The following is a 55,705-nucleotide window of genomic DNA, read 5'->3' as shown; positions in this document are numbered from 1 at the left end:
CATAGGGTGCGTCGAATTGCGCGGCGATATTCTGCAGGGATGGCAGGAAAATGTTGATGGCCAGCGCCCCGGTCCCCACAAGCAGGATCAGGGTCGACAGGTGCGGCACGGAATCGGGGCGCAGGTAGCGCGGCGCGGAGGAGGGCATGGGCTCAGCTAATCGCGTGTTGTGGGCAAGTCCATGTGACGGGCATGCAGTATGCGACTTTGCAATTTGCAGATGAGGCTCTGCCAATCATTTGCAAATTTGCCCTTTTCCGCTTTGGAAGCACCGGGGCTGCGCCTATGTTCTGGCGAAACGGGCGGCCCCGGTCCGGGCAGGCCTGCCGCGAAGGCCCGGCGCGGCTCATCATAGGGAGCAAGTTATGAAGGATATCCTACAGGAGCTGAAGGACCGCCGCGAGACGGCGCGTCTGGGCGGCGGCGAAAAGCGGATCGCGGCGCAGCATGCCAAGGGCAAGCTGACGGCGCGCGAACGCATCGACCTGCTGCTCGATGCCGACAGCTTCGAGGAATTCGACATGTTCGTGGCCCATCGCTGCACCGATTTCGGCATGGCCGAGCAGCGTCCCTATGGTGACGGCGTGGTCACCGGCTGGGGCACGATCAACGGCCGCATGGTCTATGTCTTTTCCCAGGACTTCACCGTCTTCGGCGGCTCCCTGTCCGAGACCCACGCCCAGAAGATCTGCAAGATCATGGACATGGCGGTGCAGAACGGCGCACCCGTCATCGGTCTGAATGATTCCGGCGGGGCGCGCATCCAGGAGGGGGTGGCCTCTCTCGCCGGCTATGCGGATGTGTTCCAGCGCAATGTCATGGCCTCGGGCGTGGTGCCGCAGATCAGCGTGATCATGGGGCCCTGCGCGGGCGGCGCGGTCTACAGCCCCGCCATGACCGACTTCATCTTCATGGTGAAGGACAGCTCCTACATGTTCGTCACCGGCCCCGACGTGGTGAAGACCGTGACGAACGAGGTCGTGACCGCCGAGGAACTGGGCGGTGCTTCCACCCACACGAAGAAATCCTCGGTCGCCGACGGCGCCTTCGAAAACGACGTGGAGGCCCTGGCCGAGGTCCGCCGCCTGGTCGATTTCCTGCCGCTCAACAACCGGGAAAAACCTCCCGTCCGCCCCTTCTTCGATGAGCCGGGCCGGATCGAACCCAGCCTCGACACGCTGGTCCCCGACAATCCCAACACGCCCTACGACATGAAGGAACTGATCCTGAAGGTCTCGGACGAGGGGGACTTCTTCGAGATCCAGGAAGATTACGCCAAGAACATCATCACCGGCTTCATCCGGCTTGAAGGCCAGACTGTCGGCGTGGTGGCGAACCAGCCGACGGTGCTGGCCGGGTGCCTCGATATCGACAGCTCGCGCAAGGCGGCGCGATTCGTCCGTTTCTGCGATGCCTTCGAGATCCCGATCCTGACCTTCGTCGACGTGCCGGGCTTCCTGCCGGGGACCAGCCAGGAATATGGCGGCGTCATCAAGCATGGCGCCAAGCTGCTGTTCGCCTATGGCGAGGCGACGGTGCCGAAGGTCACGGTGATCACCCGCAAGGCCTATGGCGGCGCCTATGACGTGATGGCCTCGAAACACCTGCGCGGCGACTTCAACTATGCTTGGCCCACCGCCGAGATCGCGGTGATGGGCGCCAAGGGCGCAACCGAGATCCTGTACCGCTCCGAACTGGGCGATCCGGAAAAGATCGCGGCGCGCACCAAGGAATACGAGGACCGCTTCGCCAATCCCTTCGTTGCCGCCGAAAAGGGCTTCATCGACGAGGTGATCCAGCCCCGCTCGACCCGGCGGCGCGTGGCGCGGGCCTTTGCGTCCCTGCGCAACAAGAAGCTCCAGAACCCCTGGAAAAAACACGACAATATCCCGCTTTGAGCGAAAGATCCCATGGCACGACAGAACTGGCATAACCTGAGAGAGGAGGGCGCGGTGATCGTCACCCGCCGCCTTCCGCCCCGCTTCGACCTGAAGGTCGAGGCCGAGGTCGCGACGGGGAAACCCGTCTCGCTTTCGGCGATCGCGCATCAGGTGCGTCAGGACATGTGGCGCCGGCTGCAATCGCTGCGTGGCTTCGCGCCGGCGGTGCGGGTCGAGCGGACGGAGGGCGGCGTGCGGATCACCGCGGGTGGCGCGCTGGAGGGCGCCCGCCCGACCGAGGCCGCGCGCACCATCCTGTCGGACCTGCTGGACAGCCCCGGACACCGCGCCCGCTGGCTGCGCCATGCGGAGCGCCGTCATGGCTGATCCGCGGCCGGCACAGCCCAAGGCAAACCCCTGTCCGGCAGGGACGGCCCGGTGTAGGGGAGGGGCCGCAACGCAACCTGCCCGCACCCCGGCCCAAGGCCGTCGCGGGCCCGCCTCAGGAGCTCAGCCATGCTGAAACACCGTGGCTTCCCCAGCCGCCTGCCGGGGACCGATTTCCAGTTCACCATCCGCCGCGCCAACCCCAAGGGCGTGACGCCGATCACCCGTCGCGAACGCTACCGCGACCGCAAGGCCGTCGACCGTCGCGCCGACGAGGCCTTCGTGGCCGCGCTCTGGGCCGCCTTCGGGGACGAACCCTTCGAACGCGGCAACCTCGATGCCGGGCGCCTGTCCTGGGTCTTCGGTCGCGAGGTCGTGGCCGCCGAGGATCCCTTCGATCCGACCAGCTACGACGCGCTGCTGGTGATCAATGAATCCATCGCCCGTGCCTCTTTCCCGGGCGCTTTCGCCGATGACGCCGATTTCGGCGAAGAGGACGACGACGAGGAGGATGACTGGGCATGAAGCTGCCGACGGCCTCAGGTTTTGCGCAAGATCCGGCCTGCCTGCGGGCCCGCACCGATCTGTGCTTTGACCTGGCGGGCCGCCACGTCAGCATTTGCCCTGTTCCCTCCCCGGGAATGACTGAAGACAATTACCCTTCCCCTTGCGGGCGGTGCCATGTCCCCAACCCATGCCCGCCCGCATTTTCTGCCCGTTTTCAAGGGGCAGGAGCCGGGGCGCGGCGGGGACGGGCGGCGGAAGACCGCTCTTGCCGCTGGGTCACTGGGCGCCTTCACGCCAGCCTCACGATGCCGAGAGCTTTCCGGGAACAATTTCCCCGCGCACGCGTTAGGAGAGCGAAACTTGCGCAACAAGAAGGTGTGAAGTCATGTTCAAGAAAACCTGGATCATTGCTGGTGTCCTCTGTGCCGGTCTTGCCGCTTGCGGTCAGACCGTGGGCGAACAGGCCCTCGTCGGCGGCGCAGCCGGCACCGGCGCGGCAGCCGTCACCGGTGGCAGCCTCGGCACCGGCGCCCTGGTCGGCGCAGCGGCCAACGTCGCCTACTGCCAGTCGAACCCGCGCTCCTGCCGCTGATGCGCGGCTGACCCGCGTTTCCCGCGCCGGTCGCGTCGCGACCGGCCAGGGTATCTCAGTCGACCCCCCGTGGTGCTGCCGCACCACGGGGGGTTTTTCGTGTTCGCCGCGTGCCGTCCGGGCGCGCGCGCCACATCCTCCGTCCGGGAAGGGACCTGCATGTTCAAGAAGATCCTGATCGCCAACCGTGGCGAGATCGCCTGCCGTGTCATCAAGACGGCCCGCAAGATGGGGATCGCCACGGTCGCGATCTATTCGGATGCGGACAAGAACGCGCTGCATGTCGCCATGGCCGACGAGGCCGTCCATATCGGCCCGCCGCCCGCCAACCAGTCCTACATCGTCATCGACAAGGTGATGGCGGCGATCATCGCGACCGGCGCCGAGGCGGTGCACCCGGGCTACGGCTTCCTGTCGGAGAACCCGAAGTTCGCCCAGGCGCTGTCGGAGGCGGGCGTCGCCTTCATCGGCCCGCCGGTCAAGGCGATCGAGGCGATGGGCGACAAGATCACCAGCAAGAAGATCGCGCAGGAGGCCGGTGTGTCCACCGTGCCGGGCTACATGGGCCTGATCGCCGATGCCGACGAGGCGGTGAAGATTTCCGGCGAAATCGGCTATCCGGTGATGATCAAGGCCTCTGCCGGGGGCGGCGGCAAGGGGATGCGGATCGCCTGGAACGACACCGAGGCGCGCGAGGGCTTCCAATCTTCCAAGAACGAGGCGGCGAATTCCTTCGGCGATGACCGCATCTTCATCGAGAAATTCGTCACCCAGCCCCGCCATATCGAGATCCAGGTGCTCTGCGATGCCCATGGCAACGGCGTCTATCTGGGCGAGCGGGAATGTTCGATCCAGCGGCGCAACCAGAAGGTCGTGGAAGAGGCCCCCAGCCCCTTCCTGGACGAAGCCACCCGCCGCGCGATGGGCGAACAGGCCGTCGCGCTGGCCAAGGCCGTGGGCTATGCCAGCGCCGGCACGGTGGAATTCATCGTCGATGGTGAAAAGAACTTCTACTTCCTGGAAATGAACACCCGCCTTCAGGTGGAACACCCGGTGACGGAGCTGATCACCGGCGTCGATCTGGTGGAGCAGATGATCCGCGTCGCCAATGGCGAACCGCTGAGCATCACGCAGGCCGACGTGACGCTGACCGGCTGGGCGATCGAGAACCGCCTTTATGCCGAGGATCCCTATCGCAACTTCCTGCCCTCGATCGGGCGGCTGACCAAGTACAGCCCGCCGGTGGAAATCGCCGCCGGTCCGCTGCTGGTCAACGGCAAGTGGCAGGGCGAGGCGCCCGAGGGCGAGACGGCAGTGCGCAACGATACCGGCGTCTATGATGGCGGCGAGATCAGCATGTATTACGACCCGATGATCGCCAAGCTATGCACCTGGGCGCCGACGCGTGCGCAGGCCATCGAGGCCATGCGCATCGCGCTCGACCGCTTCGAGGTCGAGGGGATCGGGCACAACCTGCCGTTCCTGGCCGCCGTGATGGATCATCCGAAATTTGTCAGCGGCGACATGACCACCGCCTTCATCGCCGAGGAATATCCCGGCGGTTTCGAAGGCGTGGCGCTGCCCGAGGCGCAGCTGCGCCGGATCGCGGCGGCCTGCACCGCCATGCATCGCGTCGGCGAAATCCGCCGCACCCGGATCTCGGGGCGGATGGACAACCACGAACGCAAGGTGGGCGACAAATGGGTCGCGACCCTTCAGGGCCAGCGCCACGAGGTAAGCATTGCCGCCGATCATGACGGTGCCAGCGTCACCTTCGAAGATGGCGCGGTGCTGCGGGTGGCGGGCGACTGGACGCCGGGCAAGACGCTGGCCGACATGACCGTCGATGGGGAACCGCTGGTGCTGAAGGTCGGCAAGATCTCGGGCGGGTTCCGCATCCGCTGCCGGGGCGCCGATCTGAAGGTCCATGTGCGCAACCCGCGCCAGGCCGAGCTGGCGCTGCTGATGCCCGAGAAGCTGCCCCCCGATACCTCCAAGCTGCTGCTCTGCCCGATGCCGGGCCTCGTCGTGAAGATCGACGTCGAAGAGGGGCAGGAGGTCCAGGAGGGCCAGGCCCTTTGCACCATCGAGGCCATGAAGATGGAGAACATCCTGCGCGCCGAGCGGCGCGGCACCGTTGCCAAGATCAATGCCGCCCCCGGCGCCAGCCTCGCGGTGGACGAGATCATCATGGAGTTCGAATAGGCCCATGGGAGGGGCGCGGACATCTGCCGGCGGATGCGGGGCATTTGTCTCGGATTTGCGGGTTAAGCGCTTCGTGAGGGGGCGGGCGGCATGATCGCCGCTCTTCCCTTCGCGGGGCCGCGCCCCCTGGCCCTGCCGCTGGCAAAGGCCCGGGCCCTGATGGACGTGATCCTGCATATCGGCGCGCATCGCACCGCGACGACCTCTTTCCAGTCCTACCTGCGGACCCTGCGCGGCCCGCTTGAGGCCCGCGGCATTGCCGTCTGGGATCCCCGCCGCACCCGCAACGGCGTGCTGACCGGGGTGCAGCCGGTGCCCGGGCCGGTGCCGCCGCAAAAGCAGTTCGACCATGCGCGGGGCCGCATCGCGCTGAACCTAGAGGCGCTGCGCCGCAAGGGCCGTGATCAGCTTCTGGTCAGCGACGAGAACATGCTGGGCGCGCCGCGCGCGGCCTTGCGGGCGGGGATGCTCTATCCCGATGCCGGGGCCCGCATCGCCCGCCACCTGGAAGCCTTCGGTGGCGAGGTGAGCCGGCTGGTCCTCTCGGTGCGGGGGCTGGAAGCCTGGTGGACCTCCTGCCTGCACTACGCGCTGGACCGGGGCCATGCCGCCCCCGATGCGGCGCTGTTGCAGCAGCTGGCGGCCAGCCCCCGCAGCTGGCGCAGCGTGATCGAGGAGATTGCCGCCGCCGCTCCGGGGACCGAGCTGCTGGTGATGCCGCACGAGGGCTATGCCGGCGATCCGGCGGCCCGGCTGAACGTCATGCTGGGGCGCAGCGATGCGCCTGCGCCGCAGATGCCGGGCTGGCTCAACCGCAGCCCCTCGGTGGCGGGCCGGGACCTGCCGCTGACGCAGGGCCGCTGGCAGCCCTTCGCGCCCGCGCAAGGCGCGGCGCTGGAACAGACCGACCGGGGCGACCTGGCCTGGCTTCGGGCCGGGGCAGGGACCCTCGCCCGCTATCGGCCCCACGGGGCCTAGACCACGACAGGAGGCGTGCCCGGGGACGGGAGGATCATCGTCCGGGGCCGCAGCAGAGAGGACAGTGCGATGACGGAGAAGACCGACGCCTGGGAAGCCCGGGCCGCCAAGGAACTGCGCGGGCGCCCGCTGGAAGAGCTGACCTGGCACACGCTGGAAGGCATCGACGTGAAACCCCTCTATACGGAGGCGGACACTGAGGGCCTGGCGCACATGGGCACCCTGCCCGGCGAGGGGCCCTTCACGCGCGGCGTGCGCTCCACCATGTACGCCGGGCGGCCCTGGACGATCCGGCAATATGCCGGTTTCTCCACGGCGGAGGAAAGCAATGCCTTCTACCGCCGCAACCTGGCGGCGGGGCAGCAGGGTGTCTCGGTCGCCTTCGATCTGGCGACCCACCGTGGCTATGACAGCGACCACCCCCGCGTGGTGGGCGATGTCGGCAAGGCGGGCGTTGCCATCGATTCGGTCGAGGACATGAAGATCCTGTTCGAGGGGATCCCCCTCGACAAGGTGTCGGTCTCCATGACGATGAACGGTGCGGTGATCCCGATCCTGGCCAGTTTCATCGTCACCGGAGAGGAGCAGGGCCATGACAGGGCGGTGCTCTCGGGGACCATCCAGAACGACATCCTGAAGGAGTTCATGGTCCGCAACACCTACATCTATCCGCCCGAACCCTCGATGCGGATCATCGCGGACATCATCGAGTATACCTCGAACGAGATGCCGAAATTCAACTCCATCTCGATCTCCGGCTACCACATGCAGGAGGCGGGCGCGAACCTGGTGCAGGAGCTGGCCTATACGCTGGCGGATGGTCGGGAATACGTGCGTGCTGCGATCAGCGCCGGGATGGACGTGGACAAGTTCGCCGGTCGGCTCAGCTTCTTCTTCGCCATCGGCATGAACTTCTTCATGGAGATTGCCAAGCTGCGCGCCGCGCGCACGCTTTGGTACCGCGTGATGACCGATTTCGGCGCCCAGAAGGAGGGCTCGAAGATGCTGCGCACGCATTGCCAGACCTCGGGTGTGTCGTTGCAGGAGCAGGATCCCTACAACAACGTCATCCGCACCGCCTACGAGGCGATGAGCGCGGTTCTGGGCGGCACCCAGTCGCTGCACACCAATGCGCTGGACGAGGCGATCGCGCTGCCCACCGATTTCTCGGCCCGCATCGCGCGCAACACCCAGCTGGTGCTGCAGGAAGAGACCGGGGTGACCAAGGTGGTCGATCCGCTGGCGGGCTCCTACTACATCGAGAGCCTGACCAATGATCTGGTCGAGAAGGCCTGGGCCCTGATGCAGGAGGTCGAGGAGATGGGCGGCATGACCAAGGCCGTCGCCTCGGGGATGCCGAAGCTCAGGATCGAGGAAAGCGCGGCCAGGCGTCAGGCGATGATCGACCGGGGCGAAGAGGTCATCGTCGGCGTCAACAAGTACCGCAAGGACAAGGAAGACCCGATCGACATTCTGGATGTCGACAACATGAAGGTCCGCGACAGCCAGATTGCCCGGCTGGAGCAGATCCGCGCGACCCGCGATGCGGCGGCCTGCCAGGCAGCCCTGGACGAGGTGACGCGGCGCGCGAAGGAAGGTGGCAACCTGCTTGAGGCGGCGGTGGAGGCCGCGCGTGCCCGGGCGACCGTGGGGGAAATCAGCATGGCAATGGAGAAGGAATTCGGCCGGCACCGGGCCGAGGTGAAGACCCTCGCCGGGGTCTACGGCGCCGCCTACGAGGGCGATGCGGATTTCGCGGCCATCCAGAAATCGGTGGAGGACTTCGCCGAGGAAGAGGGGCGCCGGCCGCGGATGCTGGTGGTCAAGATGGGCCAGGACGGCCATGACCGCGGCGCCAAGGTGATCGCCACGGCCTTTGCCGACATCGGCTTCGACGTGGATGTCGGCCCGCTGTTCCAGACGCCCGAGGAAGCCGCGCAGGACGCGGTGGACAACGACGTCCACGTGGTCGGCATCAGCTCCCAGGCGGCGGGGCACAAGACCCTGGCGCCGCAGCTGATCGAGGCGCTGAAGGCCAAGGACGCGGGCGATATCCTGGTGATCTGCGGCGGGGTGATCCCGCATCAAGACTACGATTTCCTGAAGAAGGCCGGGGTGAAGGCGATCTTCGGGCCGGGCACCAACATCCCCTCTGCGGCGCAGGACATCCTGCAACTGATCCGCGCCGCCCGGGGCTGATCCACGGGGCGTCCGGGGTGCAGACCTCGGGCGCCGTCTCGCGGTGCCGGAAGGCCCCTCAGGCCGGGACGGGATCGGGGCGCAGCCCGCGGAGCGTCGTCTGCACGATGGTGTCGGCGGCGGTGTCGTAATCGGCCCGCTTGAGCTTCTTCACCTCAAGCGTATGGGCGGCCATGATCTCGAAATCGGCATAGTACTGGGCGGCGGACCAGAGCGTGATCATCAGGTGGCGCGGATGCACCGGGCGGATCAGGCCGCGCGCGATCCAGGCCTCCAGCACCTCGACGGGGCGCAGCATGCCGACGCGCATCAGCTCGCGGTCCTCGGGGGTCAGGTAGGGGCCGCCGGCCAGGATCTCGGTCGCGAAGACGCGGGTCTCGTCGGGGAAGCGGCGGGAATGCTCCAGCTTGGCGCGCACATAGGCCTCCAGCGCCTCGAAGGGATCGCGCTCTTCGCTCAGGTGGTCCAGCGCGACGGTCCAGTTGGTCAGCAGCCGCCGCAGGATCGATCTGTAGATCTCGGCCTTGGAGCCGAAGTAGTAGTACACATTGGCCTTGGGCAGTCCCGCAGCCTCCGCGATCTCTGAGATGCGGGTGCCTTCGAAGCCCTTGCGCGCGAACAGCCGGGTCGCGGCGTCGCTGATCAATGCCTCGTTGCGGGCACGGATGCGGAGTTCTGGGTCGGACGCCTTTGCGCTCATGTCGGGTCTGCCTTTCAACTTGTCCCGATCCTGTCGCGACACCCGCCCCGCGTCCAGACGGGAACTGACGCAACCGTCAGCTTTCTTCCCGTCAAGGATGAATTTCGGGCAGGCGACGCGGGTGCATGTCTTGCCATTCCCGGGCCGCTTTGGAACATGAAGCGATCCGACGCAGGAGGCCGAAATGAGCCCGATCATCCGCCCCGCAACCCTTGCCGACCATCCCCGCATCCTGGAGATCTGGCACCCGGTCTATCGTGACACCACCATCACCTTCGCCTCGGTCGAAAAGACCCCGGAGACGCTGGTCACCTATATCGACAGCCGCCGTGCCGCGGGGCGCGAGTTCTTCGTGGCCGAGGTGGACGGCCAGGTCCTGGGCTTTGCCACCTACGACCAGTTCCGCGGCGGCGACGGCTATGCCTGGGCGATGGAACACACGATCATCCTGTCCCCCGAGGGGCGCGGCCACGGTCTGGGCCGGGCGCTGATGGGCGCGGTCGAGGATCACGCCCGCGCCGCCGGGGCGCATGTGATGATCGCCGGCGTCTCGGGCGAGAACCCGGTGGGCGTCGCCTTCCACGCCGCCGTCGGCTACGAGGAAACCGGCCGGATGCCGCAGGTCGGGCGCAAGTTCGATCGCTGGCTTGAACTGGTGCTCATGCAGAAGTTTCTCTGAACCGGAAGAATTGCGGCGATGCCGCGCTGACAGCGCCGCGCCGCCGCGATAAACTGGCCCCATGTCGATCTGGTCCCGCATCTCAGAAGCCTTGAAAGCACTGGCGAAGGGCGAATCCCTTTCCCATGTCTTCGAGAAGCTGCGCACGCCGCCCGAACGCTCGGTCGCGTTCACCATTGCCGTGGTGGCGCTTGGCGCCAAGATGGCCAAGGCCGATGGCCGTGTCACCCGCAACGAGGTCTCGGCCTTCCGCGAGGTGTTCCAGATCGCCCCGGGCGACGAGGCCGGCGCGGCGCGGGTCTTCAACCTTGCCCGTCAGGACGTCGCCGGATTCGAGGAATATGCCGAGCGGATCGCCGGCATGTTCGGCCCCGATGCCGAGGTCCTTGAGGACCTGATGGAGGGGCTGTTCCACATCGCGCTGGCCGATGGCGACTACCACGACGCCGAAGATGCTTTCCTGACCCGCGTGGCCGAGATCTTTCGTATCGATCCTGCGCATTTCCAGCGGATGCGGGCGCGCTTCGTGCCGCAGGCGCGCTGCGATGCCTACACGATCCTGGGGCTGACCCCCGGCGCCACCATGCAGGAGGCGCGCTCGGCCTGGCGCCAGGCCGTGCGTGAAAGCCACCCGGACACGATGATGGCCCGCGGCCTGCCGCCCGAGGCGATCAAGCTGGCGGAAAGACGGATGGCGGATATCAACCGCGCCTGGGAAGAGATCCAGAGCGCCCACGTCTGACAGGGCAGGGACCATGCGCCTGGCCACCTACAATGTCGAATGGTTCGACGCGCTTTTCGATGATGCCGGTCATCTGCAGATGGATGATCGCTGGTCGCGGCGCCGGGACGTGACCCGCGCCCAGCAGGCCGAGGCCCTTGGGATGGTCTTCACCGCGCTCGATGCCGATGCGATCATGGTGATCGAGGCCCCCGACGACAGCCTGCACCGCTCCACCACCCGCGCGCTGGAACATTTCGCCCGCGCCTTCTCGTTGCGGGCGCGCAAGGCGGTGATCGGCTTTGCCAACGAGACCCAGCAGGAGATCGCGCTGCTCTACGATCCCGACAGGCTGAAGGTGGCCCATGTGCCGGGCGAAAGCCGCGCCGCGCCGCGCTTTGACGAGGTGTTCCGCATCGATCTGGATGTCGATGCGGTGGAGGACGAGGTGGTCTTCTCAAAGCCGCCGCTGGAGCTGTCGGCGCTGAGCGAACGGGGCCGCAGCTTCATGATGATCGGCGCGCATCTGAAATCGAAGGCCCCCCATGGCGCCCAGGACGCGGCCTCGGCGATGCGGCTGTCGATTGCCAACCGGCGCAAGCAGCTGGCCCAGGCGATCTGGCTGCGTCGCCGGCTGGTCGCGCTGATGGAGGCGGGCGAGAGCGTGATGCTGATGGGCGATCTGAACGATGGCCCGGGCCTGGACGAATACGAACACCTCTTCGGGCGCTCCTCGGTCGAGATCCTGCTGGGAGACGAGACCGGCGACAGTTCCTCTTCGGGGCCCTGCCTCTACGATCCCCATGCGGCCCAGGTCTTTGCCCGCCGCTTCCAGGCGCCGCCCACCAGCGCGCGCTTCCACATCGCCAGCGAGGGGCGCTACCTTCAGGCGCTGCTGGATTACATCATGGTCTCGGACGACCTGGCGCAGCTGAAGCCCGCGTGGCGGATCTGGCACCCGTTCGACGACCCGGCCTGCTGGCGCGCGCCAGAGTTGCAGCGCGCGCTGCTGCTGGCCTCGGACCATTTCCCGGTGACGCTGGACATCGACCTTTAGGAAAGCTCCGGCAGATGTGTCGGCATGTCATCGCCGCCGGGCTTTGGCCGGGCGCCGGAAGGGCCTATATTGGCGCCATGAAACGCATCGTCCTTGTCACGCTTCTTGCCCTGCCGCTTGCCCAGCCCGTTCTGGCGCAGGACGTCCCCGCCGATCCCGCGCCGCAGGCCACGCCCGGGGCGCCGGGGCCCGATGCCGCTCCGGACAAGGGGCCTTCGAAGATGGAACGCGGCTTGCAGCTGTTCATGGACGGGCTGTCGGACAGCTGGGGCGATCTGGCGGACAAGGCCGGGCCCAAGGTGATGGAGTTCTTCCAGCAGTTCGGCCCCGCCCTGAAAGAGGCCATCGGCAAGGTCGGCGACCTGTCGAACTACGAGCCCCCGGTGGTGCTGCCCAACGGCGACATCCTGATCAAGCGCAAGGAGGGCGCGCCGCAGTACCTGCCGCCCGTCCCCGGTCAGCGCGAGGACGGCTCGGTCGATCTGTGACGCCGCGCGGCGGGATCATTCCTTTGCGGGGGCCATCTTCAGGGCCACCTCGGCCTCCAGCGCATTGGCCAGAGACTTGAAGCGCGCCTCGGCGACCTCTCCGTAAAGCGGCCAGGCGGCTTCGGCCAGTTCCAGCTCAAGCACCTTCTTCTTCGGATACCAGTTCAGCTGGCCGATGCCGGCGTCCTTCTCGGGCCAGATCATCGCGCCGAAACGCATCGCCTTGCCGAGAATCTCGGCCTGCTTGATGTCGTCTTCCGACAGGAGGCCGATCAGCTCTTCGAACTGGGTGCCCTCGCGCTTGTTCTTGTAGCGGTGCAGCAAGGCCAGCCCCAGGAAGACCCGTTCGGAATGGCGCAGCCCGCCCAGGTTGGCGCGGGTGGAATTGTCGAAGCAGACCTCGGCGCGGTAGTCGGGATGGGCGCGCCAGGTGACGTCGTGCAGCAGGCAGGCGGCCTTTACCAGGCGCATCCGCTCGGGGCGGACATGGCGGAAGATCGGCTGGATGAAGTTGAACAGCGTGCGCCCGAAACCGGGGTGGCGGCTGTCCTTAAGCTCCGCGAAGCGGCAGGATTCGATCAGCGGATCGCGGTCGCGCAGGTCCTGGGGCATCTGCTGGTACAGCATCCCCTCGCGGATCCCGTAGGAGGACACGGCGATGTCATGCGGCTTGAACTGGCGCAGCACCTCCAGCAGCACCTCGCAGGCCAGCGGCACCAGCGACATTCTGGAATTCGAGATGTTGCAGCGCTTGCGCAGCGCATCGAGGTCCTCGCCTTCGATGAACTTCACCGTCTCGCGGATCGCGGTGGTGCTCATGCGGTATTCGTGCAGCACATGCAGCGGGTAGCCGCGCCGTTCCATGTCGATGCGGGCGATGGCGCGCCAGCTGCCGCCGACCAGGAACAGCCGGTTGCGGTCCAGCCCGATGACCGAGGCCAGCTTCTCGACCTCGGCCTTGATGTAGTCCTTGCGGCCCTTCTTGCCCCCGGGCACGTCCTGAAGCTTCAGCGGCCCCAGCTGAGAGGTCTCGCGCTCTCCGACCTTTCCGTCGCGGATCCGCGCGATCTCCATGGAGCTGCCGCCGATGTCGCAGACCAGCCCGTAGGAGCCCGGCCAGCCCAGCAGCACGCCCTGCGCCGACAGCCGCGCCTCTTCGCGCCCGTCGATCACGTGGATCTTCAGGCCGGTCTTCTGGAACACCTCGGCGATGAATTCGGGCCCGTCACTGGCTTCGCGCACGGCGGCGGTGGCGACGGTGGTCAGGGGTGCGGCATCCATGCCGGCCGCCAGCAGCTGGAAGCGGTGGATCGCGGCCAGCGCGCGGCGGCGCCCCTCGGGGTTCAGCCGGCCGGTTTCCGACAGGCCGGCACCCAGTCCGCACATGATCTTTTCATTGAAGAAATAGGCCGGACTGCGCGCCGCGCCGTCGAAGACCACCATGCGCACGGAATTCGAACCCACATCCACAACGCCGACCCGCGTCAGCGCGCGGGTCTTCGGGTCGTTGAAGAGCGGACGCCCGAACGGCCCCCAGTCCGGGGCTTGCTGAACGTTGTCTCCATCCATGGGCAGACCTCTTGTAGCTGACCCGGTTATGCCCGCGCAGCCGGGGCGCGGTCAACCGGCCTGAAGTTCCCGTGTCAATTCGGGCACATCCGCCGCACCGGCACTGCCGCGCCCGGACAGCGAGGGGTTCTCCATGAAGAAACGGTGGCAGTTGAAGGCGGTTCCGTCGCGCGGGAAATCGGCGCGCAGGAACTGGCCGTCGGGCTGCATCACCCAGCTCTGTTCCTGGTCGTGCAGGTTGGCGGCCATGATCTGGCGGACGATCTGGTCCTTCACGGTCTGGTTCTTGGCCTCGACCAGGGTCTCGACCCGGCGGTTGAGGTTGCGCCCCATCCAGTCGGCGGAAGAGAAGAACACCCGCGCCTCCTTCGAGGGCAGCCCGCCGCCATTGCCAAAGCACACGATGCGGCTGTGTTCCAGGAACCGCCCGACGATGCTTTTCACCCGGATGTTGGGCGACAGCCCCGCGATCCCGGGCCTCAGGCCGCAAATGCCCCGGATCACCAGGTCGATCTTCACCCCGGCCTGGCCGGCAGCATAGAGCGCGTCGATCACGTCGGGCTCAATCAGCGCATTCATCTTGGCCCAGATCTGCGCCGGGCGCCCGGCACGGGCATGATCCGCCTCCTCTCCGATCATCCGGATCAGGTCGTCCTTCAGCGTCAGAGGCGAGATCGAGAGCGTCTCCAGCCGTTCCGGCTGGGCATAGCCCGAGAGGTAGTTGAAGACCCGGGTGGCATCGCGGCCCAGCTCTTCCTCGCAGGTGAAGAAGGACAGGTCGGTGTAGATCCGCGCGGTGATCGGGTGGTAATTGCCGGTGCCGAAATGGGTGTAGGTGACCAGCCGGTCGCCTTCGCGGCGCACCACGCTGGAGATCTTGGCATGGGTCTTCCAGTCGACGAAACCGTAGACCACATGGGCGCCGGAGCGTTCCAGCCGGCGCGACTGGCGGATATTGGCGGCCTCGTCGAAACGCGCCTTCAGCTCGACCAGCGCGGTCACCGACTTGCCGTCCTCGGCTGCCTCGCAGAGCGCCTCGACGATGGGGCTGTCCTTCGAGGTCCGGTAGAGCGTCTGCTTGATCGCCAGCACGTCGGGGTCCCGCGCCGCCTGCTGGAGGAAGCGCACCACCATGTCGAAGGTCTCGTAGGGGTGGTGCAGCAGCATGTCCTTCTGGCGGATCGCCGCGAAGACGTCACCCTCGTGATCCTGGACGCGTTCCGGCACGCGGGGGGTGAACTTGGGCCAGAGCAGGTCGGGGCGCGAGTCCAGCACCAGCTCCGAGAGCGCCGAGATGCCGATCAGCCCGTCGACCTCGATCACCTCGTCGCCCCAGACCTTCAGCTCGCGCATGATGACGGTCTTCAGCGGCTCGGGCGCCCCGGAGGAGATCTTCAGCCGCACCACCTCGCCGCGGCGGCGGCGCTTCAGGGCGGTCTCGAATTCGCGCACCAGGTCCTCGGCCTCTTCCTCGACCTCGAGGTCGCTGTCGCGCAGCACCCGGAAGGTGCAGGCGCCGATGTCGCGATAGCCGGGGAACAGCCGTTCCAGATGCACCTTCAGCAGCTCTTCCAGCGGCAGGAAGCGGTTCTGCCCGGGCTCGGAGGGCAGGGCGACGAAACGGTCGATCTGGGCCGGGATCGGCAGCAGCGCCTGCAGGGGGCGGCGGTCGCGCTTGCGTTCCAGCTGCAGCGCCAGGCAGAAGCCCATGTTGGGAATGAAGGGGAAGGGATGCGCCGGGTCGATGGCCAGCGGCGAGAGCACCGGGAAGACCTTTTGCAGGAAATAGGTGCCGAGAAAGTCCAGATCCGCCTCGGTCAGGTCCTCGCTGGTCAGGATGGCGATGCCTTCACCCTGCATCAGCCCGCGCAGGGCGCGCAGCACGCCCTGCTGGCGCTCCATCAGGCAGCGGGCGTTCTCGTTGATGCGCACCAGCTGCTCTGCCGGGGTCAGCCCGTCGATCGAGGGGTTGGTGTTGCCGGCCTTGGCCAGTTCGCGCAGGCCGGCGACGCGCACGGTGTAGAATTCATCCAGGTTGGTGGCGCTGATCGACAGGAAGCGCAGCCGTTCCAGAAGCGGCACGCCGGGGTTCTCGGCCTCTTCCAGCACGCGCCAGTTGAAGCCCAGCCAGCTGAGTTCACGGTTGAAGAAGCGCGCCGGCGCGGTCGGGTCCAGGTCCGGCAGGGTGACCGGGGCCGGGACGGGGGTATTGAGGAAATCTGCGTCGATCATGGGGCGCTTCTTGCAGGCAAATGTAACGGACTCTTAACGTTCCCGGCAGTCTAGGACTGCGGCGGGTCATTATCCAGCCGTGCGAGGACCCGCGCCGCCATGGCCCGGGTGACCGGGCGCTGCTCGGCCAGGGATTGGGCGTCGAGCGCGGCTGCGATCCGGCGCGCCGCCTCGAAGGAGCGCTCCATCCGCACCAGCAGGAACGGGATCACGTCCTTGGCGGGCAGGATCTGGCGATCGGCGAACAGCTTGACCAGCAGGCCGCCCAGCAGCCGGTCGTCGGGGGCCTCGAGCTTGACGACCGGGCAGGCCTGCATCCGGCTGGCCAGGTCCGGCAACCGCAAGGGCCAGCGCGCCGGGGGCAGCCGGTCGGTGACCAGCAGGGTCTGCCCCTCGGCCAGCAGCAGGTTGTGCAGGTGCAGCAGCGCCTCTTCCGGGGCGGGGTGCCCGGCGATCCGGGCCACGTCCTCCACCGCGACGGGCCCGTGGGCCAGGGCGGCGATATCGGCCCCGGGCAACGCCCGGGCGGGCAGCACGGTGGCGCGGCTGTCGGTGGCCCAGATCCGGGTCAGGTGGGTCTTGCCGGACCCGGGCGGCCCGCACAGCGCCAGCTTTCCCGCCGCCCAGCCCATCGGCCAGCTTTCCAGCAGCGCGAAGGCGATCCGGTTGCCGGGCCCGAGGATGAAATCCGCCCGCCCCATCGCCGCCGCGGGGGCGGGCAGATCAAGCGGGCGTTGCGGGGACGGATCGTCGGCGGCGGCCATGGCTCAGTTGGGCTGGTCCAGATCGTCCGGTTTCAGGGTGGTGCCGCGATACAGGCTGGAGCCGGTGTACTGGCGCACCATGAACCGCGCGAGCACCCCGATGGCGGCGGCCAGCGGCACGGCGGCCAACATGCCGACGAAGCCGAACAGCGTGCCGAAGACCGACAGCGCGAAGATCAGCCAGACCGGGTGCAGCCCGACCGAACCGCCGACCAGCTTGGGCGTCAGGAAGTTGCCCTCGGTCACCTGGCCCAGGGCGAAGATGCCGGCGATGATGCCGATGTGCAGCCAGTCGCCCCAGAACTGGAACAGCGCGATGCCGATGGCAAGCGCACCGCCCAGCAGCGCGCCGACGTAGGGGATGAAGGTGATCAGCCCGGCGAAGGCGCCGATCACCAGACCGAACTGCAAGCCCGCCAGCATCAGCGCGATGGCGTAATAGGTGCCCAGGATCAGGCAGACGGACCCCATGCCGCGGATGAAGCCCGCCAGCGTGTTGTCGATGTCGCGGGCCAGCTGGCGGATCGTGGGGGCATGGTCGCGCGGCAAGAGCGAGTCGATCTCGGCCACCATGTTGTCCCAGTCATACAGCATGTAGAAGGCCACCACCGGCACGATCACGAAAAGCATCATGATGTTGATGAAGCTGCCGACCGAGGAGAGCGCGGTGTTCAGCAGCTCTCCGCCCTTGGACTGGATGGTGCTGCCCACGGCGGACAGGCTCTCTCGCAGGACGGAATCCTGGTTCTGGAGGTCCGGGAAATGCCGGCTGAGGAAGTTCTGGAGGTTCTGGAACAGCTGCGGCGCGGTGTCGAACAGCTGGATCGCCTGGTTCAGCCCGGCGGGCACCACCATCAGCGCCAGCAGCACGAAGATCACCACGGCGCCCAGGGTGATGATCGCGGTCGCCAGCGTGCGCGAGGCACCAAGGCGTTGCAGCCGGTCGGCCACGGGATCGAGGAAATAGGCGATCGCCATGCCCAGGAGGAAGGGCATGATCACGCTGCCCAGCCACCACATCATCAGGAGGAAGACCGCGGCGGCGATGCCCCAGTATTTCAGTTGCTTGCGAACGGGCAGGGTCAAGGCGGATCTCCGGGTTTTCCCAGTATCATGCGTCGGTGGCCCGGATTTTCAAGCAGATCGGGGCCCGGCAGGCGGCGGAAGGCCATTGCCGGGGCGCGCGCGCTTGAATAAACCGGCTGGGACCAAAGCTGAAAGGCCCCCGAGACATGCGACTGTCGCGCTATTTCCTGCCCGTTCTCAAGGAGACGCCCGCCGAGGCGCAGATTGCCAGCCACCGCCTGATGCTGCGGGCCGGCATGATCAAGCAGTCCTCCGCGGGCATCTATTCCTGGCTGCCCATGGGCTTCAAGATCCTGCGCAAGCTGGAAAACATCGTCCACGAGGAGCAGATCCGCGCGGGCCATATCCCGATGCTGATGCCGACCCTGCAATCGGCAGAACTGTGGCGGGAATCCGGGCGTTACGACGCCTACGGCCCCGAGATGCTGCGTTTCAAGGACCGCCAGGACCGCGAGATGCTCTATGGCCCGACCAACGAGGAGGCCATCACCGACATCTTCCGCGCCCACGTCAACAGCTACAAGGATCTGCCTCTGACCCTGTACCAGGTGCAGTGGAAGTTCCGTGACGAGATGCGCCCCCGCTTCGGCGTCATGCGTGGCCGCGAGTTCTTCATGAAGGACGGCTACAACTTCGACCTGACCCAGGAAGATGCGCTGCACGCCTACAACCGTCACCTGGTCAGCTACCTGCGCACCTACGAGCGCATGGGGCTTCAGGCGATTCCGATGCGCGCGGATTCCGGCCCGATCGGCGGCGAGAACACCCACGAGTTCCTCGTGCTGGCCGAAACCGGCGAGTCGGAAGTGTTCTATGACAGCCAGATCACCGAGCTGACCTTCGGCGACCGCGAGATCGACTACGACTCGCGCGAGCAATGCCAGGCGGTGCTGGAAGAGTTCACCTCGCGCTATGCCCGCACCGACGAGACCCATGACGAGGCGATCTTCGCCGAGGTCCCCGAGGAGCGCCGCCGCACCGCGCGCGGCATCGAGGTCGGCCAGATCTTCTACTTCGGCACCAAGTATTCCGAGGCCATGGGCGCCACGGTGCAGGGGCCGGACGGCAAGCCGGTGCCGGTGCACATGGGCAGCCACGGGATCGGCGTGTCGCGCCTGATCGGCGCCATCATCGAGGCCAACCACGACGACAAGGGCATCATCTGGCCGGAAGGCGTCACGCCCTTCCATGTCGGCATCGTCAACCTCAAGCAGGGCGACGAGGAGGCCGATGCGGCCTGCGAGAGCCTTTACAAGGCCTTCGAGGCCAAGGGGCTGGAGCCGCTTTACGATGACCGCAACGAACGCGCGGGCGGCAAGTTCGCCACCATGGACCTGATCGGCCTGCCCTGGCGCATCACCGTGGGTCCGCGCGGCCTGAAGGCCGGCGTGGTCGAGCTGACCTGCCGCCGCACCGGCGAGAGCGAGGAACTGAGCCCCGAGGCCGCGATCGAGAAGGTTGCCGGGATCTACGCCGCGCTCTGAGCGTCGCGCTGCCGGAGGGCGCCTCCGGCGGGCATATTTGGGGAAAGATGAAGGGGCGGGGCGCAGGACCTGCCCCTTTTGCCTGTGGCGGCGTTGTGAAGCCCGTTTTTGGGGAAAGATGAAGGCGGGGCGCGGGGGCCCCGGCCTTCGGGGCTCAGTAACCGCGGGTGCGGTCGACCTGGTAGAGGAAGGGCTCCTTGGCCTCGCCGCGGCGGATGTTCTCCGCGATCACCCGGGCGGCGGTGAGGGCGCGGGTCTCGGCGGCGATATGGGGGCTGACGGTGATCCGGGGATGGCCCCAGAACGGGTGGTCGCGGGGCAGCGGTTCCTCTCGGAAGACGTCGAGGGTGGCGCGGTGGAGCTGGCCGCTGTCGAGCGCCGCCACCAGATCGGCATCGACCACGAGGGGGCCGCGCCCGGGGTTCAGCAGGCAGGCGCCCTTGGGCAGCAGGGCCAGGGTCTCGGCATTGATCAGGTCGCGGGTGCCCTCGGTCAGGGGCAGCAGCAGCACCAGGATCTGCGCGCTGGAGAGCGCCTGTTTCAGCCCCTCGGGGCCGGAGAGGGTGGTGAGGCCTGAAACCTCCTTCGGGGTGCGGCTCCAGCCGGTGACGGGGAAGCCGAGGCGGGCGAGGGATTTCGCGCAGGCCTGGCCCAGCTCTCCGAGGCCCAGCACGGTCACGGGGCGTTCCTGCGCCAGCGGCGGCACCTTCTGGATCCATTCGCCCGACTGGTGATCGAGGAAGAAGTCGATGTCGAGGTGATGGCGCAGCGCATGGCCGGTCACCCATTCCACCATCCCCGAGGTCATGCCCGGATCGACCATCCGGCACAGCGGCTGGATGAGGGTGGTGTTGGGCACGATCTTCTCGACCCCGGCCCAGAGGCTGAGCACCGCCTTGCAGTTCACGTAGGGGGTGAAGTCCTGAAGGTCGGATTTCGGCGCGTAGACGATGTAGTCCACCGTTTCGGGGGCGTGGTCGGTGCGCAGGTCGATGTCGGAGAGGCCGGCGCGGTCGAAGGCGGCGCGCAGGGGGGCCTCGTAGCTGTCCCATCCCGGGGAGCGGGAGGCGAAGAGAACGTTGATCATATATCTTTCCTTGGCCGGATCGGCGCGACCCTAGCAGGGCGCGCCGCAGGGGCAACCGGAAGACCTAGCGCGGGCGGTGGACGTGGGCGCTTTGCACCAGTCCGAAGGCCAGCATCAGCACCAGCATGGCCGATCCGCCGTAGCTGACCAGCGGCAGCGGCACGCCGACCACCGGCGCCAGCCCCATCACCATCGACATGTTGACCGCGAAGAACAGGAAGAAGGTCACCGCCACGCCCAGCGTCAGCAGCGCCGCATAGCGGTTCTGGTTGCTCATGGCGGAGTGGATGCAGAACAGGATGATCAGCGCGTAGAGCGTCAGCAGGGAGATCCCGCCGATGAAGCCGAATTCCTCGGCCAGCGAGGTGAAGATGAAGTCGGTGTGCTTTTCGGGCAGGAAGTTCAGCCGCGACTGGGTGCCCTGCATGTAGCCGCGTCCCGTCCAGCCGCCCGAGCCGAGGGCGATCTTCGACTGGGTGATGTGGTAGCCCGCGCCGAGCGGATCCTTCGAGGGGTCCAGGAAGGTGTCGATGCGGCGGAACTGGTAGTCGTGCAGCAGCTGCCAGCTGGTGCCGCGGCTTTCGAAGACGGTCCAGACGAGGCCGACGGCGGCGCCGATGACGGTGGCGAAATAGGCCCAGTGGACACCGGCCAGGAACATCACCGCGCCGCCCCCGGTCAGCAGCAGGATCGCGGTGCCGAGGTCGGGCTGCTTGATCACCAGGAAGGTCGGCACTAGGATGATCAGCACCGGGATCAGCACCCAGAACGGATGGCTGACCTTGCGCTGCGGCAGCCAGTCGTAATAGGCGGCCAGGAACATCACGAGGGAGATCTTCATCAGCTCGGAGGGTTGCAGCTGCATGAAGCCGATGTCGATCCAGCGCTGCGCCCCCATGCCGATGGTGCCGAACATCTCGACCGCGATCAGCAGCACCAGCGATATCGCATAGGCCAGACCCGAGATGTTGCGCCAGAACCAGACCGGCACCATGCCGACGATGAACATCACCGCCAGGCCCAGGCCGAAACGCTCCATCTGGGGTTCCGCCCAGCGGCCGATATTGCCGCCGGCCACCGAGTAGAGCTGCAGGAAGCCCACCGAGGCGACCGCCGTCAGCAGCAGCGCCAGCGGCCAGTTCAGGTAGAGGATCTTGCGGAAGCCGGTCGGGGTCGTCTTGACCCGGTACTCTAGATAGCTCATGCGCGCCCCTTGGCATCAAGGTCGATCTGCGGGCGAAGCGCGCGCAGGCGCTCCTGCTGCTGCGCGACCCAGTCGCGGTCCTTGGCGGGATAGGCGTCCAGCGGTGGATCGCCCTTGCAGAGCGCCTGAAGCGTGATGTCGCGGGCGATGGGGGCGGCCACCGAAGAGCCGCCGCTTCCGTGCTCGACCACCACCGCCACGGCGACCTTGGGATCCTCGAAGGGGGCGAAATCGACGAACAGCGCGTGGTCGCGGCGGTTCCAGGGCAGGTCCTGGTTCTTGGTGACGCCGGCGGCGCGTTCGGCGGCGGTGATGTTGCGCACCTGGCTGGTGCCGGTCTTGCCGGCAAGGCGCATGTCCTCGGCGATGATGCGGGCGCCGTAGGCGGTGCCGCGGCGGTTGTTGGAGACCTCGAACATGCCCTGGCGCACGGCGCGCAGACTGCTTTCGGCAATGCCCAGCGATTCGCCCAGACCCGAGGGCTGGTCCTCTCCGTCGACGGCGCGCACCACGCGGGGCGTCACCACGCGCCCGGTCGAGAGCCGCGCCGCCATCACCGCCAGTTGCAGCGGCGAGGCCAGCACGTAGCCCTGGCCGATCGAGGCGTTGATCGTGTCACCGATCAGCCAGTCCTTGTTCTGGTTGGCCCGCTTCCATTCCTTGGTGGGCGCCAGCCCCGTCGCCACCGCCGAAAGCGGCAGGTCGTGCTTGACGCCGATGCCCATGCGTTCCGCCATGGCCGAGATCCGCTCGATCCCGACGCGCGAGCCGAGCTCGTAGAAGAACACGTCGCAGGAGTGCTGAAGCCCGCCCACCACGTCCAGCATCCCGTGGCCGGAGTATTTCCAGCAGTGGAAGCGGCGGTTGGCGACCTCGTAATAGCCGGGGCAGTAGAAATTGGTCGAGGCGTCGATGATGCCGGCCTCAAGTCCCGCCAGCGCCACGACGATCTTGAAGGTGGAGCCGGGCGGATAGAGGCCCTGCACCGACTTGTCCGCCAGCGGGCGGTGATCGTTCTTCATCAGCGCGTTGTAATCGCTTGAGGAAATCCCGCGCACGAAAAGGTTCGGGTCAAAGCTCGGGGCCGAGGCACAGGCCAGGATATCGCCGTTCTCGGTGTCGATCACCACGGCGGCGGCGCTTTCGCCGGCCAGCCGGTTCTGCACGTAGTTCTGCAGCATCACGTCCAGCGTCAGCTGCACGTTGGCGCCGGGGGTGCCGGGCTGGCGGTCAAGCTCTCGCATCACGCGGCCCACGGCGTTCACCTCGACCCGGCGCGAGCCCGCGCTGCCGCGCAGCGCGTCCTCCATCTTGTTCTCAAGGCCGATCTTGCCGATCTGGAAGCGCGGGATCATCAGGACCGGATCGGGGTCCTCGATCTTGGACAGGTCGTAATCCGACACCGGGCCGACATAGCCGACGGTATGGGCGAAATCCTGGTCCAGCGGATAGGCGCGGCTCAGCCCGACCTCGGGGGTGATCCCGGGCAGGGAGGGCGTGTTGACCGCCACCTTGGAGATATCTTCCCAGCTGACACGTTCGGCCACCGTCACCGGCAGGAAGGGCGCGGACCGCTTCATCTCGGTCTTGGCGCGCTCGATGTCGGTGGGGTCGATGGGGATCAGCTCGGCCAGCTTGTCGAGCACGACATCGACGTCCCCGGCATCCTCGCGCACCATGGTGATGCGGTAGGCGGGCTCGTTCTTGGCGACGGGAATGCCGTTGCGGTCAAAGATCTCTCCGCGGGTCGGGGGGATCAGGCGGACGGAAATCCGGTTCTCCTCGGCCAACATGCGGAACTGGTCGGCCTGATCGACCTGAAGGTAATGCATCCGGCCCGCCAGCACGCCCATGAAGCCCAGCTGCACGGTGCCCAGCAGCAGCGCCCGCCGGGAAATCCGGCGCGAGGAGGTCTGGCTGTCCTTGGGGGTCTGTTTCATAGGCGGTGTCCGAGACTGTCCACCTCGCCCACGGCCGCCCTTCGGATGCCGAAGAAGAGGGAGGAGAAGGCGACCATAACCGGCAGGAAGGCGATCGTCATCACCGCCTCGCTCAGCGTCACGACAAGTTGCGGACGGTCGATGAAGAAGACCCCCAGCAGGACCCGGTAGCCGAACAGCACCACCAGCACCGCGATCCCCGCCGAGAACCATTCCCGCAGGATCGAGCGTTCGCGCATGATGCGGGCGCGGCCCTGAAGGCGGGCGGTGGCGATGACGGCCAGCGCGCTCAGCAGGCCCGGGGGGCGCATCTGAAGGAAGTCCGAAAGCAGGAACATCACCGCCACCAGCGGGATCGGCACCAGCTCCGGGCGGCGCAGCGCCCAGGCGAAGGTCAGCGCCAGCATCAGGTTCGGCCCGACCCAGAGGCGCGGTTCGGTCTGCAGCGGCAGCAGCGCGAAGAGGATGATCACCAGGCAGAGCGCCACGTAGACCAGCCGCAGGCCCCAGACGCGCGCGAAGGAGGCGCGGATCGCATCAGCCATTGGGCGGCGCCTTCGGCAGGACCGAATTCGGGGTCGCCTCGGGGGGCAGGGGGACGATCGGGGCGGGGGCATGGGGGCCCACCAGGTCGCCCTCGGCGCCCAGGCTTTCGCCGGTCTTCTGGCGCAGCACGCGCAGGTATTCGAGCCGTTCGTAATCGGCGGCCAGGCGCACCCGCAGGCGGCCCGACTTGTCCTGCGCCACCTGGCCCACCAGCAGGCCGGCCGGGAAGACCCCGCCATCGCCCGAGGTGACGACCCGGTCGCCGGGGCGCACGGTGTCGGTGTTCTCGATGAAATCGAGCGCGGGCGCGGCGGTGTTGTCGCCCATCACCATGGCGCCCTGACCCGAGGGCTGGATGGTCACCGGCAGCCGCGAGGAGACATCGGTCAGCAGCAACACCCGGCTGATGTTCTGCCCGACGCCGGAAATCCGCCCCACCAGCCCGACGCCGTCCATCGCGGCCCAGCCATCGACGATGCCGTCGCGGGTCCCGATGTTGAGCAGCACGCTCTCGCGGTAGGGGGAGCCGCTGTCGGCCATCACCACGCCGGTCACATAGGTCAGCCGGGGGTCCAGCTTGACGTTGTTCAGCTCCAGCAGGCGGGCGTTTTCCTGTTCCAGCTGCAGCGCGGCCTCTTTCCAGGCCTTCATCTGCTGCAGCTCGCGGCGCAGCTCCTGATTCTGGTCGGCCAGGCGCTGGTAGCTCTGGAAGTCGCGCAGCAGGTTCACCGTGCCGGTGACCGGCACCATCACCCAGTCGAAAGAGGGCAGGACGTGGTCGATCACCTGGTTGCGGAAGCGTTCGACGCGCGGGCTGTCGATGCGCCAGACCAGGAAGACGGCGGCCAGCATCACCACGACCACAAGCACGAACAGCCGCCGGAGCGGGGTGATGTAGTCTTCGTTCTGCTTGTCACGTGCCATGAATGCCCTTTCGGACCCGTTCGCGGGGAACGGAAAAACGCGCTCCGCCCCCTTGTTCAGAGGGCGGAGAGGATCTTGTCAGACAGGGTGAGGGCCTCAGCTGTCGTAGTCAATCGCGTGACGCAGCAGCTTCTCGTACTCCAGCGCCTTGCCGGTGCCGAGGGCCACGCAGTTCAGGCTTTCTTCCGCGATCGAGACGCCCAGGCCGGTCTGCTCGCGCAGCGCCAGGTCCAGGTCGCCCAGCAGTGCGCCACCGCCCGTCAGCATCACGCCACGGTCGACGATGTCGGCGGCCAGGTCCGGCGGGGTGGCTTCCAGCGCGGTCATCACCGCTTCGCAGATCTGCTGCACCGGCTCTGCCAGGGCTTCGGCGATCTGCGCCTGGGTGATCTCGATCTCTTTCGGGATGCCGTTCAGCAGGTCGCGACCGCGGATGTGCATCGAGGCGCCACGGCCGTCGTCGGGCATCCGCGCCGTGCCGATGGAGGTCTTGATGCGCTCGGCGGTGGATTCGCCGACCAGCAGGTTCTGCTGGCGCCGCAGGTAGGAGATGATCGCCTCGTCCATGCGGTCACCGCCGACGCGGACCGAACGGGCGTAAACGATGTCGCCCAGCGACAGCACGGCCACCTCGGTGGTGCCGCCGCCGATGTCGACGACCATGTTGCCGGTCGGGTCGGTGATCGGCATGCCGGCCCCGATGGCCGCCGCGATCGGTTCCGCGATCAGGCCCGCGCGGCGGGCGCCGGCGGACAGGACCGACTGGCGGATCGCGCGCTTTTCAACCGGGGTCGCGCCATGGGGCACGCAGACGATGATCTTCGGCTTCGAGAAGGTCGAGCGCTTGTGCACCTTGCGGATGAAGTGCTTGATCATCTCTTCGGCGACGTCGAAATCGGCGATGACGCCTTCGCGCATCGGGCGGATCGCCTCGATGGAGCCGGGGGTGCGCCCCAGCATCAGCTTCGCGTCCTCGCCCACCGCCAGGACCTTCTTCACGCCGTCCTTGACGTGATAGGCCACGACTGAGGGCTCTGACAGGATCACCCCGCGTCCTTTCACATAGACCAGCGTGTTCGCGGTCCCGAGGTCAATCGCCATGTCCGAAGAGAAAATCCCCGGCATCCTGTCGAATAATGCCATGTTGTCGTGCCGTCCCGATGTTTCCGTGCCCCAATTCCAACACACGATTCCCGTGTGTCAGGTACTTGCGAGCCTTATAGGCAAGGCGCACTTTCAGGAAAAGGGGAGGCCGTGGCGGAATAGGCACCATTTTGCCTTGCCTCACGCACGATCACGAGAGATTGCACGCGGGCCGGGCAGGGCTTACCCCCGGTGCCACGCTGTGTCACGGGGGCGCCATGCTATCGTATCAACATATTTACCATGCCGGAAACCCGGCGGATCTTCACAAGCACGCGCTTCTGGCCGTGATGCTGGCGCGGATGACGGAAAAACCCAAGGGCCTGTCCTACCTCGAGACCCATTCGGGCCGCGGGCTCTATGATCTTTCAAGCGCGGAAGCCCTGAAGACCGGTGAGGCCGCCGCCGGGATCGAGGCCCGCGCCGGGGCCTTCGCGCCCGATCACCCCTACATGCAGGCGCTGGCGCGGGTGCGGGCGAAATACGGTGCGACGGCCTATCCCGGCTCTCCTCTGCTGGCCGCGGAACTGCTGCGCCCGGGCGATCCGATGACCCTGGCCGAGCTGCATCCCCAGGAACATGCCGCCCTGGCCAGGACGATGAATTTTCGGGCAAAAGTGCACCGCCAGGACGGCTACGAGATGGCGCTGTCGCTTTGCCCGCCCGATCCGAAGCGCGGGCTGCTGCTGGTCGATCCCAGCTACGAGGTCAAAAGCGAATACGACGCCGTGCCGGCCTTCGTGAAGAAGCTGCACCGCAAGTGGAACGTCGGCGTGGTGGCGATCTGGTATCCGATCCTGAAGGACGGGCGGCACCAGCCGATGCTGCGCGCGCTGGAAAGCCAGACCCTGCCCAAGGTGGTCAAGAGCGAGGTCGCCTTCCCGCCGGTGCGCGACGGCCACGGCATGATCGGCAGCGGCATGTTCGTGATCAACGCGCCCTTCGGCACCCAGGACGAGGCAGAGGGGCTTCAGGCGCTGTTCGGCGCCTGAAAGGTCCTGCGCTTACTCGGCGGCGACGGCGCGGGGCGTGTCGACGGGGCGCGGGCGGCCATCGTCGTCCACGGCGACCATCTTGAACTTTGCCTCGGTGACATGTTCGCGGATGCCGGTGGTGTTGCGGCGGGCCCAGACCTCGATCCGGATGGTCATGGAGGTGCGGCCGACGTGATCGACGGCGGTGTAGACGCAGAGCGTGTCGCCCACCTTCACCGGCTTGCGGAAGATGATCTGGTCGGCGGCAACGGTGACGGTGCGCCCGTTGCAGCGTTCATTGGCGCGCACGGCGGCGGCCAGGTCCATCTGCGACATCACCCAGCCACCGAAGATATCGCCGGCGGCGTTGGTATCGGCGGGCATGGCGAAGGTCCGCAGCGTCAGTTCCATTCCCTCGGGGGTCGTGGACTCCATGGTCTTTCTCCTTGTCGTTCCCTCCGTTGCGCTCCAGATAGAGCGCGACACCGGGTCGCGGCAACCCTGGCCCGCGCAAGGGAGCCATGCGCCAGGCGGCAGCCAGCCTCCGGAACTTGCACGTTATTTCCGCTCTTCTGACCCTGGGCGGGAACAGGATCGCGCGGCTTCGCGTTTTCAGGGTCTTGGCAGACGGGCCCCGGCGGGCCGCAGAGAGGAAATGGCATGAGCGGACTTCTGGCGCTACTCGATGACGTGGCGGCAATCGCCAAGGTGGCGGCGGCGTCGGTCGATGACGTGATGGGCCAGGCCGTGAAGGCTTCGGGCAAGGCCGCGGGGGCGCTGATCGACGATGCGGCGGTCAGCCCGAAATACGTCCATGGCTTCACCCCCGACCGCGAGATCCCGATCGTCGCCAAGATCGCCGGCGGTTCCATCGTCAACAAGCTGGTGATCCTGCTGCCGATCTGCCTTTTGCTGGCGAATTTCGCACCCTGGGCGATCTCTCCGCTGCTGATGCTGGGTGGCGCCTACCTGAGCTTCGAGGGCGCCGAGAAGGTCTGGCACGCCCTGCATCCCGCCCCCCACGGCGAGGCGGAGGCCGAGGCGGGCTCTCCTCATGGGCTGGAAGAGGCCAAGGTGAAGGGGGCGATCAAGACCGACTTCATCCTCTCGGCCGAGATCATGACGATCACGCTGTCGGCGCTGCCCCAGGACATGAACGTCTGGAAAGAGGCCGGGGCGCTGGCCATCGCGGGCATCCTGATCACCATCGCCGTCTACGGTGCGGTGGCGGTCATCGTGAAGGCCGATGACGCCGGGTTGGTGCTGGCCGAGAAGGGCCGCCTGGCGCTGACCCGCAAGCTGGGTCGGGGGATCGTGCAGGGTATGCCGAAGTTCCTCAGCCTGCTGATGGTGGTGGGCACGGCGGCGATGATCTGGGTCGGCGGCTCGATCATCGTGCACGGGCTGCATGACCTGGGCTGGGGCCTGCCCTACGAAACCATTCACCACCTCGCCGAAGCCGCGGCCCATGCGGTGCCGGTGGCCTCGGGCGCCGTGAACTGGATCGTCACGGCGGCCTGCGACGGCGTGGTCGGGCTGGCGCTTGGCGCGGTGATCGTCACCGTCCTCGGCCTGTTCCGGCGGGGCTGAGCCATGACGGCGCCCCAGGCCCGGATCCGGGCAGGCCGCATCGCCGGGGCAACCGGCGCCGGGGTAGAGCGTTTCCTGGGGATTCCCTATGCGGCACCGCCGCTGGGACCGCTGCGCTGGCGCGCGCCGCAGCCGGTGACCCGCTGGGACGGGCTGCGTGCCGCCACCGCCTTCGGTCATGACCCGATGCAGGAACCCTTCCCGAGCGATGCCGCCCCCCTTGGCACGCCGCCCGCGGAGGATTGCCTGACCCTCAACGTCTGGCGCCCCGAGGGCACCCGCCCCGGCGACGGGCTGCCGGTGATGGTCTGGATCTACGGCGGCGGGCTGGTCAACGGCGGCGCCTCTCCGGCGGTCTACGACGGTGCGGCGCTGGCGGCGCAGGGGCTGGTGGTGGTCAGCTTCAACTACCGGGTCGGCCGCTTCGGCTTCTTCCGCCATCCCGCGCTGGCCGAGGGCGCCCCGCCGGAGGAACAGGCCGGCAACTTCGGTTTCCTCGACCAGCTCGCGGCGCTGGAATGGGTGCGCGACAACATCGACGCCCTGGGCGGAGACCCCGCCCGCGTGAGCGTGGTGGGCGAAAGCGCCGGCGGCCAGTCGGTGCATGTGCTGCTGACCAGCCCCCGCGCGCGCGGGCTGTTCCGGGCGGCGGTGATCCAGTCGGGTTCGGACGGGGCGCAAAGCTGGGCCGGGCCGGACGACCGCGCCGGGGAACGCTTTGCCGAAAGCTGCGGCATCGCGCCGGGGTCGGGGGCGGCGGCGGCGCTCAGGGCGCTTGACGCGCAGGCGGTGACCCGGGGCCTCAACATGACCCATCTTGCCTCCCCGCCCGGGGCGCGCGACTTCTGCGCGCCGCAGGCCGATGGGGGGACGACCTGCGCGATCCGTCCCGCCTACGAGGCCGGCGCCTTTGCCCGGGTGCCGGTGATGATCGGCTATACCAGCGACGATCTGGGCGGCCCCGAGGGGGCGATTATCCGTGGCACGCGCGAACTGGCCGACCTTCTGGCGCCGCAGACCCCGACCTGGGCCTATGTCTTCGACTACGTCGCCGGGGCCGAGCGGGACGCGCAGACCCGGGGCGCCCGCCATGCGACCGAGATCCCCTTCTTCTTCGGCACCCATGCCGCCCGGCTGGGCGCGGATCGGGTGAGCGAGGCCGACCGCCGCGCCAGCCGCACCGCCATGGGCTACCTCGTGGGGTTCGTGAAGACCGGCCAGCCGGCGGGGGCGGCGCTGCCGCCATGGTCGCGCCATGCGCCGGGGCAGGGGTTCCAGGTCCTGACCCGCGACGGCGGGGCGGCACCCGAGGTCTAGCGGCCCGCCTCCTCGCGCAGCCAGGCATGCAGGGCGGCCACCGGCCCATGGGTGGGCAGGTCGCCCGGCGCCACCAGGTAATAGGCCAGGTCACTGGCCAGCCCCTGCGGGAAGGGCGCGACCAGACGGCCTTCCTCCAGCAGTGGGGCGATCAGGGAGCGGCGCAGCAGCGCCAGCCCGTGACCTGCCAGTGCGGCCTCTATGGTGCCGCTGTCGCGAAACAGCGGACCCGCCGGGGCCTGCGGGCCGCTCAGCCCGGCGGCCTCCAGCCAGAGCGGCCAGTCGTAGCGGTGTTCGTCATGCAGGAAGGTGGCGCGGGCCAGGGATGCGGTGGTGAAGGGGCCCCGGGCGGCCAGATAGGCCGGGCTGCACACCGCCACCAGCGCATCGTCCAGCAGCCGCTCGGCCCGCAGCCCGGGCCAGCGCCCCAGCCCGTGACGCACCGACAGATCCAGCCCCTCCGCCCCGAAGGGCATCACCCGGTTCGAGGTGCTGAGCCGCAGGTCCACCTCCGGATGGCGCCGCTCGAACCGGGGCAGGCGCGGCAGCAGCCAGTGGGCGGCGAAATCGGCGGTGCAGCCCAGCGTGACCACCCTGCCACCGGGGCGCGCCCGCGCCGCCGCGCTGGCCTCGCGCAGGATGCGGAAGGCACTGCGGGCGGCGGGGAACAGCGCGGCGCCGGTCTCGGTCAGGGTGATCTGCCGGGGGCGGCGGATGAAGAGGGCGCTGCCCAGATCGCGTTCCAGCGTGCGGATCTGCTGGCTGACGGCCCCGGGGGTCACGCAAAGCTCCTCGGCGGCCAGGGCCATGCTGCCCAGCCGCGCCGTGGCCTCGAAGGCGCAGAGCGCGTTGAGAGAGGGCAGGCGCTCTGTCATGGTTCAGAAAATCTCTCGTATCGGGGCAGAAACCCTCGTTTGTCGCAGGGCAGGAAGGGCGGCTATGAAGGAGCTGTCCGGCAGCTCTGCGTGCCGCACAGTTTAGGATCTCTGACCCGGGAAAGCCAATATGTCCGCACAACCCTCGCTCCGGATGCTCGACTGGGCGCTGCTGGTGCTGCTTTCGGTCCTCTGGGGCGGATCCTTCTTCTTCTCCAAGGTGGCACTGGCGGACTGGCCGCCGTTCACCGTGGTGCTGGTGCGGGTCGCCCTCGCGGCGCTGGCCCTGGGGCTCTACCTGCGGGCGCGGGGGCGGCGTCTGCCCACCGCCGCCCCGGTCTGGCGGGCCTTCTTCGTCATGGGGCTGCTGAACAACATCCTGCCCTTCAGCCTGCTGTTCTGGGGCCAGACACAGATCGCCAGCGGGCTGGCCTCGATCCTGAATGCCACGACGCCGGTCTTCGCCATCCTGGTCACGAAGGCCCTGGCGCCCGAGACCGAGATCACCGCCAACCGGCTGGCGGGCGTCGCCCTGGGCCTGGCCGGTGTGGCGGTGCTGATGGGAGGCGATGCGCTGTCGTCGACGGGCTTTGCGGTGCTGCCGATGCTGGCCTGCCTGGGCGCGACCCTGTCCTACGGTGCGGCGGGCTTCTACGGTCAGCGCTTTCAGGCGATGGGGATCGCCCCGGCCACCGGCGCCTTCGGACAGCTGGCGGCCTCAAGCCTGCTGATGATCCCGGTGGTCTGCCTGAGCGACCGGCCCTGGACCCTGCCGCTGCCCGGACCCGCCAGCCTGGCGGCGCTGGTGGCGCTGGCGCTGCTCTCGACCGCGCTGGCCTACGTGATCTACTTCCGCAGCCTCTCGGTCATCGGGCAGCTCAATACCTCGATGGTGACGCTGATGATCCCGGGCAGCGCCATCCTGCTGGGCAGCCTGGTGCTGGGCGAAAGGCTGTCGGCCAATCATTACGCCGGGCTGGCGCTGATTGCCCTGGGGCTGCTGGCCATCGACGGGCGACTCTGGCGCCGCCTGCGCCGCAGATGAAAAAGGCCCGGAGCAGTGCTCCGGGCCTTTCCGCAATCGCAATGGCGCCGGGATCAGCCGGCGTCCTTGTAGCTGATCTCGCGCGCATCGGCGCCCGCACCCACCTTGCCGCGCCGCACGATCAGGCGGTTCAGCGCGTGGATATAGGCCTTCACGCTCGCCACCACCGTATCGGTATCGGCGTTGGAGCCGGTGACGATGCGGCCATCCTCGTTCAGCCGCACCGAGACGGTCGCCTGGGCATCGGTACCCTTGGTGACGGCCGAAACCTGGTAAAGCTCCAGCTTGGCGCCATGCGGGAAGATCTCCTTCACCGCATTGAAGGCCGCATCGACCGGGCCGTCGCCAGTGGTCGAGGCGGATTTCTCCACGCCATCCACGGTCATCACCATGTCGGCGGACTGGCCGCCGGTGCCGCAGACGACGCGCAGGTCCTTCAGCACCAGGTGGTCCGGGGTCGCGTCCTCGGACACCCGCACAAGTGCGAGGATGTCGTCGTCGTAGACTTCCTTCTTGCGGTCGGCGAGGTCCTTGAACCGCACGAAGATGTCCTTCAGCTGGTTGTCCCCCACCTCGATGCCGAGCTGCTTGAGCTTGTCGCGCAGCGCCGCACGGCCCGAGTGCTTGCCCATCACGAGGTTGGTCGCGGCAAGGCCCACGTCCTCGGGGCGCATGATCTCGAAGGTCTCGGCGTTCTTCAGCATGCCGTCCTGGTGGATGCCGCTTTCATGCGCGAAGGCGTTCTTGCCGACGATGGCCTTGTTGAACTGCACCGGGAAGCCCGACACCGCCGCGACGCGGCGCGAGATGTTCATCAGCTTCTTCGATTCAACGCCCGTGGTGAAGGGCATGATGTCGTGGCGCACCTTCAGCGCCATCACCACCTCTTCCAGCGCGGTGTTGCCGGCGCGTTCGCCCAGGCCGTTGATCGTGCATTCGATCTGGCGGGCGCCTGCCTCGACGGCGGCCAGGCTGTTCGCCGTCGCCATGCCAAGGTCGTTGTGGCAGTGGGTGGCAAAGATGATCTCGTCCGCACCCGGCACGCGCTCCAGCAGCATGCGGATCAGCTCGGCGCTTTCCTTCGGCGCGGTATAGCCCACGGTGTCGGGAATGTTGATCGTGGTGGCGCCGGCCTTGATGGCGATCTCGACGACGCGGCACAGGTAGTCATGCTCGGTCCGGGTGGCATCCATCGGCGACCACTGCACGTTGTCGCAGAGGTTGCGGGCATGGGTCACCGTTTCGTGGATGCGCTCGGCCATCTCGTCCATGGTCAGGTTCGGGATGGCGCGGTGCAGCGGCGAGGTGCCGATGAAGGTGTGGATGCGCGGTTTGGCGGCGTGTTTCACGGCCTCCCAGCAGCGATCGATATCCTTGAAGTTGGCGCGCGAGAGGCCGCAGATCACCGCGTCCTTGGACCGCTTGGAGATCTCGGACACGGCGGCGAAATCGCCTTCCGAGGCGATCGGGAAGCCGGCTTCGATGATGTCGACACCCATCTCGTCGAGCATCTCCGCGATCTCGAGCTTCTCTTCATGGGTCATGGTCGCGCCGGGCGACTGTTCGCCGTCACGAAGCGTGGTGTCGAAAATGAGGACGCGGCCGGGATCGGCGGGGACGATGGTATTGGTCATGGGATTTCTCTCTTTCGTTCTCCTGAATGCCTTGGCGCGAAACGGCATGTCCTCTGAGCGAGTCGCGCCTTAACGGCACGCTCAGAGGCGGATTAGGAGAAGCAGGCAAGCACGAAGCACGCCCTGGGGGCGCGGTGCATTGGGGATATGTGCCTGGATCGTCATGGCCCCGTGCTTACCCAAGGATCTTTCCGAAGGGAAGGCGAAAAATACGCCGCATCTGCAAAGATCCCTGTAACCTCAAGGAAAGCCCCAGCCATCCCGCACCGCCCCGGCTCTTTCATCTGGCCAGAAATATCCCCGCCGGAGGCCCCCGCCTGCCATGGTCGGGCGTCATGGTCGGCGCCCGATGCTCTGCGCCTGCCGACGCGGGGCGCAAGGGATCTGGACGCCGGCGCCGCGCCGTCGCAGGGTGGCGCCATCCCTCTCCCTGCCAAGGCCTCCTGATGACCGACCAGACTGTCCTGCTGCTGCTCGCCGCGCTGATCGTGGGGGTCTCCAAGGGTGGCCTCGCCTCGGCGGCGGCCATTGCCGTGCCGATGCTGGCGCTGTTCATGAACCCGATCACTGCCGCCGCCACCCTGCTGCCGGTCTATATCGTCACCGACTGGATCGGCGTCTGGCTCTACCGCAAGGATTTCTCGCGGCGCAACGTGGCGATCCTGGTGCCCTCGATCCTCTTCGGGGTCTTCCTGGCGATGCTGATCACCCCCTGGAGCTCTGAGGGGCTGCTGCTGATCTTCACCGGGCTGATCGGGGTCTGGTACGTGACGCGCAGCTGGATGCGCCGCCATCTCGATGAGGTGTCCGAGGCCCGGCTGGTCCCGGGTCTCTTCTGGGGCACGATCACCGGCATTGCCAGCTTCATCACCCATTCCGGGGCGCCGCCGGTCCAGGCCTACCTGCTGCCGCAGCGCCTGCCGAAGTTCGAATTCGCCGGAACCATCGCGATCAGCTTCGCCATCGGCAACCTCGCCAAGCTGCCGGCCTACTGGGCCATCGGCCAGCTCGACGGGCTGAACTGGGGGCTGATCGCCGGTCTGGTGGTCTTCGGGGTGGGCGGCACCTTCATCGGGCGCTGGCTCACGCATATCCTGCCCCAGGCGCTCTACATGAAGATCATCCAGGTCTTCCTGCTCGCCCTGTCGGTGATCCTGCTGATCAAGGGCGGTGCAGAGCTTCTGGCCTGAGGAGAGGAGGTCCGATGCACGATTCATCGCAACATCCGCAAAGGGCGCTGGTGCTGGGGGCCAGCGGTGCCATCGGCGGCGCGCTGGTCGATGCGCTGCGCGAGGGTGGCAGCCAGGTCACCGCCCTGTCGCGGCGCGACGACGGCTTCGACCTCGCCTCCGAGGCCAGCATTGCCCGCCATCTCGGGGCGCTCGATCCCGGCTTCGATCTGATCCTGTGCGCCACCGGCGCGCTTGAAATCGCGGGGCAGGGCCCGGAAAAAAGCCTCTCCCAGCTTGATCCCGGGGCGCTGGCCGCACAGTTCGCGCTGAACGCCACGGGGCCGGCGCTGGTGATCAAGCACGCCCTGCGCCTGATGCCCCGGGACCGCCGCGCGGTGCTGGCGGTGCTCTCGGCCCGGGTCGGCTCGATCAGCGACAACCGTCTGGGCGGCTGGTACGGCTACCGGGCGGCCAAGGCGGCGCTGAACCAGATCCTCCACGGCGCCGCGATCGAGGTCGCGCGCAGCCATCCCCGGGCGATCTGCCTGGCGCTGCATCCCGGCACGGTGCAAAGCGCGCTGACCCGCGCCTACCTTGGCCGCCACCCGGCGGTTACCCCGCCCGAGGCCGCACGCCATCTCCTTGATGTCATTGCCGCCCGCAGCCCCGCCGACAGCGGCGGCTTCTACGACTGGCGCGGTGACCGGGTGCCCTGGTAGCCGCGGGGCCGGGGCGCATGCCCCGCCTCCGGCACGCCCCTCCCGGGGGCACGCCGGAGGCCCCCCCTTTTCCCGTGACCGCCCCCGCCCCATGCGTTAACACGGGGGCCTCTCACCGCTTGAGGAGATCCCATGACCGCCCCCGGCACTCCCGTTCCGATGACCGCCCGGCCTTCTGGGCCGCTCTCCGGCACCGCCGCGATTCCCGGCGACAAGTCGGTCAGCCACCGTGCGCTGATCCTGGGCGCCCTCTCGGTGGGCGAAACCCGGATCACCGGCCCGCTGGAAGGCGAGGACGTGCTGCACACCGCCGCGGCCATGCGGGCCTTCGGCGCCGAGGTGACCCGCCAGGCCCCCGGCCGCTGGTCCGTCCACGGCACCGGCACCGGCGGCTTTGCCGAGCCCGACCAGGTGATCGACTGCGGCAATTCCGGCACCGGCGTGCGGCTGATCATGGGCGCCATGGCGACCTGTCCGATCAGGGCGACCTTCACCGGGGATGCCAGCCTCAACAGCCGTCCCATGGGCCGCATCACCGATCCGCTGGCCCTCTTCGGGGCGCAGGCCCATGGCCGCTCCCGCGGGCGCCTGCCGATGACCCTGGTCGGGGCCCGCGCGCCGGTGCCGGTGCGCTACAGGCTGCCCGTCGCCTCGGCGCAGGTGAAAAGCGCCGTGCTGCTGGCCGGCCTCAACACCCCCGGGGAAACGGTGGTGATCGAACCCACCCCCACCCGCGACCATACCGAACGGATGCTGACGGCGTTCGGCGCCCGGATCCGCACCGAGGACACCCCCGAGGGCCGCGTCATCACCCTGACCGGCCAGTCGGAGCTGCGCCCGCAGCGCCTTGCCGTGCCGCGCGATCCCTCTTCGGCGGCCTTCGCCGTCTGCGCCGCGCTGATCGTACCGGGCTCGGAGGTGCTGGTGCCGGGCATCGGCCTCAACCCGACCCGCGGCGGCCTGTACGAGACCCTGCGCGAGATGGGCGCGGACCTGAGCTTCGAAAACCCCCGCGACGAGGGCGGAGAGCCGGTGGCCGATCTGCGCGCCCGCTATTCCCCCGACCTGCGCGGCATCGCCGTGCCGGCCGAACGGGCCGCCGCGATGATCGACGAATACCCGATCCTCTCGGTGGTCGCGGCCTGCGCCAGCGGCGTGACCGAGATGCCCGGCGTGAGCGAGCTGCGCGTCAAGGAAAGCGACCGGATCGCGGCCATGGCCGAAGGGCTGAGCGCCTGCGGCGTGACGGTGGAAACCGGCCCTGACTGGTGGCAGGTCGCCGGTCGCGGTGCCGGCGGCGTGCCCGGCGGTGCGACGGTCCGGACTTTCCTCGATCATCGCATCGCCATGTCCTTCCTCTGCCTCGGGCTGGCCGCGCAGGCGCCGGTGACGGTGGATGACGGGCGCGCCATCGCCACCTCCTTCCCGGAGTTCGGGGCGCTGATGACCGGGCTCGGTGCATCCCTTGGGCAGGCTTCCGCATAGGCGACACGTCACCGCCTCGACAGGGCGGCGGAAGGATGCTTACTTCCCGCTCCAAAGACATTTCAGAATATGCGTAGGGTAGAGAGTGACATGCGTTTGACCGTGGCGATCGACGGGCCGGCAGCGGCCGGCAAGGGCACCATCAGCCGGGCCGTGGCCGAGGCCTTCGGGCTGGCCCATCTCGACACCGGGCTGCTCTACCGGGCCACCGGGGCGCGGCTGCTGGAAGGGCTGGAAGCCATCGAGGCCGCCCGCAGCCTGACGCCCGAGGATCTGGCGCGCCCCGATCTGCGCAGTCCCGACGTGGCGCGGGCCGCCTCCCAGGTGGCCGCCATCCCCGAGGTCCGCGCGGCGCTGGTCGATTTCCAGCGCGCCTTCGCCCGCCGTCAGGGCGGCGCGGTGCTGGACGGGCGCGACATCGGCACGGTGATCTGCCCCGAGGCTGAGGTGAAGCTTTTCGTCACCGCCTCCGACGAGGTGCGGGCGCAGCGCCGCTACGAAGAGATGTTGGGGCAGGGGCATGACGTCACCTTCGAAGGGGTGCTGGCCGAGCTGCGCGAACGCGATGCCCGCGATGCGGCCCGGGCCTCGGCACCGATGAAGGCGGCCGAGGATGCCGTGCTGATCGACACCAGCACCATGACCATCGAGGCCGCCGTCGCTGCCGCCTGCGCCCAGATCGAGGCACGCCGCGCCTGAGCCCCTGCGGCCATGCGCAGCCGGGTCTTCCGGAATGCACGGGGGGATTGAAGGCATTGCCTTGAAAGGGAAATGCGGCGGGATGTCGTGGCGTTTCCGCGCCCCGCCCCCTCTTGGAACGGGGATCGTGCGGGGCCATGTTGCGCGCAGACGCAGCAAACGGACCCCCAACATGTTCCTTGACCGACTGAACTGGCGCTACGCCACCAAGAAGATGGACCCCTCGCGCCCGGTGCCCGAGGAGAAGATCGCGCAGATCCTCGAGGCGATCCGCATGGCGCCGACCTCCAGCGGCATCCAGGCCTTCCGGGTCTTCCTGATCCGCGATCCCGAGCTGCGCGCGCGCCTGCGCCCCGCCGCCATGGATCAGCCGCAGGTCACCGAATGCTCGCACCTGCTGGTCTTCGCCGCCTGGGACGACTTCACCGAGGCCCGCATCGACGACACCGTCGCCGACATCGAGGCCGCGCGCGGCAAGAGCGAGGGCATCACCCTCTATTACGACCGCCTGAAAGAACGCCTGCTGTCGCGCGACACGGAGGCGAACTTTGCCCATGCCGCCAACCAGGCCTTCATCGGGCTGGGCTTCGCGCTGGCCGCTGCCGCCGAGCTTGAGGTCGACAGCACCCCGATGGGCGGCTTCGATGCCGCCACCGTGGACGAGATCCTGGGCCTGCGCGCGCAGGGCCTGCGCAGCGTCGTGCTGCTGCCGCTGGGCACCCGCGACACCGAGGGCGACTGGCTTTACCCGATGGCCAAGGTGCGCAAACCGATGTCCGAGTTCGTCACCGAGATCGGCTGAGTCCCCCGGGGCGCGTGGGCGGCGGCCGGCACAACCGGCCCCGTCCTGCCCTTTTTCCTTGATTTGCAGGCCCCACGCCGCTAATGAGCCCCCGTCGACAAGGCGCAAAAGCCGCGATGCAGGGACGAGCAGGGTCGGAACACTCTTTCGGCCCTCTTTGTATTGCGGCAGCTCAGATGACCAATTCCAAGACCGGCGGAGACAACCGCTCGGCCAGTATAGCACATAGTTAGGAACCCAGAGACCTCATGGCTCAGAACACCACGATGGAGGAATTCGAAGCCCTCCTGAACGAAAGCTTCGAAATGGACACTCCGAACGAAGGTTCGGTTGTCAAAGGCAAGGTGATCGCTGTTGAAGCGGGCCAGGCCATCATCGACGTCGGCTACAAGATGGAAGGCCGCGTTGATCTGAAAGAATTCGCTAACCCCGGCGAAGCCCCTGAAATCGCTGTCGGCGACGAAGTCGAAGTTTACCTTCGCGCTGCCGAGAACGCCCGTGGCGAAGCTGTCATCTCCCGCGAGATGGCGCGCCGCGAAGAAGCATGGGACCGCCTGGAAAAAGCATATGCCGACGACCAGCGCGTCGAAGGTGCGATCTTCGGTCGCGTCAAGGGCGGCTTCACGGTCGACCTCGGCGGTGCCGTTGCGTTCCTGCCGGGTTCCCAGGTCGATGTCCGCCCCGTGCGCGACGCCGGCCCGCTCATGGGTCTCAAGCAGCCGTTCCAGATCCTCAAGATGGACCGTCGTCGTGGCAACATCGTTGTCTCGCGTCGTGCAATCCTGGAAGAATCGCGTGCCGAGCAGCGCGCTGAAGTCATCGCCAACCTGACCGAAGGCCAGGCTGTCGAGGGCGTCGTCAAAAACATCACCGAGTACGGCGCCTTCGTCGACCTCGGCGGCGTCGACGGCCTGCTGCACGTCACCGACATGGCATGGCGCCGTGTCAACCACCCGTCCGAGATCCTGTCGATCGGCGAGACCGTGAAGGTCCAGGTCATCAAGATCAACAAGGACACCCACCGTATCTCCCTCGGCATGAAGCAGCTGCAGGAAGATCCGTGGGATCTGGTTGCCGCCAAGTACCCGCTGTCCTCCGTCCACGCCGGCCGCGTCACGAACATCACCGACTACGGTGCATTCGTCGAACTGGAGCCCGGTGTCGAAGGTCTGGTCCACGTCTCCGAGATGTCCTGGACCAAGAAGAACGTGCACCCCGGCAAGATCGTCTCGACCTCGCAGGAAGTCGACGTCATGGTCCTGGAAATCGACCAGGCCAAGCGCCGCGTTTCGCTGGGCCTCAAGCAGACCATGCGCAACCCGTGGGAAGTCTTCTCCGAGACCCACCCGGAAGGCACCGTTGTCGAGGGCGAAGTCAAGAACATCACCGAATTCGGTCTGTTCGTCGGCCTGCCGGGCGACATCGACGGCATGGTTCACCTCTCCGACCTGTCCTGGGACGAGCGTGGCGAAGATGCCATCCAGAACTACCGCAAGGGCGACATGGTTCAGGCCGTTGTCTCCGAAGTCGACATCGAGAAGGAGCGCATCTCGCTCTCCATCAAGAACGTCGGCGGCGACAAGTTCGCTGAGGCCGTTGGCGGCGTGAAGCGCGGTGACATCATCACCGTCAACGTCACCGCCATCGAAGAAGGCGGCGTCGAAGTGGAATACGAAGGCATGAAGTCCTTCATCCGCCGCTCCGACCTGTCGCGTGAACGTGCCGACCAGCGCCCCGAGCGCTTTAACGTCGGCGACAAGGTTGACGTCCGCGTCACCAACGTCGACTCGCGTTCGCGTCGCCTGGGCCTGTCGATCAAGGCCCGCGAAATCGCGGAAGAGAAAGAGGCCGTCGAACAGTACGGTTCCTCCGTCTCCGGCGCGTCGCTGGGCGATATCCTCGGTGCGGCCCTGAAGGGCGACAACTGAGGCGATCCCGCCTGACGCAAGTCAACGGAACGGCCCCGGGTTCATCCCGGGGCCGTTTTCGTTTCCGGCGGGGCAGGGGCGGACGCCTGGGCCCGGAGCCAAAGCTGGGTGGGGCAGGGATTTGAAATCATTGCGAATCATGCCCGGCGACGGGTTTCGCCCCGGTTTCGGCGGGCATTCGCGCAAACCGCAGGCGTCTGCGCCCCCGGATTCCGCCGAAGTGGTGGTTTTTCTTGCGGATTCCGGGATCCTGCGACGGAAGAGGATGTTCCCGTGCGCAAAGAAAGCTCATATAGTCTGATCAGGTGAAAGTCCTTACAGGCCTCGGGGGAGACTGCCAAAGATGATCCGTTCTGAACTGATCCAGAAGATTGCCGACGAAAACCCGCATCTCTATCAGCGCGATGTGGAGCGGATCGTGAACACCATCTTCGAGGAGATCACCGAGGCCATGGCCAAGGGCAACCGCGTCGAACTGCGCGGCTTCGGGGCCTTCTCGGTGAAGCAGCGCGACGCCCGCACGGGCCGCAACCCGCGCACCGGCGAAGCCGTCGATGTCGAGGAGAAGCATGTTCCCTTCTTCAAGACCGGCAAGCTGCTGCGCGACCGACTGAACGGAAACGCCTGATGAAATACATTCGTGCCGCCTTCATGGCCGTTCTGGCCATCGTCCTGATCTCGATCGCCCTCGGCAACCGCCAGATGGTGACGCTGACCCTGCTGCCGCAGGGGCTGGCGGACATCATCGGGCTGAACCAGTCGATCAACCTGCCGCTTTTCGTGGTGATCGTGCTCAGCATCATCGTCGGCCTGCTGATCGGCTTCTTCTGGGAATGGATGCGCGAGCATAAGCACCGCGTCGAGGCCCGCCGCCAGGGCAAGGAAGCCAACAAGTTGCAGCGCGAGGTGCGCCGCCTGAAGGGCGAGAAGCACAAGGGCAAGGACGACGTCCTGGCCCTGCTCGACTGACGCCATGCCGGTCCTTGTCGATCCCGCGCCGTCGGCCCCGAAGGCCGGCGCCACGGTCCGCGTGAAGATCTGCGGCCTGACCCGCCCCGAGGATGTCGCCGCCGTGGCGGCCTCCGGGGCGGCCTACATGGGCCTTGTGTTCTTCCCGAAAAGCCCGCGCAACATCTCCATCGACACCGCCCGCGCCCTGGCGCTGGAAGCCCCGCCGGGCCTTGCCAAGGTCGCGCTGCTGGTGAACCCGGGCGATGCGCTGCTGGATGCGGTGCATGACCAGGTGCCGCTCGACATGATCCAGCTGCACGGCCAGGAAACCCCCGCGCGCGTGGCCGAGATCCGCGCCCGCACCGGCCTGCCGGTGATGAAGGCCGTGGGCATCGCCGATGCCGAGGACCTGGCCCAGCTCGACGCCTATGCGAAGGTTGCCGACCAGCTGCTGGTCGATGCGAAACCGCCGAAACATGCCGACCTGCCCGGCGGCAACGGCCTGGCCTTCGACTGGCGCCTGCTGGCCGGCTACCGCTGGAGCAAGCCCTGGATGCTGGCCGGGGGCCTCACCCCCGAGAACGTGGCCGAGGCGATCCGCCTGACCGGCGCCACCCAGGTCGATGTCTCCTCCGGCGTCGAAAGCGCGCCGGGCCGCAAGGCTCCGGACACGATCCGCGCCTTCGTCAGTGCCGCGACGGCGCCCCGGCCCCCGCGGCTCTGATCCCTTCATCTTTCCGCAAATATGCCGGGGGAGGCGCGGCACAGCCGCGACGGGGGCAGCGCCCCCCTTGTGGCGCCTCCCGGTCCTCTCCCTCCCCCCGAAAGCTTGCCCATCCCCCCCCGGGACGCTACAGCTGGCCCACCATCGCGCGCAGGAGGCCCCCATGGATGATCTCTTCAACAGCTTCATGACCGGCCCGGACGAGAAGGGGCGTTTCGGCACCTTCGGCGGACGGTTCGTGTCCGAAACCCTGATGCCGCTGATCCTGGATCTGGAGGCGGAATACGAGAAGGCGAAGACCGACCCGACCTTCTGGGCCGAGATGGACGACCTCTGGAAGCACTATGTCGGTCGCCCCAGCCCGCTCTACTTCGCGCCCCGCCTGACAGAAGAGCTGGGCGGCGCCAAGATCTACTTCAAGCGCGATGAACTCAACCACACCGGCGCCCACAAGATCAACAACGTGCTGGGCCAGATCATCCTGGCGCGCCGCATGGGCAAGACCCGGATCCTGGCGGAAACCGGCGCCGGCCAGCACGGCGTGGCCACCGCCACCGTCTGCGCCAAGTTCGGCCTGAAATGCGTGGTCTACATGGGCGCCCACGACGTGGAACGCCAGGCCCCCAACGTCTTCCGCATGCGCCTTCTGGGCGCCGAGGTGATCCCCGTGCGCTCCGGTCGCGGCACCCTGAAGGATGCGATGAACGACGCGCTGCGCGACTGGGTGACCAACGTGCAGGACACCTTCTACTGCATCGGCACCGCCGCCGGGCCGCATCCCTATCCGGCGATGGTGCGCGATTTCCAGTCGATCATCGGCAAGGAAGTCCGCTGGCAGCTCGCCGAGCAGGAGGGCGAGGGCCGTCTTCCCGACACGGTGATCGCGGCGATCGGCGGGGGCTCCAATGCCATCGGCCTGTTCTACCCGTTCCTGAACGACCCCTCCGTCCGCATCATCGGCGTCGAGGCCGGCGGCAAGGGCGTGGACGAGAAGATGGAACACTGCGCTTCTCTGACCGGCGGGCGCCCCGGCGTGCTGCACGGTAACCGCACCTATCTGCTGCAGGACGAAGACGGCCAGATCCTCGAAGGCTCCTCGATCTCGGCGGGTCTCGACTATCCCGGCATCGGCCCGGAACACGCCTGGCTGCATGACGTGGGCCGCGCGGAATATGTCTCGATCACCGACAAGGAGGCGCTCGAGGCCTTCCAGGTCTCCTGCCGCACCGAAGGCATCATCCCCGCGCTGGAGCCCTCCCATGCGCTGGCCCATGTGATCAAGATCGCACCGACCCTGCCCAAGGACCACATCATCGTCATGAACATGTGCGGGCGCGGCGACAAGGATGTCTTCACCGTGGCGAAATACCTCGGCTTCGACATGGGCGACACCGGCATGGCCTCGGAAGGGCGCACCGCCGAGTAACGGGCCATCGCGAACCGCTTCAGGGGCCCCGCATCGCCGGGGCCCTTCGCATATCCGGAAGAGAGAGGGACCCATGCGCAAGACGCTTCACGCGCTCTACGAAGGCGACACCGTCCGGGGGCACCGCTTCCGCTATGCCCTGCTGGCCTTCGATCTGGCGACGGTGCTCTTCGTCATCGTCACCTCCTTCTTCCCGCGCGCGCCCTGGATGGAGACCGCGGACCTGGTCCTCGGCCTTCTGATCCTGGCCGATGTCCTGGCCCGCTTCGCAATCGAGCCGCGCCGCCTGCGCTTCCTGATCCGCCCCGCAACGCTGGCGGATCTGGTCTCGATCCTCTCCTTCCTGGCGCCGGTGACGGGCGATGCCCTGGGCTTCCTCAGGGTGCTGCGCACGCTGCGCCTGCTGCGCAGCTACCAGCTGCTGGCGCGGCTGCGCCAGGACTTCCGCTTCTTCCGCGAGAACGAGGATGTCATCCAGGCCACGGTGAACCTCGGTGTCTTCCTCTTCATCATGACCGGGCTCATCTATGCCACGCAGGAGCGCGTGAACCCCGATATCCGCAACTATGCCGACGCGCTCTATTTCACGGTCACCACGCTCACCACCACGGGCTTCGGCGACATCACCCTGAAGGGCTCCGGCGGGCATCTTCTGTCGGTGGCGGTGATGATCTTCGGCGTCACGCTGTTCCTGCGCCTGGTCCAGGTGGTGATCCGCCCGGTCAAGGTCCGCGAGGAATGCGAGGTCTGCGGCCTGGTGCTGCATGATGCAGATGCGGTGCATTGCAAGCATTGCGGCGCCACGCTGCATATTCGCACCGAGGGCACCAGCTGAGCCCGCGGCGCTCTCTCATCTGGCCGGAAATATCCCGGGGGTGAATTGCGCCCGCCCGGGCGCAAGAGGGGGCGGCGCCCCCTGAACGCTCGATCCCGATCCCGATCCTATCCAACCCGGCCGACGGCTCCCCCCTCAGCCCTCCCGCGCGCCCCCCTGGGCCGGGTCCTCGGAATAGAGTGCCAGCACCTCCATGGGCACCACTTCCAGCGCCCGGGCATGGGTTGCGGCCAGCCGCACCAGCGGCGCGCAACCCTCGTCATGGGCCTGCAGGAAGCGCGCGGCGCAGAGGCACCAGCGGTCGCCGGATTTCAGCCCCTGGAACTGGTACTCGGGGCGCGGCGTGCTCAGGTCGTTGCCGACATATTTCGAGAAGGCCAGGAACTCGTCCGTCATCACCGCGCAGACGGTGTGGCTGCCGGTATCCTGGGCGCAGGTGTTGCAGTGCCCGTCCCGGAAAAAGCCGGTCACCGGGTCCCGGGAACAGGCTTCCAGCTCCGTGCCCAGCACGTTGACGGAGGGGGCTCTTGGGATCATGGCAATGGCTCCTCGCTGGTCCGCGTCCCCGAAGCCTATCATAAAGCTGCGGAAATCACGAGGCCACTGCCCGCGACCTTTCAGCTGAACCAGTCGCGCAGCCTTTCCAGCGGCGATCGGGTGTCCTCGGTCGCCTGTTTCGGCGCCGCGTCCGGTTTCGGCGGCTTCGCGGGACCCGCTTGCGGACCCTTGGCCGTTCCCCCGTTGGGTCCGCCGCTCGGTCCGCCGGCCCCGCCGGAGCTGCGCGGCGGGTTCACCCGCAGCGCCACGGCATTCTGGAACTTGCCGGCATCACCTGCGGCCAGGGCCGCCGCCCCGTCCGAGATGCCGCGCAGCAGGTCATCCAGCCAGTCCTGCTCGGCCTTGGCGAAATCGGCCAGCACATAGCCTGCGACCCGGTCCTTGTGGCCGGGATGGCCGATGCCCAGGCGCACCCGCTGGTACTCGGCGCCGACATGCTGGTGGATGGATCGCAGTCCGTTATGGCCCGCATGGCCGCCGCCCTGCTTGACGCGGCACTTGCCCGGCGCCAGGTCCAGCTCGTCGTGGAAGACCGTCAGCGCGTCGGGGCCCAGTTTCCAGAACCGCAGCGCCTCGCCCACCGACTGGCCCGAATTGTTCATGTAGGTCATGGGTTTCAGCAGCAGCACCTTCTGGCTGCCCAGCCGCCCCTCGGCGACCTCGCCCTGGAATTTCGCCCGCCAGGGCGAAAAGCCATGATCCTCGGCGATCCGGTCCAGCGCCATGAAACCGATGTTGTGGCGGTTGCCGGCATATTTCGCGCCGGGATTCCCGAGACCAGTGAAAAGCAGCATGACGACCTCCGCGTGATTGCCCCTGACCTAGCGGGGAACGCCCGCAGGGTCCAGCCGCGCAACGAAAACGGCCCCCGGCGGATGCCGGAGGCCGTCTGAATGCATCCCGAAAGGGAAGGGGCCTCAGGCCTCTTCGCCCTCGGCTTCGTCTTCCGCAGATGCCTGCAGGCCCGACGGCGCGGTGATGTTGGCGATCACGAAGTCGCGCTCGATGGTCGGCTTGACGCCTTCCGGCAGCTCGACCTGGGAGATGGTGATGGTGTCACCGATCTGCTTGCCGGTCAGGTCGACGTAGATGTGCTCGGGGATGTCACCGGCCACGACCGACAGGTCGACGTCGGCGCGCACCACGGTCAGCACACCGCCACGCTTCAGGCCGGGGGCGGCCGCGTGGTTGATGAACTCGACGGGGATGTGCAGGTTAACGCGGGTGGTACGGCGCAGGCGCAGGAAGTCGACGTGGGTCGGCAGATCCTTGACGACGTCGCGCTGAACGCTGCGGCAGATGACGCGAACGTCTTCCTGGCCTTCGACCTTCAGGTTGAACAGGGTCGCCAGGAAGCGGCCTTGCTTCAGGCTCTTCAGCAGGGCGTTGAAGGGCAGTTGGATCGCCAGGGGCTCGGCGTCGCCGCCGTAGACCACACCGGGAACCATGCCGTTACGACGTGCTGCGCGAGCGGCGCCCTTGCCCGTCCCCGCACGGACCTCTGCGACGAGGTCAGGAATTTCTCCAGCCATTTTAGTCTCTCCTAAATGGGGCGGGCATCCTCCAAGGCTGTATGCCCGCGTTCAAGTCACGCGCGCTTACACGGATTCTTACCGCAAGGAAAGGCAAAAGGGGGGCGGCGCCCGGAATTCGGGCGGAACAACCGAATCTCAACTTCCGACCGCGATGCTGGAGCGTGGATCATTCGGCAGAAGGTTGCAATGACACGACGACAGATGCCCGCATGGCTGTGCGGCCTGCTTCTCTGGGCCGCGCTCGCGGGCCTCTCCCGCGCCTCCTCCGTCCTGCCGCTGGCAGCAGGGGAGGGGGCGCTTCTTCCCGCCGCCCGCCCGCTCGAAACCGTCGCGGCTCCGCTGATCGGCGGCGCCTCCCGGATGCTGGAGGATCGCGGCGGGGCGCGTGCCGAGGCGGGCGAGGCCGGCAGCCTGTTTGCCGGGCGCCTGGCCGGCGGCCTGTTCGCGCCGGTGGCCCCCCGTCCGGCCCCGATGGCCCCGGGCGCCGGGAAGGACCGCCGCAAGGGCTTTGCGCCGCTGCCGCCGGGGTCGCCCGCGGAACGGCTGCGCCACCTCATCGCCCGGGTCGAGGCCGGGGCCGAAGGCTATGATGCGGTGGTCTATTCCGCCACCCGCCCGCCGCCGAAACCGCCCAGCCGCATGACCATCGCCGAGATCCGTCACTGGATCGCGGCCACGCCGGGGCAGGATCACGCGATCGGGCGCTACCAGTTCATCCCCTCGACCCTGGAAGAGCTGCTGTCGCTGCTGGGGGTGCCGCCGCGCGCCGTCTTCGATCCGGCCCTGCAGGACCGGCTGGCGGACCTTCTGCTGATGCAGGCGGGCTATGCCGATTTCCTTGAGGGGCGCTTGCCGCGCGCGCAGTTCATGGAGAACCTCGCCGGGATCTGGGCCGGCCTGCCGACGCGCAGTGGCCGCTCGCGTTACCACGGGGTCGGGCAGAACCGCGCCGGGATCACCTGGGCGCGGTTCGAGGCCGAGATGGCCCGGATCTTTCCGGCCTGATCAGCCCTGCCACTGCCCGGAGAACCCCTCCGGAATCTGCAGGCAGTCGCGGTCCACCTCGTTGATGTCGCGCTTGCCGCAGAGCGCCATGGAGATGTCCATTTCCTTGGCAATGATCTCCAGCGCGCTGCGCACGCCGTCCTCGCCGTTGGCACCCAAGCCGTAGATGAAAGAGCGCCCGATGAAGGTGCCGCTGGCGCCCATGGCCAGCGCCTTCAACACGTCCTGGCCCGAGCGGATGCCGCTGTCGAGATGCACCTCGACCTCGCCGCCGACGGCCTGCAGGATCGGGTCCAGCGCCCGGATGGTGCTGATCGCGCCGTCCAGCTGCCGCCCGCCGTGGTTCGACACCAGGATCGCGTCGCAGCCCACCTTGGCGGCCATCTTTGCGTCTTCCGGATCCAGGATGCCCTTCAGGATCACCTTGCCGCCCCAGAGCTCCTTGATCTCCTCGATCTTCTTCCAGTCGAGCTGGGGGTCGAACTGCTCGGCCGTCCAGGAGAACAGCGAGGAGGGATCGGTGACGCCCTGCGCATGTCCGACGATATTGCCGAAGCTGCGGCGCTTGGTGGCCAGCATCTCCAGCCCCCAGGTCCACTTGGTGGCGAGGTCGGCCATCACGGCAGGGGTCAGCTTCGGCGGTGCCGACAGGCCGTTCTTCAGGTCCTTGTGACGCTGACCCAGGATCTGGAGGTCGAGCGTGATCACCAGGGCCGAGCATTTCGCATCCTTGGCTCGCTGGATCAGCCGCCGCAGGTAGTCCTGGTCCTTCATGGTGTAAAGCTGGAACCAGAAGGGTCGGCTGGTATGCTCGGCCACGTCCTCGATCGAGCAGATCGACATGGTCGAAAGCGTGAAGGGCACGCCGAAGGCCTCGGCGGCGCGGGCGGCCTTGATCTCGCCATCGGCGCGCTGCATGCCGGTCAGCCCGACGGGGGCCAGGGCCACCGGCATGGCGACGTCCTGGCCGATCATCTTCGAGGCAAGGGTACGGTTCGACATGTCCACGGCGACGCGCTGTCGCAGGCGGATCTTTTCAAAATCCGAGGTGTTCTCGCGGAAGGTCTGTTCCGTCCAGGAGCCGCTTTCCGCGTAATCGTAGAACATCTTCGGGGTGCGGCGCTTGTGCAGGCGCTTCAGGTCGTCGATGCAAGTGATTACGGGCATGGCAGGCTCCTCGAAAAGCGGTAAGGATTCTTTACCAATTTGAAGTCAGCCTCACAAGCTGCTCTTGCGTCATCGTCCGGGCGTGAAAAAGGGGGGCTCTGCCCCCCTCTTGAGCCTGCGGCTCAATTCACCCTCCGGGATATTTACGGCCAGATGACAGGGACCCCGGCTCTTCATCATCTGGCCGTAAATATCCCGGGGGAGTCTCCGCAGGAGACGGGGGCAGAGCCCCCGCACCAGGTCCATCAGGCGCTGTGGGCGCCTTCGGCGAGGGCGGCGATGAAGGAGAGGACCTCATCGCTCGACTTGCCTTGGGCAATTTCATTCACGATGGCCGAGCCGACGACGCAGCCATCGGCGACGGCGGCGACGGAGCGGGCCGTGTCGGGGGTGCGCACGCCGAAGCCGACGATGACGGGCAGGTCCGTCTTCGCCTTGATGCGGGCCACCTCGGGGGCGATGGCGTCGGACTGGGCCGCGGCGGCGCCGGTGATGCCGGTGACCGAGACGTAGTAGACGAAGCCGGAGGTGTTCTGCAGCACCTTGGGCAGGCGCTTGTCGTCGGTGGTTGGCGTCGCCAGGCGGATGAAGTTGATGCCGGCGGCCTGGGCGGGCAGGCAGAGCTCTTCATCTTCCTCGGGGGGCAGATCGACGACGATCAGCCCGTCGATGCCGGCGGCCCTGGCCTCGACCAGGAAACGCGCGACGCCGCGGGAATAGATCGGGTTGTAGTAGCCCATCAGCACGATCGGCGTGGTGTCGTCGCTCTCGCGGAAGGCCTTCGCCATGGCGAGGGTCTTTTCCAGCGTCATCCCGGCATCGAGCGCACGCTGGCCGGCCAGCTGGATCGTCGGGCCGTCGGCCATCGGATCGGTGAAGGGCAGGCCGAGCTCGATCACGTCGACGCCGGCGGCGGGCATGCCCTTCATGATCTCCAGCGCCTTCGCCTCGTCCGGATCCCCGGCCATGATATAGGCGACGAAACCCTTGCGGCCCTGGGCCTTCAGTTCGGCAAACCTGGCGTCGATGCGGCTCATGTGCTGTCCTTCCCCGAATTTTGCCTGTGGGTTTGGCGGAAACCTCGGGGAAGAGCAAGAGGCCAGGGAGGGGGCGCTGCCCCCGCGGGCCCTGCGGCCCGCTCCCCCGGCATGTTTCGGGAAAGAGGAACGGTCAGGTCGCGGGAAGGTCGCAGTTCACCATCCAGGGGATGCCGAAGCGGTCGGTGCAGGTGCCGAAACCCGCCGCCCAGAAGGTGGGGGCGAAGGCCATGGTGACCTCTCCGCCCTCCGAAAGGGCGGCGAAGAGGCGGGCGGCCTCTTCCGGATCGGGCAGGGACATCTGCATGTTGAAGCCGCTGTGGCGGGTCTGGGCCTCGGGGCTCATGGTGTCCGAGATCATCACCGTCTGGTCGCCGATCTGCAGCAGCGCATGCATCACCCGATCCTCCATGCCCGGGGGCAGGGGCGTGCCGTCGGGGAGGTCGGAGAAGGGCATCAGCGCCTTCACCTCGGCCCCCAGCGTTGCCTTGTAGAAGTCGATTGCCGCGCGGGCGGTGCCGTCGAAGAAGAGATAGATGGCCATCGCGATCCCTTTCCGGTGCGTGTCGGTTGCGCCGATGATAGCAGCTTCGCCTTGCGGCGTCTCTCTGCGCCCTCTATGACGCGCAAAACGGCGAAAGGAGCAGGCCATGGGCTTCAGAATGGGTATCGTCGGTCTGCCGAACGTCGGCAAATCGACGCTTTTCAACGCGCTCACGCGCACGGCGGCGGCGCAGGCGGCGAACTTTCCGTTCTGCACGATCGAGCCCAACGTGGGCGAGGTCAACGTGCCGGACAAGCGTCTGGACGTGCTGGCCGAGATCGCCGGCAGCCAGAACATCATTCCCGCGCGGATGACCTTCGTGGACATCGCGGGTCTGGTGAAGGGCGCTTCCAAGGGCGAAGGCCTGGGCAACCAGTTTCTCGCCAACATCCGCGAGACCGATGCGATTGCCCATGTGCTGCGCTGCTTTGAAGACGGCGACATCACCCATGTCGAAGGCCGCGTCGATCCCGTGGCCGATGCCGAGGTGATCGAGACCGAGCTGATGCTGGCCGACCTCGAATCCATCGAAAAGCGCCGCGCCAACCTGGTGCGCAAGCTGAAGGGCAACGACAAGGAAGCCCAGCAGCAGGAGCGCCTGCTGGCCGCCGCCCAGGCCGCCATCGAGGACGGTCGCCCGGCGCGCACGGTCGAGGTCGATGCCGAGGATCTGAAGGCCTGGAAGATGCTCCAGCTGCTGACCTCCAAGCCGGTTCTCTATGTCTGCAACGTGAACGAGGAAGATGCCTCCAAGGGCAACGCATTCTCTGCCGCAGTGGAGAAGATGGCGGCCGAGCAGGGCGCGGGCACGGTGCTGATCTCGGCCCGGATCGAGGAGGAGATCTCTCAGCTCGACGCCGAGGAAGCCGAGATGTTCCTGGGCGAGATGGGGCTGGAAGAGGCGGGGCTGGATCGTCTGATCCGCGCCGGCTACGACCTGCTGCATCTTGAGACCTACTTTACCGTCGGTCCGAAGGAAGCGCGCGCCTGGACGATCAAGCAGGGCACCGCCGCCCCGCAGGCCGCCGGTGTCATCCACGGGGACTTCGAGCGCGGCTTCATCCGTGCCGAGACCATCGCCTATGACGATTACGTCTCCGGCAAGGGCGAGCAGGGCGCCAAGGAGGCCGGCAAGATGCGGGCCGAGGGCAAGTCCTACATCGTCAAGGACGGCGACGTGCTGCACTTCCTGTTCAACACCTGATCCGTTCCGGTTCGCGAACGTGAAAAGGCCCGCCGGTTGGCGGGCCTTTTGCATCTCGGGGGCCGGGATCAGCGGCGAATGACCTCGACGATGGTGCGGTTGCTGTCCACCAGCACAGGGGCACCGTTCAGGTAGACGTAGCTGTAGCTGCTGTCGGGGATCCGCGTCAGGGTCACGCCCTGGGGAATGCCGGCGCCGCGCACCACTTCGCCTTCCAGATAGACGGGCTTCATCGGGTGCTTCTCGACATAGGTGACGGTGGGGGCCGGCGGGCGCTGGATCTCGGCCACGGCGGCAGGGGCCGGGCCGCGCGGGGCGGGCGGCATGCGCAGGGCCATGGGCGCGCCGGCGGCGTCGTTCATGTAGGGCTGCGGCGGCGGCGCGCGGTGCACCTCGACCGTCTGCAGGCCCAGGTGCTGGACATTGTCGTGCACCACCACCGGGCGGTCATCCAGAGAAGCGGTCAGGTAAGGGCTGTAGGCCCAGCCCTGTCTCCCGTTGTAGTCCACCTTGCACCACGACAGCTGGGTTGCGCATTGCTCGACCGTGACGGCGGCGTTGTTGGGAATCACGTCGACAATCTGGGCTTCGCTGCCCGGTGCGGCGCGCATGTTCAGGTCGGTGGTGGCAGTGGCGCTGGTGGCAGCCATGGCGCTGCCTGCGGTCAGGATGGCGAGGGCGCTGAGGCCGGCGATCTTGGCGTACATGGAGGATCTCCTTGTCTTCCTGGGTCTTCCGGGACCGGCGGAAGGGCCGGCCCGTTGCATGGAGAGATAACGGCCCCGATGCGCCGGGGTTCCGGGGCGCGCTGCGGCAGTGGGGAAGATCCGCCGATTTTACGTCTTCATCTTCACGAATGTTACCGTTTCTGACAGCGCCGGAAGGCGTCTCTAGGGAAGGCGAGAAATTTTGCCGGGGGCAGGATTTCGGCCTTGTTTCACCGTGATGACGCACATATACGGGTCGGCGGAGACGTGGCCGAGTGGTCGAAGGCACACCCCTGCTAAGGGTGCAGACGGGAAACCGTCTCGAGGGTTCGAATCCCTTCGTCTCCGCCACTTCCCCTTTGTTCCATTGATTGAACTGGCTTCGCCGTCCCGTAGCCATGTCGCGTAGTCTGCCTTGGGCAGACGGGTTCCTGATCCGATCCGAGAGGCCGTTCCGTAGCCTGCGCGACATTGCGCCTTCGGGTGTGCCGGCAGCGCTGTGGGGGCAATAGGGGGGCAGGCGCCGGAAAGCGGCTTCGGTGGATGACTTTCGGGCCTGTTGCCGCTATGGCGGCACAGATGCGAAAGGGGGCGCCATGGCGGAAATCTGGCCCGATATCCTCACCTGGCTGGCCTTCCTGCCGGCGCTGCTGCTGGCCTGGGGCGGGCACCGCAGGGCCGCCCTGATCCTGCTGGGGCTGAGCGCGGTTCTGGCGCTGGCGAGCGGCGTGCAGGGGGCGCTGACCTCGGGGATCTTCGCCCTGTGCCTGCTGGCGGCGGCGCAGATCCCGCGGTTGCCGGAGGCCGTGCGCCCCGTCGCCCATGCGGGGCTGATCCTGACCTGCCTGGCCCTTGGTCTGGGGCTGGTTCCCGGCAGCGGCCGGCTGACCCTGCTGAGCGATATTCGCACCGGCCCCGAAAGCCTGCCCTTCAGCTATGGAGTCGGCCTGGCCAAGCCCTTTACCTTCTTCCTGCTGCTGTGGGCCTGGCCGGGGCTTCTGGAGGCGCCGGGGCCGGTCCTGCGACGGGGGCTCGGCGCGGCGCTGCTGGGGCTCGCCGGGGTCTTCGCCCTGGCCCTGGCAGGCCATGTCATCGCCTGGGAGCCCACCCTGCCGGGCTGGCTGCCGCTGTTCCTGCTGGGCAACCTGCTGCTGACCTGCCTGCCGGAAGAGGCCTTCTTCCGCGGCTATCTTCAGCAGGGGCTGATGCGGCGGCTGGGGCTCTGGCCCGGTCTGGGGCTGTCCGGCCTGCTGTTCGGGGCGGCACATCTGGGGGGCGGCCTCTGGCTTGCCGGGCTCGCCGTGCTGGCGGGACTGGCCTACGGGCTGGCCTACAGGTTCGGCGGCGGCCTCAGGGCGGCGGTGGCCTGCCATTTCGGCTTCAACCTGGTGCACCTGCTGCTGTTCACCTATCCCGCAGCCGCATGAGGCGGACATGAAAAGGGGCGCCGCAGCGGGCGCCCCTTCGGGTGTCGGGCCGGATCGGGCACTCAGGCCTCGGCGGGGCCGTCCTGACCTTCCATCCGGATCCGGAACGGCTGGGTGCTGCCGTCCTTCGCCTCGCCCAGATAGAGGGTCTGGTGGGGGAAGGGGATCTCGATGTTGCGCGCGTCGAAGATGGTCTTGAGCACGCCGTTGTAGGCCCGTCCCACGCCCCACTGGGTCCCGGGCACGCATTTGATCCGGGTGCGCACCACGATGGCGCTGTCGCCGAAGGCATTGATGCCGAACCATTCCAGATCGCCGATGATGTTGGCGGATTGGGTGGGGTCCTTGCGCAGCTCCTCGAAGGCATCGACCATGGCCTGCTTCACCTCGTCGATGTTCTCGCGGTAGGCGACGCCCATGTCGCAGACCGAGTAGCCGAATTCGCGCACGAAGTTGGTCACCATGTCCACGGAAGAGAATGGGATGACGTGGAAGGCGCCGGTATAGTCGCGCAGGCTGACCGAGCGGATGGTCAGCCGTTCCACGACCCCGGTGGTGCCGCCCACGGTCACCACGTCGCCGACGTTCATCGCGTTCTCGAACTGGATGAAGATGCCGGTGATGATGTCCTGCACCATCTTCTGGGCGCCAAAGCCGATGGCCAGACCCAGCACCCCGGCCGAGGCCAGCAGCGGCGCGATGTCCAGGCCCACCTCGGAGAGCACGAACATCAGCGTGATGATGATCAGCGCGATGGTCGCGGCGTTCCTCAGCAGCGTCAGCAGGGTGCGTTCACGGGCGGTCGGCACCTTGCCGAATTCCGGGTTCAGCCGGTAATCCACCCAGGAGGTCAGGCCGACCCAGATCACGAAGGACACTAGCAGCACGGCTGCGACCGAGAACAGCCGCGAGGTCAGCTGAAGCCCGATCTGGCTGGCCAGCCAGGCCTTCAGGTCGATCACGCTGATGGCGTTCAGCGCGAAGACCACCACCATGACGAAGATCGCCAGCCGCAGCACGAACAGCGCCTTCGGCACGAAGGTGTTCAGCCGGCGTTCCAGCAGCGGCAGGCGGGCGGTGACGTTTTCGGGCAGCTGGATGCCGCGCACCATGACGCGGGTCAGCACGCCCGATACGGTGACCCCCAGCAGCGCCACCACCAGCACCTGGCCGGAGTTCATCATGGAGCGGAAGGCCGCGTCCCCGGGCTGCACCAGCACCACCACCAGCATCACCAGCAGGTAGATCAGTGCCGGCCAGTGCCAGTTGCGCACCAGGAAGCGCACGCTGGAGCGGTGCTCTTCCGGCGGCGCCTGTTCGCCCATCGGGAATTCCTCGGGGGTTTCGTCCAGCCCGCCTTCGGTGCCGGACGGCTGTTCGGCGCGGGCGGCAAAGCGCAGCTCTTCGGCATGTTCGGCCTCGGGCTGGCCGCCGCGCTCGATCCACTGGGCGACCGGCTCGCGGTTGCGCATCACCATCCACATCGCCAGCGCCACCACGATCAGCGCGATCAGCGCCGAAACCGCGCGTCCGGCGGCATAGGAGGCATTGGCATTGATGATCGGCACAATCAGCAGCTGGCCGTAGCCGACCAGGCCGACCATGAAGTTCAGCCGGGTCGTCAGGTAGCGCGCCCCGCTATCGGACACCGGCAGCGGCCGCAGGTGGCGCGCCGAGGGCGACAGCACCATGCGCACCAGGACCTTCGACATCTCGACCAGCAGGAAGGCGTTCAGATAGAGCGTCTGGCGGATGCCGATCTCTCCGAAATTGCCCAGCAGGAGGGTGGCGATCAGGTAGCCCACCGCCCAGGAGACCACGACGATCAGCATGTCGATCAGCACCGAGGCGACGAACAGCGCCACGGTCCGGACGATCCCGCTGTCGCGGGCCCGCGTGCCCATCCGCACGTAGAGCGACTTGCCCATGCGGCGCAGGGCCAGGAAGACCGCGACGGTGACCACGATGATCAG

General features: G+C 67.4%; 53 protein-coding genes and 1 tRNA gene (2 of these 54 only partly in view). 31 read left to right on the top strand and 23 right to left on the bottom strand.

Annotated elements, in window-relative coordinates:
* Positions 1-148, bottom strand: the 5' portion of a protein-coding gene (locus KM176_RS12090; protein ID WP_160894438.1) for a multidrug effflux MFS transporter. The gene continues 1,073 nt to the left of window position 1, outside the view; 148 of the gene's 1,221 nt are visible here — the first part of the coding sequence; its start codon is at positions 146-148; its stop codon lies beyond the left edge, outside the window.
* Between the two features lie 217 nt (positions 149-365).
* On the opposite strand from KM176_RS12090, the gene KM176_RS12085 reads away from it, so the two are divergent.
* From KM176_RS12085 to scpA, 7 genes are all read left to right on the top strand, one after another.
* On the top strand, positions 366-1,898 hold the full coding sequence (locus tag KM176_RS12085; protein WP_160894437.1) for an acyl-CoA carboxylase subunit beta: 1,533 nt from the start codon (positions 366-368) through the stop codon (positions 1,896-1,898).
* 12 nt (positions 1,899-1,910) lie between these two features.
* Positions 1,911-2,267: a hypothetical protein gene (locus KM176_RS12080; protein WP_160894436.1), complete on the top strand. Its 357-nt coding sequence runs from the start codon at positions 1,911-1,913 to the stop codon at positions 2,265-2,267.
* A gap of 129 nt (positions 2,268-2,396) precedes the next feature.
* Positions 2,397-2,792, top strand: coding sequence for a hypothetical protein (locus tag KM176_RS12075; protein WP_160894435.1), 396 nt, complete (start codon positions 2,397-2,399; stop codon positions 2,790-2,792).
* Between the two features lie 367 nt (positions 2,793-3,159).
* Positions 3,160-3,366: a hypothetical protein gene (locus tag KM176_RS12070; protein ID WP_160894434.1), complete on the top strand. Its 207-nt coding sequence runs from the start codon at positions 3,160-3,162 to the stop codon at positions 3,364-3,366.
* 159 nt (positions 3,367-3,525) lie between these two features.
* Entirely contained in the window at positions 3,526-5,571 is a 2,046-nt protein-coding gene (locus tag KM176_RS12065) for an acetyl-CoA carboxylase biotin carboxylase subunit (RefSeq protein ID WP_160894431.1), read from the top strand.
* Positions 5,572-5,661: 90 nt separating this feature from the next.
* Positions 5,662-6,549, top strand: coding sequence for a hypothetical protein (locus KM176_RS12060; RefSeq protein WP_160894430.1), 888 nt, complete (start codon positions 5,662-5,664; stop codon positions 6,547-6,549).
* Positions 6,550-6,618: 69 nt separating this feature from the next.
* Positions 6,619-8,748 carry a methylmalonyl-CoA mutase gene (gene scpA, locus KM176_RS12055; RefSeq protein ID WP_160894429.1) on the top strand — a complete coding sequence of 710 codons (2,130 nt, stop codon included), beginning with the start codon at positions 6,619-6,621 and terminating at the stop codon, positions 8,746-8,748.
* A gap of 58 nt (positions 8,749-8,806) precedes the next feature.
* Here the strand turns inward: scpA and KM176_RS12050 are convergent, their stop codons facing one another.
* Positions 8,807-9,448, bottom strand: coding sequence for a TetR/AcrR family transcriptional regulator (locus tag KM176_RS12050; protein WP_160894428.1), 642 nt, complete (start codon positions 9,446-9,448; stop codon positions 8,807-8,809).
* A gap of 193 nt (positions 9,449-9,641) precedes the next feature.
* Here KM176_RS12050 and KM176_RS12045 point away from each other — a divergent pair, with 193 nt between their 5' ends.
* From KM176_RS12045 to KM176_RS12030, 4 genes are all read left to right on the top strand, one after another.
* Positions 9,642-10,127, top strand: a complete 486-nt coding sequence (locus KM176_RS12045) for a GNAT family N-acetyltransferase (protein ID WP_160894433.1) — start codon at positions 9,642-9,644, stop codon at positions 10,125-10,127.
* A 61-nt stretch (positions 10,128-10,188) separates the two neighbouring features.
* Positions 10,189-10,869, top strand: coding sequence for a molecular chaperone DjiA (locus KM176_RS12040; protein WP_160894427.1), 681 nt, complete (start codon positions 10,189-10,191; stop codon positions 10,867-10,869).
* Between the two features lie 13 nt (positions 10,870-10,882).
* Positions 10,883-11,905, top strand: a complete 1,023-nt coding sequence (locus KM176_RS12035; RefSeq protein ID WP_160894426.1) for an endonuclease/exonuclease/phosphatase family protein — start codon at positions 10,883-10,885, stop codon at positions 11,903-11,905.
* Positions 11,906-11,982: 77 nt separating this feature from the next.
* The gene (locus KM176_RS12030; protein WP_202397813.1) at positions 11,983-12,393 is read left to right on the top strand and encodes a hypothetical protein; all 411 of its coding nucleotides are present in this window, start codon (positions 11,983-11,985) and stop codon (positions 12,391-12,393) included.
* A 15-nt stretch (positions 12,394-12,408) separates the two neighbouring features.
* On the opposite strand, the gene KM176_RS12025 is transcribed toward KM176_RS12030, so the two are convergent.
* Genes KM176_RS12025 through KM176_RS12010 form a run of 4 tightly spaced genes read right to left on the bottom strand, consistent with a single transcriptional unit; the run spans position 12,409 to position 18,044 of the window.
* Complete coding sequence (locus tag KM176_RS12025; RefSeq protein WP_160894425.1) at positions 12,409-13,962, bottom strand: Ppx/GppA family phosphatase; 1,554 nt, start codon at positions 13,960-13,962, stop codon at positions 12,409-12,411.
* Between the two features lie 51 nt (positions 13,963-14,013).
* Positions 14,014-16,194, bottom strand: coding sequence for an RNA degradosome polyphosphate kinase (locus KM176_RS12020; RefSeq protein ID WP_160894424.1), 2,181 nt, complete (start codon positions 16,192-16,194; stop codon positions 14,014-14,016).
* A 50-nt stretch (positions 16,195-16,244) separates the two neighbouring features.
* Positions 16,245-16,958, bottom strand: a complete 714-nt coding sequence (locus KM176_RS12015; RefSeq protein ID WP_160894423.1) for a P-loop NTPase family protein — start codon at positions 16,956-16,958, stop codon at positions 16,245-16,247.
* A 3-nt stretch (positions 16,959-16,961) separates the two neighbouring features.
* Positions 16,962-18,044: an AI-2E family transporter gene (locus tag KM176_RS12010; RefSeq protein WP_160894422.1), complete on the bottom strand. Its 1,083-nt coding sequence runs from the start codon at positions 18,042-18,044 to the stop codon at positions 16,962-16,964.
* A gap of 146 nt (positions 18,045-18,190) precedes the next feature.
* Between KM176_RS12010 and proS the strand changes: the two genes are divergently transcribed.
* Positions 18,191-19,528 carry a proline--tRNA ligase gene (gene proS, locus KM176_RS12005; RefSeq protein ID WP_160894421.1) on the top strand — a complete coding sequence of 446 codons (1,338 nt, stop codon included), beginning with the start codon at positions 18,191-18,193 and terminating at the stop codon, positions 19,526-19,528.
* Positions 19,529-19,682: 154 nt separating this feature from the next.
* Here proS and KM176_RS12000 read toward each other — a convergent pair whose 3' ends face one another.
* The 6 genes from KM176_RS12000 to KM176_RS11975 all read right to left on the bottom strand — a co-directional run bounded on the left by KM176_RS12000 (position 19,683) and on the right by KM176_RS11975 (position 26,372).
* Positions 19,683-20,615 carry a 2-hydroxyacid dehydrogenase gene (locus KM176_RS12000; protein WP_160894420.1) on the bottom strand — a complete coding sequence of 311 codons (933 nt, stop codon included), beginning with the start codon at positions 20,613-20,615 and terminating at the stop codon, positions 19,683-19,685.
* A 64-nt stretch (positions 20,616-20,679) separates the two neighbouring features.
* Positions 20,680-21,819, bottom strand: a complete 1,140-nt coding sequence (gene rodA / locus KM176_RS11995; RefSeq protein ID WP_160894419.1) for a rod shape-determining protein RodA — start codon at positions 21,817-21,819, stop codon at positions 20,680-20,682.
* A complete protein-coding gene (mrdA, locus tag KM176_RS11990; RefSeq protein ID WP_160894418.1) occupies positions 21,816-23,759 on the bottom strand; it encodes a penicillin-binding protein 2 in 1,944 nt (647 codons plus the stop codon). Before mrdA ends, rodA begins: the two co-directional genes overlap by 4 nt.
* Positions 23,756-24,304 carry a rod shape-determining protein MreD gene (locus KM176_RS11985; protein ID WP_160894417.1) on the bottom strand — a complete coding sequence of 183 codons (549 nt, stop codon included), beginning with the start codon at positions 24,302-24,304 and terminating at the stop codon, positions 23,756-23,758. Before KM176_RS11985 ends, mrdA begins: the two co-directional genes overlap by 4 nt.
* On the bottom strand, positions 24,297-25,229 hold the full coding sequence (mreC, locus tag KM176_RS11980) for a rod shape-determining protein MreC (protein WP_160894416.1): 933 nt from the start codon (positions 25,227-25,229) through the stop codon (positions 24,297-24,299). Before mreC ends, KM176_RS11985 begins: the two co-directional genes overlap by 8 nt.
* Before the next feature lie 96 nt (positions 25,230-25,325).
* Complete coding sequence (locus KM176_RS11975; protein WP_160894415.1) at positions 25,326-26,372, bottom strand: rod shape-determining protein; 1,047 nt, start codon at positions 26,370-26,372, stop codon at positions 25,326-25,328.
* A gap of 218 nt (positions 26,373-26,590) precedes the next feature.
* Here KM176_RS11975 and KM176_RS11970 point away from each other — a divergent pair, with 218 nt between their 5' ends.
* Complete coding sequence (locus KM176_RS11970; protein ID WP_160894414.1) at positions 26,591-27,364, top strand: 23S rRNA (adenine(2030)-N(6))-methyltransferase RlmJ; 774 nt, start codon at positions 26,591-26,593, stop codon at positions 27,362-27,364.
* Positions 27,365-27,376: 12 nt separating this feature from the next.
* Here KM176_RS11970 and KM176_RS11965 read toward each other — a convergent pair whose 3' ends face one another.
* A complete protein-coding gene (locus KM176_RS11965) occupies positions 27,377-27,781 on the bottom strand; it encodes an acyl-CoA thioesterase (protein ID WP_202397812.1) in 405 nt (134 codons plus the stop codon).
* Between the two features lie 225 nt (positions 27,782-28,006).
* Here KM176_RS11965 and KM176_RS11960 point away from each other — a divergent pair, with 225 nt between their 5' ends.
* Together KM176_RS11960 and KM176_RS11955 are read left to right on the top strand one after the other, a co-directional pair.
* Positions 28,007-28,936 carry a DUF808 domain-containing protein gene (locus KM176_RS11960; protein ID WP_160894413.1) on the top strand — a complete coding sequence of 310 codons (930 nt, stop codon included), beginning with the start codon at positions 28,007-28,009 and terminating at the stop codon, positions 28,934-28,936.
* Between the two features lie 3 nt (positions 28,937-28,939).
* On the top strand, positions 28,940-30,253 hold the full coding sequence (locus KM176_RS11955) for a carboxylesterase/lipase family protein (protein WP_160894412.1): 1,314 nt from the start codon (positions 28,940-28,942) through the stop codon (positions 30,251-30,253).
* Here KM176_RS11955 and KM176_RS11950 read toward each other — a convergent pair.
* Positions 30,250-31,128 (bottom strand): LysR substrate-binding domain-containing protein, encoded by an 879-nt coding sequence (locus KM176_RS11950; RefSeq protein ID WP_160894411.1) that lies wholly within the window; start codon positions 31,126-31,128, stop codon positions 30,250-30,252. The two genes, KM176_RS11955 and KM176_RS11950, sit on opposite strands and share 4 nt — an antisense overlap.
* A gap of 130 nt (positions 31,129-31,258) precedes the next feature.
* Here KM176_RS11950 and KM176_RS11945 point away from each other — a divergent pair, with 130 nt between their 5' ends.
* The gene (locus KM176_RS11945) at positions 31,259-32,173 is read left to right on the top strand and encodes a DMT family transporter (RefSeq protein ID WP_160894410.1); all 915 of its coding nucleotides are present in this window, start codon (positions 31,259-31,261) and stop codon (positions 32,171-32,173) included.
* 53 nt (positions 32,174-32,226) lie between these two features.
* On the opposite strand, the gene KM176_RS11940 is transcribed toward KM176_RS11945, so the two are convergent.
* Entirely contained in the window at positions 32,227-33,807 is a 1,581-nt protein-coding gene (locus KM176_RS11940; RefSeq protein ID WP_160894403.1) for a 2-isopropylmalate synthase, read from the bottom strand.
* A gap of 446 nt (positions 33,808-34,253) precedes the next feature.
* Between KM176_RS11940 and KM176_RS11935 the strand changes: the two genes are divergently transcribed.
* From KM176_RS11935 to KM176_RS11885, 11 genes are all read left to right on the top strand, one after another.
* Positions 34,254-34,997 carry a sulfite exporter TauE/SafE family protein gene (locus KM176_RS11935; protein ID WP_160894402.1) on the top strand — a complete coding sequence of 248 codons (744 nt, stop codon included), beginning with the start codon at positions 34,254-34,256 and terminating at the stop codon, positions 34,995-34,997.
* A 14-nt stretch (positions 34,998-35,011) separates the two neighbouring features.
* On the top strand, positions 35,012-35,698 hold the full coding sequence (locus KM176_RS11930; RefSeq protein WP_160894401.1) for an SDR family NAD(P)-dependent oxidoreductase: 687 nt from the start codon (positions 35,012-35,014) through the stop codon (positions 35,696-35,698).
* A 132-nt stretch (positions 35,699-35,830) separates the two neighbouring features.
* A complete protein-coding gene (gene aroA, locus KM176_RS11925) occupies positions 35,831-37,183 on the top strand; it encodes a 3-phosphoshikimate 1-carboxyvinyltransferase (RefSeq protein ID WP_160894400.1) in 1,353 nt (450 codons plus the stop codon).
* Positions 37,184-37,273: 90 nt separating this feature from the next.
* Positions 37,274-37,882 carry a (d)CMP kinase gene (locus KM176_RS11920; protein ID WP_160894399.1) on the top strand — a complete coding sequence of 203 codons (609 nt, stop codon included), beginning with the start codon at positions 37,274-37,276 and terminating at the stop codon, positions 37,880-37,882.
* Positions 37,883-38,054: 172 nt separating this feature from the next.
* Positions 38,055-38,684 carry a nitroreductase family protein gene (locus KM176_RS11915; protein WP_160894398.1) on the top strand — a complete coding sequence of 210 codons (630 nt, stop codon included), beginning with the start codon at positions 38,055-38,057 and terminating at the stop codon, positions 38,682-38,684.
* A 248-nt stretch (positions 38,685-38,932) separates the two neighbouring features.
* On the top strand, positions 38,933-40,612 hold the full coding sequence (rpsA, locus tag KM176_RS11910; RefSeq protein ID WP_160894397.1) for a 30S ribosomal protein S1: 1,680 nt from the start codon (positions 38,933-38,935) through the stop codon (positions 40,610-40,612).
* A 343-nt stretch (positions 40,613-40,955) separates the two neighbouring features.
* Positions 40,956-41,240 (top strand): integration host factor subunit beta, encoded by a 285-nt coding sequence (gene ihfB / locus KM176_RS11905; protein ID WP_160894396.1) that lies wholly within the window; start codon positions 40,956-40,958, stop codon positions 41,238-41,240.
* The gene (locus KM176_RS11900) at positions 41,240-41,581 is read left to right on the top strand and encodes a lipopolysaccharide assembly protein LapA domain-containing protein (protein WP_202397810.1); all 342 of its coding nucleotides are present in this window, start codon (positions 41,240-41,242) and stop codon (positions 41,579-41,581) included. Before ihfB ends, KM176_RS11900 begins: the two co-directional genes overlap by 1 nt.
* 4 nt (positions 41,582-41,585) lie before the next feature.
* On the top strand, positions 41,586-42,287 hold the full coding sequence (locus KM176_RS11895) for a phosphoribosylanthranilate isomerase (protein ID WP_160894395.1): 702 nt from the start codon (positions 41,586-41,588) through the stop codon (positions 42,285-42,287).
* Between the two features lie 163 nt (positions 42,288-42,450).
* Complete coding sequence (gene trpB, locus KM176_RS11890; protein ID WP_160894394.1) at positions 42,451-43,713, top strand: tryptophan synthase subunit beta; 1,263 nt, start codon at positions 42,451-42,453, stop codon at positions 43,711-43,713.
* A gap of 73 nt (positions 43,714-43,786) precedes the next feature.
* Entirely contained in the window at positions 43,787-44,548 is a 762-nt protein-coding gene (locus KM176_RS11885; RefSeq protein WP_160894393.1) for an ion transporter, read from the top strand.
* A 135-nt stretch (positions 44,549-44,683) separates the two neighbouring features.
* On the opposite strand, the gene KM176_RS11880 is transcribed toward KM176_RS11885, so the two are convergent.
* From KM176_RS11880 to KM176_RS11870, 3 genes are all read right to left on the bottom strand, one after another.
* Entirely contained in the window at positions 44,684-45,085 is a 402-nt protein-coding gene (locus KM176_RS11880) for a DUF2237 family protein (protein ID WP_160894392.1), read from the bottom strand.
* Between the two features lie 80 nt (positions 45,086-45,165).
* Positions 45,166-45,900, bottom strand: a complete 735-nt coding sequence (gene pth, locus KM176_RS11875; protein ID WP_160894391.1) for an aminoacyl-tRNA hydrolase — start codon at positions 45,898-45,900, stop codon at positions 45,166-45,168.
* Positions 45,901-46,023: 123 nt separating this feature from the next.
* Complete coding sequence (locus KM176_RS11870) at positions 46,024-46,638, bottom strand: 50S ribosomal protein L25/general stress protein Ctc (RefSeq protein ID WP_160894390.1); 615 nt, start codon at positions 46,636-46,638, stop codon at positions 46,024-46,026.
* Positions 46,639-46,827: 189 nt separating this feature from the next.
* On the opposite strand from KM176_RS11870, the gene KM176_RS11865 reads away from it, so the two are divergent.
* A complete protein-coding gene (locus KM176_RS11865; protein ID WP_160894389.1) occupies positions 46,828-47,646 on the top strand; it encodes a lysozyme family protein in 819 nt (272 codons plus the stop codon).
* On the opposite strand, the gene KM176_RS11860 is transcribed toward KM176_RS11865, so the two are convergent.
* From KM176_RS11860 to KM176_RS11850, 3 genes are all read right to left on the bottom strand, one after another.
* On the bottom strand, positions 47,647-48,813 hold the full coding sequence (locus tag KM176_RS11860; protein ID WP_160894388.1) for an alpha-hydroxy acid oxidase: 1,167 nt from the start codon (positions 48,811-48,813) through the stop codon (positions 47,647-47,649). It abuts the gene before it with no gap.
* Between the two features lie 245 nt (positions 48,814-49,058).
* Positions 49,059-49,850, bottom strand: coding sequence for a tryptophan synthase subunit alpha (gene trpA / locus KM176_RS11855; protein ID WP_160894387.1), 792 nt, complete (start codon positions 49,848-49,850; stop codon positions 49,059-49,061).
* Positions 49,851-49,983: 133 nt separating this feature from the next.
* Complete coding sequence (locus tag KM176_RS11850; protein WP_202397809.1) at positions 49,984-50,394, bottom strand: VOC family protein; 411 nt, start codon at positions 50,392-50,394, stop codon at positions 49,984-49,986.
* A 106-nt stretch (positions 50,395-50,500) separates the two neighbouring features.
* Here KM176_RS11850 and ychF point away from each other — a divergent pair, with 106 nt between their 5' ends.
* Complete coding sequence (gene ychF / locus KM176_RS11845) at positions 50,501-51,598, top strand: redox-regulated ATPase YchF (RefSeq protein ID WP_160894386.1); 1,098 nt, start codon at positions 50,501-50,503, stop codon at positions 51,596-51,598.
* A 68-nt stretch (positions 51,599-51,666) separates the two neighbouring features.
* Here the strand turns inward: ychF and KM176_RS11840 are convergent, their stop codons facing one another.
* The gene (locus tag KM176_RS11840; protein WP_160894385.1) at positions 51,667-52,305 is read right to left on the bottom strand and encodes a DUF1236 domain-containing protein; all 639 of its coding nucleotides are present in this window, start codon (positions 52,303-52,305) and stop codon (positions 51,667-51,669) included.
* A gap of 261 nt (positions 52,306-52,566) precedes the next feature.
* Here KM176_RS11840 and KM176_RS11835 point away from each other — a divergent pair.
* Positions 52,567-52,656: transfer RNA gene (locus tag KM176_RS11835), tRNA-Ser, on the top strand.
* A 245-nt stretch (positions 52,657-52,901) separates the two neighbouring features.
* Positions 52,902-53,732: a CPBP family intramembrane glutamic endopeptidase gene (locus KM176_RS11830; protein WP_160894384.1), complete on the top strand. Its 831-nt coding sequence runs from the start codon at positions 52,902-52,904 to the stop codon at positions 53,730-53,732.
* Between the two features lie 62 nt (positions 53,733-53,794).
* On the opposite strand, the gene KM176_RS11825 is transcribed toward KM176_RS11830, so the two are convergent.
* Positions 53,795-55,705, bottom strand: partial view of a mechanosensitive ion channel domain-containing protein gene (locus tag KM176_RS11825; RefSeq protein WP_160894383.1) — the 3' portion only. Its footprint extends 528 nt past the window's final position; 1,911 of the gene's 2,439 nt are visible here — the last part of the coding sequence; its start codon lies off the right edge, out of view; its stop codon occupies positions 53,795-53,797.

The sequence above is a fragment of the Pseudooceanicola endophyticus genome (assembly GCF_018760365.1).
Classification (GTDB): Bacteria; Pseudomonadota; Alphaproteobacteria; order Rhodobacterales; family Rhodobacteraceae; genus Pseudooceanicola; species Pseudooceanicola endophyticus.
This window is presented reverse-complemented; position numbering and strand designations above follow the sequence as displayed.

Excerpts from the sequence above, each read along its gene's own strand:
- KM176_RS11865 (WP_160894389.1), top strand. The coding sequence starts at position 46,828 with ATGACACGACGACAGATGCCCGCATGGCTGTGCGGCCTGCTTCTCTGG.
- KM176_RS11960 (WP_160894413.1), top strand. The coding sequence starts at position 28,007 with ATGAGCGGACTTCTGGCGCTACTCGATGACGTGGCGGCAATCGCCAAG.
- KM176_RS12050 (WP_160894428.1), bottom strand. The coding sequence starts at position 9,448 with ATGAGCGCAAAGGCGTCCGACCCAGAACTCCGCATCCGTGCCCGCAAC.
- rodA (WP_160894419.1), bottom strand. The coding sequence starts at position 21,819 with ATGAGCTATCTAGAGTACCGGGTCAAGACGACCCCGACCGGCTTCCGC.
- KM176_RS11840 (WP_160894385.1), bottom strand. The coding sequence starts at position 52,305 with ATGTACGCCAAGATCGCCGGCCTCAGCGCCCTCGCCATCCTGACCGCA.
- KM176_RS11945 (WP_160894410.1), top strand. The coding sequence starts at position 31,259 with ATGTCCGCACAACCCTCGCTCCGGATGCTCGACTGGGCGCTGCTGGTG.
- KM176_RS12080 (WP_160894436.1), top strand. The coding sequence starts at position 1,911 with ATGGCACGACAGAACTGGCATAACCTGAGAGAGGAGGGCGCGGTGATC.
- KM176_RS11965 (WP_202397812.1), bottom strand. The coding sequence starts at position 27,781 with ATGGAGTCCACGACCCCCGAGGGAATGGAACTGACGCTGCGGACCTTC.
- KM176_RS12060 (WP_160894430.1), top strand. The coding sequence starts at position 5,662 with ATGATCGCCGCTCTTCCCTTCGCGGGGCCGCGCCCCCTGGCCCTGCCG.
- ihfB (WP_160894396.1), top strand. The coding sequence starts at position 40,956 with ATGATCCGTTCTGAACTGATCCAGAAGATTGCCGACGAAAACCCGCAT.
- KM176_RS12015 (WP_160894423.1), bottom strand. The coding sequence starts at position 16,958 with ATGGCCGCCGCCGACGATCCGTCCCCGCAACGCCCGCTTGATCTGCCC.
- rpsA (WP_160894397.1), top strand. The coding sequence starts at position 38,933 with ATGGCTCAGAACACCACGATGGAGGAATTCGAAGCCCTCCTGAACGAA.
- KM176_RS11950 (WP_160894411.1), bottom strand. The coding sequence starts at position 31,128 with ATGACAGAGCGCCTGCCCTCTCTCAACGCGCTCTGCGCCTTCGAGGCC.
- KM176_RS12030 (WP_202397813.1), top strand. The coding sequence starts at position 11,983 with ATGAAACGCATCGTCCTTGTCACGCTTCTTGCCCTGCCGCTTGCCCAG.
- KM176_RS11970 (WP_160894414.1), top strand. The coding sequence starts at position 26,591 with ATGCTATCGTATCAACATATTTACCATGCCGGAAACCCGGCGGATCTT.
- KM176_RS11880 (WP_160894392.1), bottom strand. The coding sequence starts at position 45,085 with ATGATCCCAAGAGCCCCCTCCGTCAACGTGCTGGGCACGGAGCTGGAA.
- KM176_RS11930 (WP_160894401.1), top strand. The coding sequence starts at position 35,012 with ATGCACGATTCATCGCAACATCCGCAAAGGGCGCTGGTGCTGGGGGCC.
- KM176_RS11860 (WP_160894388.1), bottom strand. The coding sequence starts at position 48,813 with ATGCCCGTAATCACTTGCATCGACGACCTGAAGCGCCTGCACAAGCGC.
- KM176_RS12035 (WP_160894426.1), top strand. The coding sequence starts at position 10,883 with ATGCGCCTGGCCACCTACAATGTCGAATGGTTCGACGCGCTTTTCGAT.
- trpB (WP_160894394.1), top strand. The coding sequence starts at position 42,451 with ATGGATGATCTCTTCAACAGCTTCATGACCGGCCCGGACGAGAAGGGG.
- KM176_RS11920 (WP_160894399.1), top strand. The coding sequence starts at position 37,274 with ATGCGTTTGACCGTGGCGATCGACGGGCCGGCAGCGGCCGGCAAGGGC.
- trpA (WP_160894387.1), bottom strand. The coding sequence starts at position 49,850 with ATGAGCCGCATCGACGCCAGGTTTGCCGAACTGAAGGCCCAGGGCCGC.
- KM176_RS11935 (WP_160894402.1), top strand. The coding sequence starts at position 34,254 with ATGACCGACCAGACTGTCCTGCTGCTGCTCGCCGCGCTGATCGTGGGG.
- aroA (WP_160894400.1), top strand. The coding sequence starts at position 35,831 with ATGACCGCCCCCGGCACTCCCGTTCCGATGACCGCCCGGCCTTCTGGG.
- KM176_RS11885 (WP_160894393.1), top strand. The coding sequence starts at position 43,787 with ATGCGCAAGACGCTTCACGCGCTCTACGAAGGCGACACCGTCCGGGGG.
- mrdA (WP_160894418.1), bottom strand. The coding sequence starts at position 23,759 with ATGAAACAGACCCCCAAGGACAGCCAGACCTCCTCGCGCCGGATTTCC.
- KM176_RS11955 (WP_160894412.1), top strand. The coding sequence starts at position 28,940 with ATGACGGCGCCCCAGGCCCGGATCCGGGCAGGCCGCATCGCCGGGGCA.
- KM176_RS11900 (WP_202397810.1), top strand. The coding sequence starts at position 41,240 with ATGAAATACATTCGTGCCGCCTTCATGGCCGTTCTGGCCATCGTCCTG.
- scpA (WP_160894429.1), top strand. The coding sequence starts at position 6,619 with ATGACGGAGAAGACCGACGCCTGGGAAGCCCGGGCCGCCAAGGAACTG.
- KM176_RS11985 (WP_160894417.1), bottom strand. The coding sequence starts at position 24,304 with ATGGCTGATGCGATCCGCGCCTCCTTCGCGCGCGTCTGGGGCCTGCGG.
- KM176_RS12075 (WP_160894435.1), top strand. The coding sequence starts at position 2,397 with ATGCTGAAACACCGTGGCTTCCCCAGCCGCCTGCCGGGGACCGATTTC.
- KM176_RS12020 (WP_160894424.1), bottom strand. The coding sequence starts at position 16,194 with ATGATCGACGCAGATTTCCTCAATACCCCCGTCCCGGCCCCGGTCACC.
- KM176_RS11870 (WP_160894390.1), bottom strand. The coding sequence starts at position 46,638 with ATGGCTGGAGAAATTCCTGACCTCGTCGCAGAGGTCCGTGCGGGGACG.
- mreC (WP_160894416.1), bottom strand. The coding sequence starts at position 25,229 with ATGGCACGTGACAAGCAGAACGAAGACTACATCACCCCGCTCCGGCGG.
- KM176_RS12070 (WP_160894434.1), top strand. The coding sequence starts at position 3,160 with ATGTTCAAGAAAACCTGGATCATTGCTGGTGTCCTCTGTGCCGGTCTT.
- KM176_RS11850 (WP_202397809.1), bottom strand. The coding sequence starts at position 50,394 with ATGGCCATCTATCTCTTCTTCGACGGCACCGCCCGCGCGGCAATCGAC.
- KM176_RS11915 (WP_160894398.1), top strand. The coding sequence starts at position 38,055 with ATGTTCCTTGACCGACTGAACTGGCGCTACGCCACCAAGAAGATGGAC.
- proS (WP_160894421.1), top strand. The coding sequence starts at position 18,191 with ATGCGACTGTCGCGCTATTTCCTGCCCGTTCTCAAGGAGACGCCCGCC.
- KM176_RS12085 (WP_160894437.1), top strand. The coding sequence starts at position 366 with ATGAAGGATATCCTACAGGAGCTGAAGGACCGCCGCGAGACGGCGCGT.
- pth (WP_160894391.1), bottom strand. The coding sequence starts at position 45,900 with ATGCTGCTTTTCACTGGTCTCGGGAATCCCGGCGCGAAATATGCCGGC.
- ychF (WP_160894386.1), top strand. The coding sequence starts at position 50,501 with ATGGGCTTCAGAATGGGTATCGTCGGTCTGCCGAACGTCGGCAAATCG.
- KM176_RS12065 (WP_160894431.1), top strand. The coding sequence starts at position 3,526 with ATGTTCAAGAAGATCCTGATCGCCAACCGTGGCGAGATCGCCTGCCGT.
- KM176_RS12040 (WP_160894427.1), top strand. The coding sequence starts at position 10,189 with ATGTCGATCTGGTCCCGCATCTCAGAAGCCTTGAAAGCACTGGCGAAG.
- KM176_RS11895 (WP_160894395.1), top strand. The coding sequence starts at position 41,586 with ATGCCGGTCCTTGTCGATCCCGCGCCGTCGGCCCCGAAGGCCGGCGCC.
- KM176_RS12025 (WP_160894425.1), bottom strand. The coding sequence starts at position 13,962 with ATGGATGGAGACAACGTTCAGCAAGCCCCGGACTGGGGGCCGTTCGGG.
- KM176_RS11975 (WP_160894415.1), bottom strand. The coding sequence starts at position 26,372 with ATGGCATTATTCGACAGGATGCCGGGGATTTTCTCTTCGGACATGGCG.
- KM176_RS12000 (WP_160894420.1), bottom strand. The coding sequence starts at position 20,615 with ATGATCAACGTTCTCTTCGCCTCCCGCTCCCCGGGATGGGACAGCTAC.
- KM176_RS11940 (WP_160894403.1), bottom strand. The coding sequence starts at position 33,807 with ATGACCAATACCATCGTCCCCGCCGATCCCGGCCGCGTCCTCATTTTC.
- KM176_RS11830 (WP_160894384.1), top strand. The coding sequence starts at position 52,902 with ATGGCGGAAATCTGGCCCGATATCCTCACCTGGCTGGCCTTCCTGCCG.